51 protein-coding genes and 2 pseudogenes (1 of these 53 only partly in view) are annotated in these 57,334 nt (G+C 63.9%); 34 read left to right on the top strand and 19 right to left on the bottom strand.

Going from position 1 to position 57,334, the window contains the following annotated elements; translation table 11 throughout:
- Positions 1-24 precede the first annotated feature (24 nt).
- Entirely contained in the window at positions 25-663 is a 639-nt protein-coding gene (locus tag QKE52_RS05625; RefSeq protein WP_046647640.1) for a response regulator transcription factor, read from the top strand.
- On the opposite strand, the gene QKE52_RS05620 is transcribed toward QKE52_RS05625, so the two are convergent.
- Both QKE52_RS05620 and QKE52_RS05615 read right to left on the bottom strand, forming a co-directional pair.
- On the bottom strand, positions 660-977 hold the full coding sequence (locus QKE52_RS05620) for an Lsr2 family protein (protein ID WP_049154631.1): 318 nt from the start codon (positions 975-977) through the stop codon (positions 660-662). The two genes, QKE52_RS05625 and QKE52_RS05620, sit on opposite strands and share 4 nt — an antisense overlap.
- A gap of 315 nt (positions 978-1,292) precedes the next feature.
- On the bottom strand, positions 1,293-1,925 hold the full coding sequence (locus tag QKE52_RS05615) for a DUF6474 family protein (RefSeq protein WP_102233416.1): 633 nt from the start codon (positions 1,923-1,925) through the stop codon (positions 1,293-1,295).
- A gap of 75 nt (positions 1,926-2,000) precedes the next feature.
- Here QKE52_RS05615 and QKE52_RS05610 point away from each other — a divergent pair, with 75 nt between their 5' ends.
- Positions 2,001-3,437: a TM0106 family RecB-like putative nuclease gene (locus QKE52_RS05610; RefSeq protein WP_347948368.1), complete on the top strand. Its 1,437-nt coding sequence runs from the start codon at positions 2,001-2,003 to the stop codon at positions 3,435-3,437.
- Positions 3,438-3,563: 126 nt separating this feature from the next.
- On the opposite strand, the gene QKE52_RS05605 is transcribed toward QKE52_RS05610, so the two are convergent.
- Positions 3,564-4,856: a copper oxidase gene (locus QKE52_RS05605; protein ID WP_347948367.1), complete on the bottom strand. Its 1,293-nt coding sequence runs from the start codon at positions 4,854-4,856 to the stop codon at positions 3,564-3,566.
- An 11-nt stretch (positions 4,857-4,867) separates the two neighbouring features.
- On the bottom strand, positions 4,868-6,019 hold the full coding sequence (locus QKE52_RS05600; RefSeq protein ID WP_347948366.1) for an MFS transporter: 1,152 nt from the start codon (positions 6,017-6,019) through the stop codon (positions 4,868-4,870).
- A 70-nt stretch (positions 6,020-6,089) separates the two neighbouring features.
- Between QKE52_RS05600 and QKE52_RS05595 the strand changes: the two genes are divergently transcribed.
- A complete protein-coding gene (locus QKE52_RS05595) occupies positions 6,090-6,962 on the top strand; it encodes a LysR family transcriptional regulator (protein ID WP_347948365.1) in 873 nt (290 codons plus the stop codon).
- Here the strand turns inward: QKE52_RS05595 and QKE52_RS05590 are convergent.
- The 4 genes from QKE52_RS05590 to QKE52_RS05575 all read right to left on the bottom strand — a co-directional run bounded on the left by QKE52_RS05590 (position 6,959) and on the right by QKE52_RS05575 (position 10,925).
- Entirely contained in the window at positions 6,959-7,933 is a 975-nt protein-coding gene (locus QKE52_RS05590) for an ArsA family ATPase (protein ID WP_347948364.1), read from the bottom strand. The genes QKE52_RS05595 and QKE52_RS05590 overlap by 4 nt on opposite strands.
- A complete protein-coding gene (locus tag QKE52_RS05585) occupies positions 7,924-8,181 on the bottom strand; it encodes a cory-CC-star protein (RefSeq protein ID WP_046647629.1) in 258 nt (85 codons plus the stop codon). Before QKE52_RS05585 ends, QKE52_RS05590 begins: the two co-directional genes overlap by 10 nt.
- Positions 8,171-9,877 (bottom strand): carbon starvation protein A, encoded by a 1,707-nt coding sequence (locus tag QKE52_RS05580; protein ID WP_347948363.1) that lies wholly within the window; start codon positions 9,875-9,877, stop codon positions 8,171-8,173. Before QKE52_RS05580 ends, QKE52_RS05585 begins: the two co-directional genes overlap by 11 nt.
- A gap of 445 nt (positions 9,878-10,322) precedes the next feature.
- Positions 10,323-10,925: a superoxide dismutase gene (locus QKE52_RS05575; RefSeq protein WP_046647628.1), complete on the bottom strand. Its 603-nt coding sequence runs from the start codon at positions 10,923-10,925 to the stop codon at positions 10,323-10,325.
- A 163-nt stretch (positions 10,926-11,088) separates the two neighbouring features.
- Between QKE52_RS05575 and msrA the strand changes: the two genes are divergently transcribed.
- Entirely contained in the window at positions 11,089-11,739 is a 651-nt protein-coding gene (msrA, locus tag QKE52_RS05570; RefSeq protein WP_347948362.1) for a peptide-methionine (S)-S-oxide reductase MsrA, read from the top strand.
- A 16-nt stretch (positions 11,740-11,755) separates the two neighbouring features.
- Here msrA and QKE52_RS05565 read toward each other — a convergent pair whose 3' ends face one another.
- Positions 11,756-13,597, bottom strand: coding sequence for an alpha/beta-hydrolase family protein (locus QKE52_RS05565; protein ID WP_347948361.1), 1,842 nt, complete (start codon positions 13,595-13,597; stop codon positions 11,756-11,758).
- 140 nt (positions 13,598-13,737) lie between these two features.
- On the opposite strand from QKE52_RS05565, the gene QKE52_RS05560 reads away from it, so the two are divergent.
- Genes QKE52_RS05560 through QKE52_RS05550 form a run of 3 tightly spaced genes read left to right on the top strand, consistent with a single transcriptional unit; the run spans position 13,738 to position 16,340 of the window.
- The gene (locus tag QKE52_RS05560; RefSeq protein ID WP_193634815.1) at positions 13,738-14,685 is read left to right on the top strand and encodes an L-lactate dehydrogenase; all 948 of its coding nucleotides are present in this window, start codon (positions 13,738-13,740) and stop codon (positions 14,683-14,685) included.
- Positions 14,685-15,389 (top strand): glycerophosphodiester phosphodiesterase family protein, encoded by a 705-nt coding sequence (locus QKE52_RS05555; RefSeq protein WP_239249463.1) that lies wholly within the window; start codon positions 14,685-14,687, stop codon positions 15,387-15,389. Before QKE52_RS05560 ends, QKE52_RS05555 begins: the two co-directional genes overlap by 1 nt.
- 21 nt (positions 15,390-15,410) lie before the next feature.
- Positions 15,411-16,340: a DUF5926 family protein gene (locus QKE52_RS05550; protein ID WP_070523878.1), complete on the top strand. Its 930-nt coding sequence runs from the start codon at positions 15,411-15,413 to the stop codon at positions 16,338-16,340.
- 107 nt (positions 16,341-16,447) lie between these two features.
- Here the strand turns inward: QKE52_RS05550 and QKE52_RS05545 are convergent, their stop codons facing one another.
- The 3 genes from QKE52_RS05545 to QKE52_RS05535 form a co-directional block, all read right to left on the bottom strand.
- Entirely contained in the window at positions 16,448-17,737 is a 1,290-nt protein-coding gene (locus QKE52_RS05545) for an LCP family protein (RefSeq protein WP_070532122.1), read from the bottom strand.
- A 206-nt stretch (positions 17,738-17,943) separates the two neighbouring features.
- Positions 17,944-18,642, bottom strand: coding sequence for a CPBP family intramembrane glutamic endopeptidase (locus QKE52_RS05540; protein WP_347948360.1), 699 nt, complete (start codon positions 18,640-18,642; stop codon positions 17,944-17,946).
- Complete coding sequence (locus QKE52_RS05535; protein WP_070597028.1) at positions 18,639-19,784, bottom strand: amidase; 1,146 nt, start codon at positions 19,782-19,784, stop codon at positions 18,639-18,641. Before QKE52_RS05535 ends, QKE52_RS05540 begins: the two co-directional genes overlap by 4 nt.
- A gap of 41 nt (positions 19,785-19,825) precedes the next feature.
- Between QKE52_RS05535 and pheA the strand changes: the two genes are divergently transcribed.
- Positions 19,826-20,731, top strand: a complete 906-nt coding sequence (gene pheA, locus QKE52_RS05530; protein ID WP_347948359.1) for a prephenate dehydratase — start codon at positions 19,826-19,828, stop codon at positions 20,729-20,731.
- A gap of 11 nt (positions 20,732-20,742) precedes the next feature.
- Complete coding sequence (locus QKE52_RS05525) at positions 20,743-21,390, top strand: histidine phosphatase family protein (protein ID WP_070562211.1); 648 nt, start codon at positions 20,743-20,745, stop codon at positions 21,388-21,390.
- A gap of 23 nt (positions 21,391-21,413) precedes the next feature.
- Here the strand turns inward: QKE52_RS05525 and QKE52_RS05520 are convergent, their stop codons facing one another.
- The 3 genes from QKE52_RS05520 to QKE52_RS05510 form a co-directional block, all read right to left on the bottom strand.
- On the bottom strand, positions 21,414-21,761 hold the full coding sequence (locus QKE52_RS05520; RefSeq protein WP_070684494.1) for a metallopeptidase family protein: 348 nt from the start codon (positions 21,759-21,761) through the stop codon (positions 21,414-21,416).
- 30 nt (positions 21,762-21,791) lie between these two features.
- Positions 21,792-22,922, bottom strand: a complete 1,131-nt coding sequence (locus QKE52_RS05515; protein WP_070523861.1) for a septum formation family protein — start codon at positions 22,920-22,922, stop codon at positions 21,792-21,794.
- Between the two features lie 72 nt (positions 22,923-22,994).
- A complete protein-coding gene (locus tag QKE52_RS05510) occupies positions 22,995-23,726 on the bottom strand; it encodes a GntR family transcriptional regulator (protein WP_185963230.1) in 732 nt (243 codons plus the stop codon).
- 66 nt (positions 23,727-23,792) lie between these two features.
- On the opposite strand from QKE52_RS05510, the gene serS reads away from it, so the two are divergent.
- The 7 genes from serS to QKE52_RS05475 all read left to right on the top strand — a co-directional run bounded on the left by serS (position 23,793) and on the right by QKE52_RS05475 (position 33,545).
- Complete coding sequence (serS, locus tag QKE52_RS05505; RefSeq protein ID WP_070523855.1) at positions 23,793-25,055, top strand: serine--tRNA ligase; 1,263 nt, start codon at positions 23,793-23,795, stop codon at positions 25,053-25,055.
- 94 nt (positions 25,056-25,149) lie between these two features.
- On the top strand, positions 25,150-26,844 hold the full coding sequence (locus QKE52_RS05500; RefSeq protein ID WP_347948358.1) for a lysophospholipid acyltransferase family protein: 1,695 nt from the start codon (positions 25,150-25,152) through the stop codon (positions 26,842-26,844).
- Positions 26,845-27,176: 332 nt separating this feature from the next.
- The gene (locus tag QKE52_RS05495) at positions 27,177-28,901 is read left to right on the top strand and encodes a glycerol-3-phosphate dehydrogenase/oxidase (RefSeq protein ID WP_070818627.1); all 1,725 of its coding nucleotides are present in this window, start codon (positions 27,177-27,179) and stop codon (positions 28,899-28,901) included.
- A 74-nt stretch (positions 28,902-28,975) separates the two neighbouring features.
- Positions 28,976-29,713 (top strand): MIP/aquaporin family protein, encoded by a 738-nt coding sequence (locus tag QKE52_RS05490; protein WP_101736142.1) that lies wholly within the window; start codon positions 28,976-28,978, stop codon positions 29,711-29,713.
- Positions 29,714-29,737: 24 nt separating this feature from the next.
- Entirely contained in the window at positions 29,738-31,285 is a 1,548-nt protein-coding gene (glpK, locus tag QKE52_RS05485; protein ID WP_347948357.1) for a glycerol kinase GlpK, read from the top strand.
- A 190-nt stretch (positions 31,286-31,475) separates the two neighbouring features.
- Positions 31,476-32,321: an HAD family hydrolase gene (locus QKE52_RS05480; RefSeq protein WP_347948356.1), complete on the top strand. Its 846-nt coding sequence runs from the start codon at positions 31,476-31,478 to the stop codon at positions 32,319-32,321.
- 123 nt (positions 32,322-32,444) lie between these two features.
- Entirely contained in the window at positions 32,445-33,545 is a 1,101-nt protein-coding gene (locus QKE52_RS05475) for an HNH endonuclease signature motif containing protein (protein WP_347948355.1), read from the top strand.
- Between the two features lie 109 nt (positions 33,546-33,654).
- Here QKE52_RS05475 and QKE52_RS05470 read toward each other — a convergent pair whose 3' ends face one another.
- Positions 33,655-35,601 (bottom strand): N-acetylmuramoyl-L-alanine amidase, encoded by a 1,947-nt coding sequence (locus tag QKE52_RS05470; RefSeq protein ID WP_347948354.1) that lies wholly within the window; start codon positions 35,599-35,601, stop codon positions 33,655-33,657.
- Between the two features lie 169 nt (positions 35,602-35,770).
- Between QKE52_RS05470 and glf the strand changes: the two genes are divergently transcribed.
- The 3 genes from glf (at position 35,771) to QKE52_RS05455 (ending at position 37,944) form a co-directional block, all read left to right on the top strand.
- A complete protein-coding gene (gene glf / locus QKE52_RS05465) occupies positions 35,771-36,967 on the top strand; it encodes a UDP-galactopyranose mutase (protein WP_347948353.1) in 1,197 nt (398 codons plus the stop codon).
- An 81-nt stretch (positions 36,968-37,048) separates the two neighbouring features.
- Positions 37,049-37,246, top strand: coding sequence for a hypothetical protein (locus tag QKE52_RS05460; RefSeq protein ID WP_070545133.1), 198 nt, complete (start codon positions 37,049-37,051; stop codon positions 37,244-37,246).
- 89 nt (positions 37,247-37,335) lie between these two features.
- The gene (locus QKE52_RS05455) at positions 37,336-37,944 is read left to right on the top strand and encodes a protein tyrosine phosphatase (protein WP_347948352.1); all 609 of its coding nucleotides are present in this window, start codon (positions 37,336-37,338) and stop codon (positions 37,942-37,944) included.
- 2 nt (positions 37,945-37,946) lie between these two features.
- Here the strand turns inward: QKE52_RS05455 and QKE52_RS05450 are convergent.
- A pseudogene (locus QKE52_RS05450) lies at positions 37,947-38,342 on the bottom strand (IS110 family transposase); the annotation flags it as partial.
- A gap of 627 nt (positions 38,343-38,969) precedes the next feature.
- Here QKE52_RS05450 and QKE52_RS05445 point away from each other — a divergent pair.
- The 9 genes from QKE52_RS05445 (at position 38,970) to QKE52_RS05405 (ending at position 49,891) form a co-directional block, all read left to right on the top strand.
- Positions 38,970-39,473, top strand: a complete 504-nt coding sequence (locus tag QKE52_RS05445; RefSeq protein ID WP_230307979.1) for an ECF transporter S component — start codon at positions 38,970-38,972, stop codon at positions 39,471-39,473.
- A 107-nt stretch (positions 39,474-39,580) separates the two neighbouring features.
- Complete coding sequence (locus QKE52_RS05440) at positions 39,581-41,827, top strand: ATP-binding cassette domain-containing protein (RefSeq protein ID WP_347948351.1); 2,247 nt, start codon at positions 39,581-39,583, stop codon at positions 41,825-41,827.
- 166 nt (positions 41,828-41,993) lie between these two features.
- Positions 41,994-43,073 carry a saccharopine dehydrogenase gene (locus tag QKE52_RS05435; RefSeq protein WP_347948350.1) on the top strand — a complete coding sequence of 360 codons (1,080 nt, stop codon included), beginning with the start codon at positions 41,994-41,996 and terminating at the stop codon, positions 43,071-43,073.
- Positions 43,070-44,113 (top strand): ATP-binding cassette domain-containing protein, encoded by a 1,044-nt coding sequence (locus tag QKE52_RS05430; RefSeq protein WP_175973809.1) that lies wholly within the window; start codon positions 43,070-43,072, stop codon positions 44,111-44,113. Before QKE52_RS05435 ends, QKE52_RS05430 begins: the two co-directional genes overlap by 4 nt.
- Complete coding sequence (locus QKE52_RS05425) at positions 44,110-44,862, top strand: ABC transporter permease (RefSeq protein ID WP_175973806.1); 753 nt, start codon at positions 44,110-44,112, stop codon at positions 44,860-44,862. Before QKE52_RS05430 ends, QKE52_RS05425 begins: the two co-directional genes overlap by 4 nt.
- Complete coding sequence (locus QKE52_RS05420) at positions 44,859-45,596, top strand: ABC transporter permease (protein WP_175973804.1); 738 nt, start codon at positions 44,859-44,861, stop codon at positions 45,594-45,596. The genes QKE52_RS05425 and QKE52_RS05420 overlap by 4 nt, the downstream gene beginning before the upstream one ends.
- 106 nt (positions 45,597-45,702) lie before the next feature.
- Positions 45,703-46,386: a class I SAM-dependent methyltransferase gene (locus QKE52_RS05415; protein ID WP_175973802.1), complete on the top strand. Its 684-nt coding sequence runs from the start codon at positions 45,703-45,705 to the stop codon at positions 46,384-46,386.
- Positions 46,383-48,161, top strand: coding sequence for an ABC transporter ATP-binding protein (locus tag QKE52_RS05410; RefSeq protein WP_347948349.1), 1,779 nt, complete (start codon positions 46,383-46,385; stop codon positions 48,159-48,161). The genes QKE52_RS05415 and QKE52_RS05410 overlap by 4 nt, the downstream gene beginning before the upstream one ends.
- Positions 48,158-49,891, top strand: coding sequence for an ABC transporter ATP-binding protein (locus QKE52_RS05405; RefSeq protein ID WP_347948348.1), 1,734 nt, complete (start codon positions 48,158-48,160; stop codon positions 49,889-49,891). The genes QKE52_RS05410 and QKE52_RS05405 overlap by 4 nt, the downstream gene beginning before the upstream one ends.
- Before the next feature lie 17 nt (positions 49,892-49,908).
- Here the strand turns inward: QKE52_RS05405 and QKE52_RS05400 are convergent, their stop codons facing one another.
- Together QKE52_RS05400 and QKE52_RS05395 are read right to left on the bottom strand one after the other, a co-directional pair.
- The gene (locus tag QKE52_RS05400) at positions 49,909-50,076 is read right to left on the bottom strand and encodes a hypothetical protein (protein ID WP_154762579.1); all 168 of its coding nucleotides are present in this window, start codon (positions 50,074-50,076) and stop codon (positions 49,909-49,911) included.
- 9 nt (positions 50,077-50,085) lie between these two features.
- Positions 50,086-50,256 carry a hypothetical protein gene (locus QKE52_RS05395; protein ID WP_154762578.1) on the bottom strand — a complete coding sequence of 57 codons (171 nt, stop codon included), beginning with the start codon at positions 50,254-50,256 and terminating at the stop codon, positions 50,086-50,088.
- Between the two features lie 747 nt (positions 50,257-51,003).
- On the opposite strand from QKE52_RS05395, the pseudogene QKE52_RS05390 reads away from it, so the two are divergent.
- From QKE52_RS05390 to QKE52_RS05365, 6 genes and pseudogenes are all read left to right on the top strand, one after another.
- A pseudogene (locus QKE52_RS05390) lies at positions 51,004-51,162 on the top strand (protein tyrosine phosphatase); the annotation flags it as partial.
- 94 nt (positions 51,163-51,256) lie between these two features.
- A complete protein-coding gene (locus QKE52_RS05385; RefSeq protein WP_347948347.1) occupies positions 51,257-53,209 on the top strand; it encodes a glycosyltransferase in 1,953 nt (650 codons plus the stop codon).
- Positions 53,199-53,726, top strand: coding sequence for a phosphatase PAP2 family protein (locus QKE52_RS05380; RefSeq protein ID WP_070545139.1), 528 nt, complete (start codon positions 53,199-53,201; stop codon positions 53,724-53,726). Before QKE52_RS05385 ends, QKE52_RS05380 begins: the two co-directional genes overlap by 11 nt.
- Entirely contained in the window at positions 53,723-54,730 is a 1,008-nt protein-coding gene (locus tag QKE52_RS05375) for a decaprenyl-phosphate phosphoribosyltransferase (protein ID WP_049156922.1), read from the top strand. The genes QKE52_RS05380 and QKE52_RS05375 overlap by 4 nt, the downstream gene beginning before the upstream one ends.
- Before the next feature lie 11 nt (positions 54,731-54,741).
- Entirely contained in the window at positions 54,742-56,487 is a 1,746-nt protein-coding gene (locus QKE52_RS05370) for a hypothetical protein (RefSeq protein ID WP_347948346.1), read from the top strand.
- A gap of 144 nt (positions 56,488-56,631) precedes the next feature.
- Positions 56,632-57,334, top strand: partial view of an alpha/beta hydrolase family protein gene (locus tag QKE52_RS05365; RefSeq protein ID WP_193394656.1) — the 5' portion only. Its footprint extends 329 nt past the window's final position; the window shows 703 of its 1,032 coding nt (coding positions 1-703); the start codon lies at positions 56,632-56,634; its stop codon lies off the right edge, out of view.

The raw sequence follows: 57,334 nt of genomic DNA, 5'->3' as shown, positions 1-57,334 counted from the left end.
ACCGTACCAATGAGGAGGAAGCCCGTGATTAGGGTCTTGCTTGCCGACGACCACGAGATCGTACGCCTAGGTCTACGCTCGGTGCTCGAGGGGGCTGAGGATATCGAGGTGGTGGGTGAGGTAGCGACCGCCGAAGCCGCCGTCTCCGCAGCGCAGGCAGGTGGCATTGACGTCCTCCTCATGGATCTGCGTTTCGGAGCGGGGATTGAAGGTACCCGCGTCATGGGCGGCGCGGAGGCGACCGCCGCCATCCGCTACTCCATGGAGAACCCGCCCAAGGTGCTCGTGGTGACCAATTACGACACTGACGCGGACATTCTCGGGGCGATTGAGGCCGGAGCGGTGGGCTACTTGCTGAAGGATGCGCCGCCGGTGGAGCTGCTCGCGGCGGTGCGCTCGGCGGCCGACGGTGATTCGGCGCTTTCGCCGGTGGTGGCCGATAAGCTGATGACCCGCGTGCGCACGCCGCGGACCTCCCTTACCCCGCGCGAGCTGGAAGTACTGAAGCTGGTCGCGGCGGGATCCTCCAACCGGGAGATCGGTGTGGAGCTGATGCTTTCGGAGGCGACGGTGAAGTCCCACCTCGTCCACATCTACGACAAATTAGGGGTGCGCTCGCGCACGTCGGCCGTGGCGGCCGCCCGCGAGCAGGGCGTTCTTTAGAGGTTGTTGGCGTCGCGGTAGGCCAGGATGACGTCGTTGGGGATCTTGCCGCGCTCGGCCACCTGGTAGCCGTGCTGGGCGGCCCAGGCGCGGACATCGGCCGGCTTGTAGCGGCGGGTGTCCTTCTTCACCGGGTGACGGGCGGCCTTTACGAAAGGCTCCAGTGCGGCGTGGAATTTATCGGCATTCTCCTGGGAAACGTCGAGGAGATAGTCCTTACCGTCAACGCTGAAGCGGATGACAATCAGTTCTTCCTCGCTGAGGGGCTTGTTATCAATGTCGTCAAAAAACTGGGTGATTTCGCGGCGTGCCATGATTCTCCATTCGATCTGTAATCTGATCGCGCTGTGCTTGGGCTTCCTTCATCGTTCACCACAAGAGCGGAAGCCTAAACTTTAAGTAACTTAACGGATTAAAGAGAAAGTCATTAAAAGAACCTTCTCTTGTTATTGACTATAGAGCAAAACCACGTCTGCGACACAGTTAAGGGGCGCTAGGAGAAGCAATATTCTGGCCGGTAACAAAGACTGATTTTAAACCCGAAAGAAAAAGCCTCCGATCCGCTTTCTCGCCCTTGTTAGGATGCGGGAAATGTAGGGATCGAAGGCTGGAAGCTGTGGTGCGAAGGGTTATGCGCCCAGCTTGGACTGGATCTCGTCGTTGAGGGAATCAATCTCGCCGGAGATGGAGCGGTGTGCGCGCTGGCGCTGCTGCTCAGTCATGTATTCCGCATTGTCGATTGCGGAATCAAGTTCGTTGAGCCGCTCCTTGACGTCGCGCTTAAAGCCGGCGGGCAGCTGGGCGTCCTTCAGGGAGTTGCGGATGCCGGCGGTGCGCGCCTTTAGCGGTGCGCCGTGGCCGGAGAAGGAGGCCAGCTGTTCGGCGCTGACGCCAGCCTTGTGCGCGCGCTTCTTCTCAACCTCGCGCTGGGCAACGGTGATGCCGCGATAAATCAGGGGAAGCAGAAGCGGTGCGGCGGTGCGCAGAGCACCGGCATAACGCTTGACGTTGCTCTTATTAAAACGGCCTTCTTTAATGCGTTCGAGTTCCTTCTTGGCCATTTTGTATTCGTGCTTGCGGCGATTCTTCAGGCCCTTTTCCTCGGACTTGATAAGCGCCTTCTCCTGCTTAGCCAACAGCTTTTGCTGGCGGTGCTTGGCCTTATCGGCAGCCTTTACCTCTGCCTTTGCGCGGGTCTTGGCGGCCTTAACCTCAGCGCGGGCCTCGCGGCGGGCCTTGCGGATCTTCTTCAAAATGCCCATTGAAACGTCCTTAAATTATCTATCCTTAGGGTCTCGCTACAACTCTAGCAAGGTGGTCTACTAAGCTCACCTGCTGTGAAGGATGTGCTCGTCGCCACGGATCTTGTGGGCTGCCGTTATCGCTTGGTGCAGCGCCGCGCGCATCCCGAGATCCCACGTACCGCGGTAAGTCAGGCCCGCGCGGAACGCCATGCGGCGGCTATCGATGCTGCCTTGAGCCGCCTTCCCGCAAAGGGGTCGGGCCGTTTTCGCCGCATTGACCTGGAGGGTAGCGACTTCGATCGGGCCCTGGCCACGTTGGAGGCTCTAGCTCGCGGGTATACGCACATCACCAACGCCGTCTTTTCCACCGAAGAGTGGATGGTGCGCGTGGAGCTCCTTGTTCGGGACGGCGAAATGTACAGCCCTGTCATCGTCTCCGATCACCGCGTGGCGCGCCGGCATGAGGCCTCGCGCGCGCTCGTCGTGCCGACCCACCGCTTGGGGTTGAGCGAGCCCTTGCCGGCAAAGTACAAGATTCGGCATCACGCCATCGACGGCTACCGTTTGGCGCTGGCAGCCCGGGGCTTGGAAGAAGTGGGGCTGAATTCTGGCAGGGGCGCGGCGATTGGGCAGGACCGCAGCCAGGCTTTTGTCACGGATACCTCGCGTTTTGCCATCGATGAGGCACTGGCGCAACCGCTGCCCGCGGGCCCGCGCCGTGTCAAGGAGTGCGCCTCCTGCCGCTTTTGGCCCTTGTGCCGGGAAGAGCTGGAAGCCCGCGATGACATTTCCCTCTTCCTGCCGGGCGACCGCGCCAACCCCTACCGCGAGCGCGGCATTACGACAGTACAGGGGCTTATCGACGCCTCCCTCGGCGCCCCCTCCGCCCTCGCCGCCGCCTGGCGCGAAGGTATTCCCCTGCTGCGCCGCGGGCAGGTCAGCGTTCCCCGGGCGGATGTCGAAGTCGACGTCGATATGGAGGCCTACCTGGATCAAGGCGCCTACTTGTGGGGTGCACTCCTGGACGGTGAGTATCACTCTTTTGCAACGTGGGAGCCGCTCGGCGGCCGGGCGGAAGCAGAGAATTTCGTCGAGTTCTGGGAGTGGCTCATGGGAGTGCGTGCTGACGCGCATGCGGCGGGCAAGACCTTCGCGGCCTATTGCTACTCCGCCCACGGGGAGAACCATTGGATGCGCAGGTCCGCGCAGCGTTTTTCTACCCCCAACCTCCAGGAAGTGGAAGAGTTCATCTCCTCGGAGGAGTGGGTGGATATGTTTGTCCACGTCAAGCGTAGTTTCGCCGGCACCGCGGGGTTGGGTCTGAAGACCGTGGCCCCGGTCGCGGGCTTTGAATGGCCGGAAGAGTTTGACGGCGAAGAATCCGTTAACGCCCGCCGCGCCGCCCTCGCCGGTGACACGGACGCGCGTGCGCAGATTCTGCGCTATAACGCCGGCGATGTGCGCGCTACCCACGTGGTCCGCGAGTGGATGTCCGCCGGCGCGCCGGGCGTGCCTCCCCTCGAGCCCTAGCTTCTTCTGCCTTCCCGTTTGCAAGTCCCCAGACCTGAAACCCGCAACCTGCAGGGTGGGCGTCGCCAAGCGCTTGCCGACGCCCCACTGCCCACGCAGGAGGTTGCGGGTTTCAGGTCTGGGGCTCTACAGGATGAGGTTGAGTCCGCCGAGGATGATGAGCACCGCAAGGGCCACCCACACCTGGTCCCAGTCCGTGGTGGTCGTGGGCGCTGGTCCTTCGGCCTTCTTGAGAAGTACGGCTTTCTGGGCCTTGACCGCGCGGACGGTGAGGATGGGGAGGACGGCCATGGAACCGAGGCAGAGCAGGGAGGCGGCAACCATGGTGAGGGAACTGGAGGTGGCAAGCCACAGGGCAAGCCCGCCGTTGATAAAGACCGAGCGCCCCAGCCCCCAGCGGTTATATTCGCGCAGGCCAGCCCGCACCGCTGAAGGGCCGCCGCCCATCGTGGTGGGCAGCATATAGCCCATGACGCCGATGAGCAGTTGGGCGCCAAACCCTACGACGAGCGCGAGCATGGGAATCTGTGGCTCGCTGGAGAAGAAATGCTGGGTGGTGTAGTACACCAGACCGCCGAGCAGCCAGAAGCAGGAAAAGAGCACAGAAAGCGCCGGGAAGGTGATGCGTCCGCGTGGTTCCCGGAGCACGCTAAGGGCATTGAGCAGCCAGCTTTGCAGGCTAAATGCCCAGCCGACACAGTAGAGGATGAGGCCTACCTGCGGGACATTCCAGATGCTGCCGACCAGAGTGGCGATGACGCCCAGACCCAGCAGGGTGAAGCTTAAGCCCATGTGCGGATTGATTCCCTTGGTGCGCCAGATGGACGGGAACAAGATGGTGAGTGAGCCGGCCGCCGCCAGCCCCACGAAGCCACCAATATTGGCGGCCACGTGCGCGATGAGCAGGCGCGGATAGGAGGGGTGCGTCGCGAGGAAGGCGCCAAGAGTGGCACCAACGGCAAGAAAGAAGGCAGAGGCTACGTACGCAGCAACGACAGGGCGGAATCTTTTGGATTCCGCTTGGCGCCATAAGGCAAAGAGGGCCACGCCGTGCCAGACCACGGCGAGCGCGACAAGTGTGGCGCCCACCTGCGTAAGCAGCCAGTGCCATTCCCAGGCTTCGACGAGCATCTGCCCCACGAGGGTGAGGATAACGCCGGCATTCTGCAGATAAATCCGCGCGAGCTGGCGAGGGCGGGCCGACATCGGAACCTTGAGCTGCACGAACTTCTCGGTGAGGTGCTGGGACCACACCACGATGCTGTTGCTGAGGATGCCAAGCGTGAAAAGGTGGATGAGGACCCACCGGTAATTCGGGATAAAGGTATGGATTGCGCCCGCGAGAAGAAAGATCATCATCCACAGGCTGACCGGGCGGGATGCTTTCCTGTGCCATGTGCGCGGCGACCACTTATCCATAAAACACGATTTTATCCGGTTTTTCTCACAACCCAACTCAACACCGCGATGCCCGCGGCGAGTGCGGCGTAGACGGCGATGAAGCCGGTCCACGATAGGGAATCAAAGAGCACGCCCGCTAGCGCGCCCAGGATGGAACTGCCCAGGTAGTAGAAGAAGACATAGAGGCTGGAGGCCTCAGCGCGGTCGTGAGTGGCGATATGCCCCACCCACCCCGAGGCCGTGGAGTGCGCGGCAAAGAAGCCGATGGTGAAGAGCACGATGCCGAGCAGGGTGGGGATCAGTGACCCCATGCAGAGCGCGATGCCCACGGCAAAAAGCAGGCAGGACAGCAGCAAGGTGTTGGCGTGGCCGACCTGCGTGACCAACCGGCCGGCCCGCGCCGAAGACCACGTGCCAGTGAGGTAGAAGAGGAAGACCAAGCCAGCCAAGCCCGGCGAGAGGTGGAAGTGGTCGATGAGCCGAAAAGCCAAGAAGTTATAGAGGGACACGAAGGTTCCCATCGCCACGAAGGCCACGATGAACAAGGGAATCAGGCGGGTATCCCGGGCATGGCGGAAGATGGCTCGCAGCTCCGAGCGGAAGTGGATTTCCTTCGGGGTGAAATTCTGCTGGTAGGGCAACAGGATTGCCGCGATGATGGCGAGGATGAGCGTGACCAAGCTGGAGCCGGCCAGGGCCCAGCGCCAGGACGTGAGCTCGAGCAGCCCGGTGGGAATGAGGCGGCCGGTGAGCCCACCGATGGTGGTGCCGGCGATGTACAACCCCATGGCACGGGCAACGTAGGAGCTTTCCAGCTCCTCCGAGATCCAGGCCATGGCGGTAGCGGGTGCGCCGGCGATGACGGCGCCCTGGAGCGCGCGGGTGGCGATAAGTATCTCCGGATTGGGCGCCAGCGGCACGAGCATGCCGATGAGCGTGGCCGCGATGGTAGAGACGAGCAGCAGTTTTCCGCGGCCGATGCGCTCGGAAATGATGGACACGGGGATCACGCAGATAGCCAGCGCGCCTGTGGCCGCGGAGATGGTCATGGCGGCTTCCGTGGGGGACATGCCCATGTCCTCCACCAGGGTGGGCAGCATGGCTTGGGTGGGGTAGAGGCAAGAAAAAATTGCCAAGCCCACGAAGAGCATGGCAATGGTGGCGCGCCGCGTTCTGGTCATGCATCAAGCATGGCCTAGCGCGGGTTATGTGTAAAATGTCTAAAAGTTACATAAAACATGCGAGGTGTGCATGAATCTGGAGGATGTGCGCGGCGTCGTCGCCGTGGCCGACCATGGCCTCGTCGGCGCGGCTGCCGACGCCCTCGGGCTCTCCCAATCCGCGCTGACCCGCCGCGTTCAGCGTATCGAGACGGCCGTGGGGGCCAGCCTTTTTGAGCGCAGCGGCCGACGCTTAAGACTGAATGCTCGCGGTCGGGCATTCGTCGAGCAAGCGCGCCGGATGCTCATGGCGGAGACCGCCGCGCGCGATGCCGTGGCCCGGCTGATGGATCCGGAGCGCGGCACCGTGCGCCTCGACTTCATGCATTCCCTCGGCACGTGGATGGTCCCGGAACTGCTCAAGGCCTATCGTGCTGAACACCCTCACGTGGACATCCGCCTGCACCAGGGCGCGGCACGTGAGCTCGTGGAGAGAGTAGCGGCCGGGGAGTCAGATCTCGCGCTCGTTGGCCCCCGCCCCACTACCCCGGGGGCCGTGGGCTGGCACCAGCTCAAATTGCAGCGCCTCGGGCTCGCGGTTCCGGAAGGGCATTGGGCGGCAGGACAAGACAGTGTGCGCATGGAAGATTTTCGGGAGGAGCCCTTCATCGGCATGCTACCCGGCTATGGAACGCGCATGCTGCTCGATTCCCTAGCGAGCGAGGCCGGCTTCACCCCGCGCCTCGTCTTCGAATCCATGGAGCTGACCACCGTGGCCGGCCTCGTGGCTGCTGGCCTGGGATCGGCGCTGTTGCCGCTCGATGACCCGTACCTCAAAGCCCGCAACCCCATCCCGCTGCAGCCCGCGGCCTACCGTGAGCTGGGGCTGGTGTGGCGGGAGGGTGATGATGCCCCGCCGGTCGAGCACTTCAAGGATTTCGTCGTGACACTCACCGCCGACTAGCTATCGAAGGGAAGCTCGGCGGCCAGAGCTGCGAGCGCCTCCGGGGTGGAAACCTCGTGGGGCAGCCAGGGGATGGTGTGCACCGGTTGGCCCGGCAGCTTCTCCGCGAGCAGCGCGAGGGCCGCGTTCTCTGAGGCATGGCGCTGCTGAAGAAATTGCTCTGCGCTGTTCGGAGTGCGGCGGTTGACCAGCAGCCCACCGCAGTGCACGCCAAGGGAACTCAGGTCCGCGAAGAATTCGGCGGTTTCCAGCACCGGAGTGCGATCCGCGGTGAGGACGAGGAAGAAGGACGTGGTGGCTTCGTCGGAAAGCACGGCGCGCAAACGCTCGAAGCGGCGGCGGCGCTTGAGCAGTGTGGAGCGGATCTCCTGGTTGCGGCGGTCCACCGGGTCCTGCGAGCTGGCGGAAACGGCCTTCTCCGCCGAGGTCATGCCGCGCACCACCGCGCCGAATTTATCGGATTTCTCGCGCCGCGCGAGCAGGCCATCGGTATACGCGGCCATGATCTCCGGCAGCGCCATGAGCCGCGCGGTGTGTCCGGAAGGGGCGGTATCGAAGATGATGTGCTCAAACCCACCGCCATCCTGCTGCTCTTCGATGAGCTGCGCGATGCGCTCCAGCATTGCCGCTTCATGCGTGCCGGGCGAGTGCCGCGCCAGGTCCAGATGACGGTCGACCTCACGGTGGAGGCGTTCTGGCATGAAACGACGCATCTGCTTGCCGACGCCCCTCAGGTGCTCCTCCGTCGCCCGCGCCGGGTCGATCTCGATGACGTTTAAGTGGGGGCGGATGGTGGTGGGGGCGTCGGCAAGCGCGGTGCCAAAGATGTGCCCCAGGTTGTGCGCTGGGTCCGTGGATACCAGTAGCACGCGCCTGCCTTCCTGAGACAGGCGGAGCGCGGTGGCGGTGGCCAGCGTGGTCTTACCCACTCCGCCCTTGCCGCCGAAGAACATGACGGGGGCTAGCAGCATGAGATTCCGTTCAAGGGTGAGCGCTCCATGCCCATGCGCGTGTGCCAGGCGTGGAAATCTTCGTACATCAGCGGCAGCAACTCCAGGGTGTAGTAGCTGGCCGGATTCGGCAGGCCGAGGGCTTCCGACAGGATGAGCAGCATGAAGAGATCGTCTTCCTCCTGCTGCGCCTTAGCAAAGGAACGCCGATAGGGCGCGGAGTAGAACTCGTCTAGACCGCGCCCAAAGGCCTTCAGTTTATCGAGCATTGACCGGCAGGGGCGGCTCGATGTCTTCGTCCTTCCACACCACCTGTGGGGCCTTGCGCGCGCGGGAGATGGCGGCGATGGCTTCGGCGATGACCCAGATGGCGGCGACGATAATGACGCCATCGATAACCAGCAGCAGCCAGTTTCCGGCCTGGAACAGCGTCTTGAGCTGCAGCACCGCAGCCCACAGAGACATGACGGTAACGAAAATCAACGGGAGCAGCACTGGCCACGTCGGGCGGCGCAGCTGGGTCAGGATGACCACGATGATGGACAGCGTCAGGCCGGCCATGAGCTGGTTGGTCGTGCCGAAAAGCGGCCAGATGAGCATGCCGCCGGAGCCGTCGACACCGGTGGAGAAGGTCAGGCCCAAAGCGCAGCCGACGGCGATGATGGTGGCCACCAAGCCGCTGAGCTTGATGCCCATGAGCTCGGCAGCCTCGGAGACCACCATGCGCTGCAGGCGCACGCCGGAGTCCATCGTCGTCGCGGCAAAAAGCACGGCCATGGTGGCCAGGATGGTGGCGGAGAGTGAAGTAGGGATGCCCAAACCTTCGTTCATGAGGGCACCGCCACCCTGGACGAAGGCGCCGACGCCGCCGGCGTTCCATTCGTTGTAGACGGCCTCCCAATCGGCGGCGGTCTTGAAACCGGATGTGGTGGCGACGATGGTGCCCAGTGCGAGGAGGCCCTCGCCCACGGCGCCGAAGTAGCCGACGAAGCGGGCGTCGGTTTCCTTATCCAGCTGCTTGGAAGAGGTACCGGAGCTCACCACGCCGTGGAAGCCGGAGACGGCGCCGCAGGCGATGGTGACGAAGAGCAGCGGGAAGATGCCTGGTGTGTTGTCAGGGACGTGATCCGACACGGTCGGTGCAACAACCTCGGGGCGGGTGATAAGGAAGGAGCCGTAGAGGATGATGAGGCCGACGAAGAGCTGCAGGCCATTGATGTAGTCGCGCGGCTGCAACAGGACCCACACCGGCAGCAGGGAGGCGATGAAGGCGTAGACGAAGAGCAGGATGATCCACACGCCGCGGTCCGGGATGCCCAGGACGGTTTCCGGCAGGGCCAGCGGGACGCGGTCACCGATGATCATCAGCGCGTACAAGGCAGCGACGCCCACGATGGAGACGATGGTCAGGTTCCAGCGGAAGCGGTAGATGGCCTGGCCGATGAGCAGGGCGACGAGGATGGCGCCCCAGGTGGGGATGACGGCGGTGGGCGTGGAAATCAGCAGGTTGGAGATGACCACGGCGAAGGCCGCGTTGACCATGAGCAGCAGCAGGAAAATCACGACGAGGAAGAGCGCGCGCCCGCGGGCGCCGATATAGCGCCCAGACAACGTGCCGATGGATTGCCCGCGGTGGCGCTGGGAAGCCCACAGCGCGCCCAGGTCATGCATTCCGGCAAAGAAGACCGTGCCGAGCGTGACCCAGAGGAAGGCTGGTAGCCAGCCCCAAATCACGGCGACGGCGGGGCCGATGATGGGTGCAGCACCCGCGACCGAGGTGAAGTGATGGCCCCACAGCACGTATTTGTTAGTAGGGACGTAGTCGACACCGTCCTCCATGGTGTGGGAGGGCGTGGAAAAATTATCAGAGAGCTGATACACCTTCGACGCAAGGAAGCGGGAGTACAGCAGGTAGCCCGCCACCATCATGGCGAGTCCGATAAAGACGAGAAGAAGTGAGTTCACAAAACCACCTGAAGAGAGTCAATTGAGATGTCGCATCAGCGTTGGCTCCTCAGCAAGAAAGGCAAGCCTGTAATACGCATCCCTGTGTGCAGGTGGTGTGAATTATGCCATAGCTGTTTTGTGAAGGTGGGTTTAATTTCTAAATCTCGATAGGGAAAGTTGGGGCGGGTGGGGCAGAAGGGGGTGTGGTTCATCACCGCTCACGGTCTGCGAATTGCCTTGACCGATAGGCCAACTGCCCTACATGACGAAGATCCCCCTCGGATCGGCGGCGAGTTCAGGTGGCGCATAACTTTGGCAACTAGGTCAGTTTCGGCTCGCGCACCGGGAGCAGGAGTCCTGTGCAAAGGCCTGCAGCTTGTTGAAAACGCGAAACCGCGCCGAGCCCCATTGAAGAGGACCCAGCGCGGTCGAAGCAATATGGCCTTAAAGGAGGCCGGAGTGCTTACTTGGTAGCAGCAGCGTAACGCTCAGCAACGTCATCCCAGTTGAAGACGTTCCAAACTGCCTTAACGTAGTCAGCCTTCACGTTCTTGTACTGGAGGTAGAAGGCGTGCTCCCACATATCCAGCATCAGCAGCGGGGTGAAGTTCACCGAGATGTTGCCCTGCTGATCAGTGAGCTGCTCAATAATCAGGCGGCCAGCGACGTGGTCGTAGCCCAGAACTGCCCAACCGGAGCCCTGCAGGCCGGTCGCAACAGCGGAGAAGTGAGCCTTGAACTTCTCGAAGGAACCGAAGTCGCGGTTAATAGCCTCAGCCAGCTCGCCGGTCGGCTCGCCGCCACCGTTCGGGGAGAGGTTCTTCCAGAAGATGGAGTGGTTGGTGTGGCCACCCAGGTTGAAGGCAAGGTTCTTGGACAGAGCGCGGATAGCGTCAGCGTTAGCCTCGCCGTTGCGCTGCTCCTCCAGAGCCTCGAGCGCAGCGTTAGCGCCAGCAACGTAGCCAGCGTGGTGCTTGGAGTGGTGCAGCTCCATGATCTCAGCGGAGATGTGCGGCTCCAGAGCGTCGTATGCGTAGTCGAGTTCAGGAAGTTCGTAAACAGCCATTTGTGTCATCCTTTCTTTGGGGTACGAGGCCCCATCGTAGGGTGCGGATGAGGATTTGGCCACAATAATTTTTTAATGGGAACCGCCGTGAACGAAAACCTGGATTGCAAGCGGCCTAGCGGAGTATAAGGGGAGGACAACACTACGCGAAGGAGAATCCTGCATGTTTCTTTTCAAGCCAGAACCCAAGCTGGTGGCAGCGGAGGACGCCCTTCCCGGGCGATCCGAGCCCGTCTTGGACAACCCGCAGCCCCATGCGGTCCTGGGGACTCCTATCACCGGTCCGTGGAAGGAAGGGCAGAAGTCCCTCATCATTGCCATCGGCTGTTTCTGGGGCGCGGAGAAGATGTTCTGGGAAACCGAGGGTGTGGAGTCGACGTCCGTGGGCTATGCGGGCGGCACCACGCCAAACCCGACCTATTACGAGGTCTGCCGCGGGCTGACCAACCACGCGGAGGCTGTGCAGATTACCTATGACCCGCAGCGCGTGAGCCTGCGCGACCTTGTGGTCAAGGCCTTGGAGGCTCACGACCCCACCCAGGGCTTCCGTCAGGGCAACGACGTGGGCACGCAATACCGCTCGGCCTTCTACCCAGAGATCGAGGAGGAACGCGCGGAGATTCAGAAGCTCGTGGATTCCTATGCGGGCAAGCTTGCCGACGCCGGCTTTGGCACCACCACCACCGAAGTCACCCTCCTCAGCGAGACAGACTCAGGCCAGTATTACTTGGCCGAGGACGAACACCAGCAGTACTTGCACAAGGTGCCCAATGGCTACTGCCCGTACCACAGCACCGGTGTGAAGTGCGGCTAGCGCGGTGTGCGCGCGGCTAGAGCTGCTTGCGCACGTGCGTCCGAAAGTCGGAAGGTTTGTTGAGCTGGTCGCGCTCCACGAAGGCCCGCATGCGCTCGGCGAGCTCCGGGGTGAGCTGGGTTCGTGTTTGGGATCCGAGGACAGAATCCCAGTACCAGAAGGTTTCCTCAAAGTAGTTGTGGCCGTGGCCGCCCGGCACGTTGAGGGAGTTGATCTGATCCAGGGCCACCTGCCAGAAAGTGATGAACGGGTGCCAGTGCAGATTTTTAAAGGTATCCGCGTACAAGGTCTGCGGGGTGGGTTCGTGAATCCAGTTGGGACGGGCGTAGATGAGTTTGCTGTCCCACCACACGATGGCGTCGGAGGCGTGCTGGCCCACCGCCACGCGCGGGCGTTCCCAGGGGCCGTAAGGTTCGCCGAAGGCATCGTGCTCCATGTGGGCGGGAACGGCGGCGAAGCGGAGGTGCCGGCCGCCGTCGATAAGCGGCAGGCGTTCCAGGGAACCGCGTTCGCGGTGTAGGCGCCTCATGAAGCTGGTCATCCGCGGAGGTCCGGTGAAGACCGCACCATCGCAGGCAGCGAGGAGTTCTTCGACCGTCTCGTAGTTCTCCACGATGGCATAGCAGCCCAGGGACTCGCCGCTGAAATACAACTTGGGGCGGTTGTCCTCGGGAAGGAGCTCGAGGCGGGCATGGACGGCCGTGATGAGCTCGCGCGCAAAGATGCGGGAGAGGTTCTTGTCCACCAAGTAGGAAAACATGGAAGGCAAGTAGTCGAATTGCAGGGCCACGGTGGCGCAATTGCCCCGCGTGAGGAATTCGTAGCCGCTGACCGCATAGTTATTGATCCACCCTGAGCCGGAGGGCATTTGCAACACGATCGTGTCGCGGTGGAACGCACCCGTGCGGTCCATCTCCGCCACCGCGTGGCGTGCGGCGGCGTGCGGGCCGCGACCGCGAATGAGTCCGATATAGATGCGAATTGGCTCGTGGGCGCGCTCGAAGTGCATGACCTCCTTGATGTCCTGGGCGCGCGGGCCGCGGTCAAGAAACGCTCTGCCCTGTGCGCCGACGGCCGTCCAAGGCTCATGGGACCAGGGGCTGCCAGAGCGCTCCGGCTCCCACGGCATGGCGGAGCCCGGATATACCAGCTTGTTGAGCGCCAGGCCTTGGACGGAGGCCTTGCGGAGCAAGCGACGCCACACCATCCGGTCGCTGACCAGGGCTGTGGCGAAGCCGACCGCGCCGCCGGCTAGCGGCCAGGCAATCCACCTGGGCAGCCAGCGCTGGACCTGGAGGGACAGCTGAGTGACGGTGAGCTGGGCTGCCTCCCCCACAACGAGCAAGGCGCCGTAGCCTGCCGTGCCCACGGCCATGCCCAGTGCTGCGGACTGCGGGCCGCGGTCATTGAGCTTTCCCACGAGCCGGGCTTGCTCCGTCTGATTGCGCAGGGAGCGTATGCCTGCGACGAGTGTGCCAACCCCAAGTGCGTAGTAGGAATAGCGCCGAGTGGTGGGGCCGACGCGGTCCTGGGGGCGTCGGCCAGCGTGGTGCAGCGCGCGCTTGGCAGCGAAGGCCGCGGTGGTCGCGGCGAGGTGCCCGGCGCCTTGGCCGATGGCCACGTTGGCGGCGGTGACCCACCACGGGCGGGGCAAAAGGGAAGGGGAGACGGCTGCCCACGTTGCGACTTCGGCGCCGAAGAGCCCGGGCCACATGTTTTGCGGAAGGCGCCGCCGGCCAGTCATGCGCATGCCGGGCGTGAGATCGCTGATGATCTCCAGGGAAAAGATTGCAGCCTGAAGGCCCGTGCGGGCGGTTCTGAGTGCGATGCGGCGCGCAAGTTGACGCATGCTGGCCATTGAACCAGCTTTAGGTGCGACGTGCAGTGGAGCATCCATAGATGTCCGATCAGACATGAAAATGTGAGATCGGACTACTGGGTCTGTGAATTCGGGCGCATAACGAGCAAAATTCGGACATTGGGGGCACAATAGGAGGCATGGGAAATCATGTTGGAAACAAAGTAGTACTCATCGGCGCGGGCGACGTTGGAGTTGCTTACGCCTACGCTCTGGTCAACCAGGGAACTGTTGACCACCTGGCCATCATCGACATCGACGAAAAGAAGCTCGAGGGCAACGTCATGGACCTCAACCATGGTGTTGTCTGGGCCCCGTCCCGCACCCGCGTGACCAAGGGCACCTACGAAGACTGCAAGGACGCCTCCATGGTCGTCATCTGCGCCGGCGCCGCTCAGAAGCCCGGCGAGACCCGCCTGCAGCTCGTGGATAAGAACGTCAAGATTATGAACTCCATCGTGGCGGACGTCATGAAGAATGACTTCGACGGCATCTTCCTGGTTGCCTCCAACCCGGTTGACCTGCTGACCTACGCGGTATGGAAGGCCTCCGGCTTCCCGCACGAGCGCGTCATCGGCTCCGGTACCGTCCTGGATTCGGCCCGCTACCGCTACATGCTCTCCGAGATGGACGACGTGGCTCCAACCTCCGTCCACGCCTACATCATCGGTGAGCACGGTGACTCCGAGCTGCCGGTCGTCTCCTCCGCCAACATCGCTGGTGTCTCCCTGTCCCACCGTTCTGAGAAGGACCCGGGTTACAACGAGCGCATCGAGAAGATCTTCGAGGACACCCGCGACGCCGCCTACCACATCATCGACGCCAAGGGCTCCACCTCCTACGGCATCGGCATGGCCCTGGCCCGCATCACCCGCGCGGTCATTCAGAACCAGGCTGTCGCACTTCCTGTCTCCGCTTACCTGCAGGGTGAGTACGGCCACGAGGATGTCTTCATCGGCACCCCGGCCATCGTTGACCGCTCCGGCGTCAACCGTGTTATCGAGCTGGCCCTCGATGACCACGAGAAGGAGCGCTTCGAGAACTCCTTCAACACTCTCAACACCATCAAGGAAGAAATCTTCGGCTAGTGAAGATTGTCGCCCACAGGGGATACTCCGGGAAATATCCGGAGCTATCCCCTCTTGCCTTTGAAAAAGCGCTCGAGCTTCCCATTCACGGCATCGAGTGCGATATCCGTCTGAGCAGCGACGGCAAGGTGGTGGTTCACCATGATCCCACCCTGGACCGCACCACGAATGGCTCAGGCCGAGTGTCTCGCATGACATGGGAGGAGCTGCGCCGCCTCAAGATCGGTGGTGGCCAGCGCATGCTGCTTCTCGACGAGCTCCTCGAGATACTCGGCGATAAGAAGCATCACCTCTACATCGAGACCAAGCATCCCTCGGGGCAGGGCGACATCCTCGAAGAACAGATGGTGCTGCGGTTGCGCTACGCAGGGCTTGTCGACGACCCCCGGATCCACATGATTTCCTTTTCCCACCGGGCCATCCGTCGAATGGCAGCGCTCGCCCCGCATATCGACCGCATATATTTGCGCCGCGATTGGGAGCGCCATTTCAACCGCCCGGACATCCTGTTATCGCAGCCCACGGGCCTAGGCATGTCGCTGCTGCGCGGCAAGCTCCAACCAGGCGCCATTGGTGCGCATGGTCTGCCCACGTACATGTGGACCATCGATAAACCTGAGGATATGAAGTGGGCGTGGGCCAATGGGGTGGATATTCTCGCCACGAACCAGCCGGAAGTGGCCCTGCATGCCATTGAGCTGTAATGAACAGGTAAGTTGTTCAGTATGGCCAAGAAGAAAAAGAAGAACGAACAGCTGCCGGAGGGCATGTCCCGCCGCCAAGCTAAGCTCGCTGCCCGCGCCGCCGAGCGCGCTGCCCTGGAAAAGGACCCCCGCCCCTTCGGTGGGCTCGCCGCTGAGGCTAGCCTCGTCGCCCTGCAGGAATTCGTTCCTTCCGCAACGGCGAAGCTGTCTGTGAAAGGCTTTGACAAGGACGTTTACGTCTCCACCGTGCTGCCCGGTGCTACCGCGGCACTCATCCGTGATGAGGAGTCCGGCGGCGAGGCCTTCGTGGGCCTGCAGGTGCAGTCCCATACGCACAACCCGGGCCGCGACCTAGCTTTCGCCCTGAACTGGGTGAAGAACAACGCGCCGGGTTCCACCCTCGAGTCCACCGCTGCTGATGGCTCCCAGCCGGAGCTCAAGGAGCTGCTTGAGGAAGACGCCGAGCTGGAGATCAACGTCTACCAGGACTTCGCGTGGTGGATGCCGGAGGGCGCGCAGGTCCCGCCGCAGATGGCGCAGGCTCTGCAGCGCGCTAACGATTCCGTCATCGAGTCCTACCAGGTGGGCCAGGAGGCTGAAGGCTTTGTGGGCACCGCCTTCTGGGCTAACGCCGGTGGCGGCAAGGCGCACATCCGCTGGGTCCGCCCCTGCGATGACGAGAATGCTTTCCTTAACGCCCTTGCGCGCATCGCCGCTCGCGGTGAGCTCAACCTGGGAGAGAACACCAAGTTTGCCGGTGTCTTCCGTACCCACGGCCTCATCGCTCCGGTCTTCGACCTCGACCCGGAGGTTGCGCACGATTCCTACGAGGCAGAGTTGTCTCGCGTGAATAAGGCGCTGGAGGAGGAGATCTCCAACGACGCCAACCTCGATGCCGATGAGCGCAAGCAGCTGCAGAACATTAAGTCCCGCCAGGTAACGCTGCGCTAGTTGCCCCGGCGCCTCCGCCCCCGAGGCGCGGGTACGAAACGATCAAATAAGGCTCCGAAACCATGTGGTTTTGGAGCCTTATTTGATCGAAACGACCGGCCGAAGCCTTAGCGCATGGAGTCCCAGAGCGCTTGGGCCTCGGCGTCATCCCAGAGGACGACGTTGCCCACGACCGTGTCCTCGAAGCCGCCGATGGGAACCGTCTTTGTTTCCACGCCGGAGGCCATGGATAGCGCCACGCGGGCAAGGTGCCAGACGTGGTCCTTCTCGTTGACGATGAAGGAGTCGGCGGTGTGGTTAACCAGTGAAATTGCCTTGAAGGGGTTGCCAATCGTGGAGAAAGACGTTGCCTTATCCAGCAGTGCGGCGAAGAATTCGCGCTGGCGCTCCACGCGGTCCAAGTCACCCATCGCGGTGGCGCGGGTGCGCACGTAGCCGAGGGCATCCGGCCCGCGGAGCTTTTGGCAGCCCGCTTGGAGGTCGATGCCGGCAAGCGGATCGTTGATGGGCTCCTTAACACAGATATCCACGCCGCCGACGGAATCCACGACGTTGGCCAAGCCGCCCATGCCGATCTCCGCATAGTGGTCGATGTGGAGGCCGGTGGCTTGCTCCACGGTTTGGGTCAGCAGCTGCGGGCCGCCGTACGTAAAGGCCGCGTTGACCTTGTCCATGCCAAAGCCGGGGACGTCGACGTAGCTATCGCGCGGAATGGAGACCAACTGGGCCTTTCCGGATGCGGGAATGTGCAGCAGCATGATGGTATCGGTGCGGCCGACGCCCACATCGCCACCGGTGCCTAGCTCCGCCTGTTGTTCTTCAGTGAGCCCCTGGCGCGAGTCCGAACCTACGAGCAGCCAGTTTGTACCAGAGGTTTGTGCCACCTGCTCGGTGGGCAGGGCATCGATGCGCGTTAAACGCGAATCCGTCCACAGGGTGAAGGCCACCATGAAGACGAGGGCGATGACGACGATCCAGCCCAGGCAACCGAAAGCCTGCTTGGCTGGGTTTACTTTCTTGCGGCGGCTGTGCGGGCGACCTTCGGCACGCCTGCGGGTGGGGGCTTGCGGAGCATAGCTACGCGGTGGGGCATCCGGGGTGTACCGATTGGCGCGGACAGCAGGCTGTTGCGAAGGTACGCTCCGGCGGGGCGCTGGGCGTGCGGGGGAGCGCTGGGCCATGTAGGCGTCGACGTCGAAGCGGGTCTCCTCCGGCCGGGAACGCCGCGCGCTGGGGCGCTGAGCGCGGGAGGATGAATGCGCAGGATTAGCTTGCTGCGCGGATGGACGGCGGCGCACCGGTCGGCCGTAGCGATCACGCAAGGGCTGCCCGTCGGCACCAAGGACGAACTCGCCAGCGTCATCACCGGCTGCGTGTGAGCCGCGTGGGCTGGCCATGTTCCGGGGGCGGGAAGGGCCTGCAGAGCTAGCGGAGCCCGCGCGGCGAGGCGTGCCGTGGGGCTCGCCGGCACGGCGGGCTTCGCGCTCTGGATCGCGTCCTTGGTAGGTCATGGGGAACACTGTACCGCGAAACAACTTCTGCCCCACCTATCACACAGGGGGCGGTAGCTGTCTTTTCGCTGTGGCTTGCTGATAGCTCTTATTTAAGCGCCGAAGAGGAGGGCGTAGCCGACGAAAGCGATGGCGTCGATAAGAAAGTGCGCGATGACCAACGGCCACACCTTGCCCGTGCGGTGGAAGTACCAGCCATAGACCACACCCATGATGATATTGCCAAAGCCCGCGGATACTCCCTGGTAGAGGTGATAAGAACCCCGCAGAATGGAGGAAGCCGCCAGCGTTGCGGGCAGGGCCCACCCAGACTGCTTGAGCCTGGTCATGAACCAGTACACCACCACCAGTTCCTCCGCCCAGGCATTAGCAAAGGACTTGACGAGCAGCACGGGAATCTCAATCCACGTATCGAAGGCCCCTGGGACGACCTCCTTGGTCCAGCCGAAGTGCAACGCTATGTAATACAGCGCCAGACCCGGCAGGCCGATTACCGCCGCCAACGCCGCGCCGTGCAGGCCATCGCGCCACCGCGGGCGGGGCGGCAAGGCCAGCAGATACAGGGCAAGCGCTCCCCACGCGAAAAGAACCGCGGCGCTGCACAGCTGGAAGGCGAGGTCGAGCAACGTAGTCGCTGACTGCGAAGCGTTGATGGTGACCGATTGCTCATTGAGCGGCGCCGGGTTGAGCAGAGAATCGGTCAGACGCAACGCGGCGCGCACACCCGAAATACCAAAGGTGATGGTGAGGACGATGAGTATTTCCGCCCGCAGGCGTGAGCGCGCGCTCATGGGTGAAGCACCTGGGCGAGGCCGAGGAGGGAGGACTCGTCAAGCGTGATTGACCCTAAGTGCACGCCCACCGGCGGGTGATCGCGCACCGGCCACGGCACGCAGATGGCAGGCAGCTGCGCCACGTTGAACAGCGAGCCCCACGGTGACCACCGCGTTTGCTCATCGAAGTTGGCCTGGTGATCCAGCGCCAGGAAATGCCCGCGCCGCGGCGGATCGAAAGCCAGCATGGGACTCAAAATGGCATCCACGTCCCATTCCTGGGCCAGCATCTCCGGCAGCTGAGCGGCATGGGCGCGGGCCGCGGCGAATTCGGAATCCGTGACGCGGCGGCCCTTCGCGCGAATCCACTCCGCGTAGCCCTCCGCAAAGTCGAGGCCCGCCAATCTCCGGGTGAAGATGTGCTGGAAGGCCTCAAAGGTGCGGGCAGCTTGAGGGTAGGCAGAGATGGCGACGGTTTCGAAGCCGGCGCCTTCAAAGGAGGCGGTGGCCTCCGCGACCGCACGCAGCATGTGCGGGGCCACCTCGGCTTGAGCGAAAAGGGGATCCGTCAGCACGCCAATGCGGGCGCGCCGGGCACGCGGACGAAGGCCATGCAGCGCGGCGGTATCGGCGATGCTGCGCGTGATGAACCCCTGCACCGAGAGGTCCTCGCCGCCGGGCTTAAACCCGACGACGCCGCAGGCAGCGGCCGGAACGCGGATGGAACCGCCGCCATCGGAAGCATGCGCGGCGCGCAGTAATCCTCGCGCCACCTGGACCGCTGCCCCGCCGGAGGAACCGCCCGGCGTATGGCCGGGATAGAGAGGATTATCCGGGTGGGGCAGGCCGACAGGTTCGGTGTCCACACGCAGGCCCAGCTCGGGTGCGGCGGACTTGCCGACGACTCGCGCGCCGGCGTCGATAAGCTCCTGCACAAAAGGATCAGTCTCCTCCGCCACGTAGGCACGCTCGGCATGGCCGAGCGTGGTGGGCATGCCGGCGACGTCGTTGAGATCCTTGACCGAGAGAATCCACCCGCTCAAGCGCCCGTGTGCCTGGGGCCGGCGCTCGAGATCGAGATACGTGAAGCCGTGCTCGGCAGGGCTCAGGCCCGCTAGATCCTCGCGCAGCTTGTCCAGTGTGAACTCGGTTCTCTCCATGGCGGCTCAGTCTAGTAGTTGAGTGGGATAAAGTTGCTGCCATGAGCACCACCATCGCATTCCTCGGGCCCGCCGGAACCTTCACGGAAGCGGCGATGCAGCATTTTGCCGCTGACTTTGATTCCCCCGAGGGCCTTCCGGTGAGCTCGCCGGCAGAGGCGCTGGCGGCGGTGCGCTCGGGCGCGGCGGACTATGCCTGCGTGGCCATTGAGAACTCCGTGGACGGACCCGTCACGGCTACTTTTGACGCGCTTGCCGACGGCTCCCGGGTCCAGATCTACCGCGAGGTGGACCTGCCGGTGTCCTTCTCCATTCTGGTGCGCCCCGGCAGTTCCAGCCGCACAACTTTCTCCACGCATCCTGTGGCCTACCAGCAGGTACGCGGTTGGTTGGAGCAGAACCTGCCGGACGTGGAGTATGTCCCGGCGGCGTCGAATGGCGCGGCGGCGCAGGCCGTGGCGCGCGGGGAGGTGGATGTCGCGGCCGCCCCTGCCCGGGCAGCGGAGGTCTTCGGGCTGGACTTGATTGCGGAGAATGTCGCGGACGTTGCCGGGGCCACGACCCGCTTCGTCCTGGTGGGGCCGGCCGGAAAACCGACCGAGCGGACCGGCAACGACAGGACGTCGGTCATCTTCACCCTGCCCAACGAGCCTGGCTCCCTCGTCGGCGCCCTCCAAGAATTCGCGCACCGCGGGGTGGATCTTTCCCGCATCGAATCCCGCCCGCTGCGCACCGTCTTCGGTAACTACCGCTTCCACGCCGACCTCATCGGGCACATCGAGGATCAACCGGTGGCGGAAGCTTTGCGGGCACTGTGGTTGCGCGCGGAGAACGTCGTTTTTGTCGGCTCCTGGCCTTCCGCGGCGAAACTCGGGGAGGGCCCACGGGATTTGGCGCGGTTGAAAGAGGCCGATGACTGGGTAGCGCAGGCGCGCACCGGCCAATAGTGTGGTGAAGCATGACCGGAAGAATCATCCTCCTGCGCCACGGCCAGACGTATTCCAACATTGACCGCATCATGGATACCCGCCCGCCGGGTGCCGAGCTCACCGAGCGCGGCCGCGGCCAGGCGGAAGATGTCGGCCGCGAGTTGGCGGAGCTGTGCGCGGGCCGCCGCGTGCGCTTTGTGTGTTCTATTGCCCTGCGCGCCCAGCAGACGGCGATGCTGGCCGCCCGCACATACGGCGAGGCAGCCGATGAGCGCGGCGTTCCGGTGGAAGTGCGCGTGGGCCTGCACGAGGTCTTCGCCGGCGAACATGAAATGAGCGGCAGCGAGGATACCCACCGCGAGTACATGGTGGCGCTGCGCGGCTGGGTCGACGGCGACCCGGAGGCCCGAATGCCGGGCGGTGAAAGCTACGTGGACGTGTTGGGGCGCTACCAGCCGGTGCTTGAGGATCTCGCTGCTGAGCTGGAGGATGATGAAGACATCGTCGTCGTTAGCCACGGCGCCGCCATTCGTGTGGTGACGACGCACGCCTGCGGCGTAGACCCCGATTTTGCCTACACCGGGTACATGCCCAACTGCCGCTTTACCCTCATGGAGCCGCAGGGCCAGCCCTTTGGCCAGTGGGTGCTGAGGCGCTGGGCGGATACCGAGGTTTAGTTCTCTGCGGCAACGGTAGGCGCCTACCCCCAGCCGAGCTCGTGGAGGCGGTCCTCCTCGAAACCAAAGTAGTGCCCGACCTCGTGGAAGACGGTCACCATGACTTCGTGAGCGAGCTCTTCTTCCGAGTTGCTTATCGCCTGCAAAGGCTGCCGGTAGATCGAGATGGTGTCTGGCAGGTGGCCGGTGTGTGAGGCCGTGCGGTGGGTGAGCATCACGCCCTCGTAAAGCCCAAGAAGGTTGGGGTTATCTGGGTGCTCTTCTTCGACGAGGATCACCACGTTGCGCATCTGATCGACGAAGCGATCCGGGATCTTGTCCAGGGCCTCGCCGACTAATTCCTCGAAGCGTTCCTCGCTGACCTCGTACATGTGCTTACTCCCTGTTGAGTGGACGGGGGTTTATTGGGCCGGTGCCACGGCTTCAGGCGCGGCGGGATCGGCGTTCTGCCCGGCCGGCTGGGCATTCTCGCTGCCCTGCTGGGAGTTCTGCTCGGCTGGCTGGGCATTCGGGTCGCGCAATGGGTTGCGCTTCGGCTGCTCCGTGGGCGGGGCGCCATTGATGCTCAGGGCATCACGGCCGCCCGTGGCAGAGCCGGTGATCTCGGAGAAGTGGCCGTCCTTGATGTGGATCAGCGAGCAATTCACCGAACGGGAGCCTCCCTCCCACGATTCGCGGCTCATCGCGCCCCAGAAAGGCTGCAGCGTGGATTGGTAGAGATTCTCCTCGCCGCCCAGGTAATCCATGGCGTTCTGGGTACACGTTTCGGAGAGGAATTTATCCATCTCTTCATCGCTGGGGTAAGCATCGGGGAACTTCTCTGCCAGGCTGATGACGGACACGGTCTCCATCTGGTGCGGTTCCTGGCACGGCACGGTGCTGACTACCTGTTTGTCATCCACCTTGCGGCATTCGCCGGGCTTGGCGACGATCGCCTGGTCCACCTCGCTGACCTTGCCCGTGGACTCCTGCGGTACGCCGTTGGCGTCGGTAGTCTGCAGGCCGCACAGGAGGGTGCGGTCACCCTGATCCCAGGAACCGGCCGGCGGAAGGATGGAAGCAATGTCGTAGCGTCCGTTGGGATCCCATTTGCCGTTGAGGTAGCTCACCGTGGGGGCCTCGCATAGCTCGTCGCGCAGGGCGTTTTGCCGCGTGACGTCTGGGCGCTTGGCGTTGGGGCCGAACTCGCTGGTGGGGTAGGCGCTGAGATCCTCTCGGGCGGAGACCTCGAAGCGGTGCGGTTTATCGCAGCTGGTCTGCTCAAAACCTGTGGCAGTGCCGTCCGGGGCGATATCCCACGTCACACACGAGCCCGCGGAGGCGGTGGTGAAGGATGCGGCTTCGCCTTCGGAGGAATCAGCGGCCTGGCTACCGTCGGCGCTGGGGGAAGCGGAGTCATGTGCGGCCGAATCGGTGCCAGTTGGCCCGCCGCTGAAGAGACCGTAGAACGCCAAGAAGACGGCCGCGGCTACGGCAGCAACGAGGACGACGCGGATGGCGGAGGCGGAGCGCCACGCAGATGAAGTGCTCATAGAACTCTTCATACTACCCCCTCAACGGCCCAGGCTTCTAGCCCGCCCAAGGCTAAGGCGGCGGGAGAATCACTAGATGCGCGAGCGGGAGACGTGTGTTGTGAGCCGGTAGCGGTCAGTGCGGTAGACCGAGGAACACCATTCAACCGGGCGGTCCCCGGAGCGGGCGAGGCGGGTGATGTGCAGGAGCGGGGTGCCCGGTGAGACGTCGAGAAGCTCGGCGATGTCCTCCTCAGCTGCCACGGCGGTGACGGTTTGTTCGGCCTCGGTGATGGGGACCTTGAAGGTGTTATCCAAAATCGAGTAGACGGAGTTGTAGATGTCATTTTCCAGCAGCGTGGGCGCGAAGGCAGAGTTATACCAGCCATCATCGATGGAATAAGGCTCGCCATCGCCCAAGCGCAGGCGCCGCAGGTGGGTATGGGAAACCGAGGCTTCCGTACCGAAAAAGGCGCAGACTTCACCGGGGGCGGCGCTGCGTTCACCCAGCAGGATGCGCGAGGAGGCCTGTACTTTCTGATAGCCCATCTCATCAGAAAAGGAGGCCAAATGAAGCCGGGAGACCAGCGGGTTGGGGGCCACGAAGGTGCCTTTTCCTCGCACGCGGCGCAGGCGGCCTTCAGCTACTAGGTCACCGATGGCGCGGCGCACGGTGATGCGGGAAACGCCGTATGTTTCCTCGAGGATGCGCTCGCCCGGAAGGATGTCACCGGGTTTGAGGGTGGTTCGGCAGAGCTCGGAAAGAATATCCCGCAGCTGAGCGTGCTTGGGCACGGGGCCGTCGGTAATGATGTGAGGTGCCATGTTATCCATGATAATCCGCTGGTTATTACCAGTGCAAAGGTATGGCCGTGCGCTAAACTATCCGGCGTGATTGATCTCAAGTTTCTTCGCGAAAATCCCGATGTCGTCCGCGCCTCCCAGGTAACCCGTGGGGAGGACCCCGCCTTGGTGGACCAGCTGCTCGCCGCCGATGAACAGCGCCGCGCGGCAATTGTGAAGGCAGACCAGCTGCGCTCGGAGCAGAAGGCCTTTGGTAAGAAGATTGGCCAGGCCTCCCCGGAGGAGCGCCCCGCGCTGCTGGAGGGCTCCAACGAGCTGAAGGAGAAGGTCAAGGCGGCCGGCGAGGAAGCGGCCGCGGCCGAGGCCAAGGTGACGGAGCTGCAGTACCAGCTCTCCAACGTGGTGGAGGGCGCCCCCGCGGGCGGTGAGGATGACTTCATCGTGCTCGAGGAGGTCGGCGAGAAGCCGCAGTTCGACTTCGAGCCGAAGGATCACCTGGAATTGGGTGAAACGCTGGGGCTTATCGACGTCAAGCGGGGCGCCAAAGTCGGCGGCGCACGTTTTTACTACCTCACCGGCGATGGAGCCTTCCTGCAGCTGGGCATGCTGATGTTGGCTGCGCAGAAGGCTCGTGAGGCCGGTTTCCAGCTCATGATCCCGCCGGTGCTCGTGCGCCCGGACGTCATGCAAGGCACCGGCTTCCTGGGCCAGCACTCGGATGAGATCTACTACCTGCCGGCGGATGATCTCTACCTGGTGGGTACCTCGGAGGTGGCTCTGGCCGGCTACCACAAGGAAGAAATCATCGACCTGTCGAAGGGGCCGCTGCAGTATGCGGGCTGGTCCTCCTGCTTCCGCCGCGAGGCGGGTTCTCACGGCAAGGACACCCGCGGAATCCTGCGCGTGCACCAGTTCGACAAGCTGGAGATGTTTGTCTACTGCAAGCCGGAAGACGCCGAGGAGATGCACCAAAAACTCCTGAAGATGGAAAAGGACATGCTTGCGGCGATGGAGCTTCCCTACCGCACCATCGATATTGCGGGTGGGGACCTGGGCTCCTCCGCGGCGCGCAAGTTTGATAACGAGGCGTGGGTGCCGACTCAGGAGACCTACCGCGAGCTCACCTCGACCTCGAACTGCACCACCTTCCAGGCCCGCCGCCTGTCCACGCGCTACCGCGATGAGAACGGCAAGACCCAGTACGCCGCTACGCTCAACGGCACCCTGGCTACCACCCGCTGGCTCGTGGCCATTCTGGAGAACCACCAGCAGGCGGACGGCTCCGTCGTGGTTCCGGAGGCACTGCGCCCATTCGTGGGCAAGGACGTTCTGTACCCCGTAAACTCCTAGAAGAACGCGGCGCGCGGCGGCTCGCGCGCCGCTTACTTTTGTCCCCTCCTTGCTGCCTTCCGCCGGCGGCGAGGTCTTAAGCATTTGGAGCACTATGAGCGCTGTGGCTAACTTCCTCTACCGGCAGATCACGCACATCGGGCGCGGGGTGACTATTGCTCAGGGGCTCAAGATGCGCTTGTCCGGGGAGGAGAATATCCCGGATAAGGGCGGGGCCGTCATCGTGTGCAATCACACCGGCTACATGGATTTTCTCTTTGGGGCTTTCCTGGCGTATCGCAAGCGCCGCTTGGTGCGCTACCTGGCTAAGGCTTCTATCTTTAAGACACCGGTGGCAGGACAACTTTTTCGGCTGATGGGCCATGTGCCGGTGGACCGCATCGATGGTGGGGCGTCGATTGTGAAGGGCATTGAGCTGGCCAAGAGCGGGGAGCTCGTTGGGGTGTTCGCGGAAGGAACGATCTCCCGCAGCTTTGAGATTCGCAGCATGCGCAATGGCGCGGCGCGGATTGCTCATGGCGCGGGGGTGCCGATTATTCCGCAGGTTATCTTTGGCTCCCAGCGCCTGTGGACGAAGGGGCAGAAGAAGCACCTGGGCCGCACGAAGGCGCCTGTGCTGATCAAGGCCTTGGAGCCTTATTACACGACGGGTGACTTTGACGCGGACATCGCTGAGGTGCGCCGCCGGATGCAGGAGGCCCTGGAGGGCCTGTGGGCCGACTACGAAGCGGAGTTTGGCCCGATGCCGGCCGGCGAGTTCTGGGTGCCGGCACGCAAGGGCGGCGGCGCCCCGACGTTGGAGGAGGCAGAGGCCCAGGACTCCGAGGTGGAGAGTGAGCGCTACCGCGTGCGTCGGCTGCGCGATGATCTGACAAGCCTTAAGGACCGCGTCTCCGAGGCCACGGTGGAGCTCATGCGCGACCGGATGGCGCTGATGAAGCCGGGCAGTAACGAGGAAACCGGTACTGCAGAAGCTGGAGCCGATGCCGCAGAGAAGAATCGCCCGCGTACTGCGCCGGAAACCCTCGAGTGGATCAAGGAGAACCTCAACTCGGTGGTTGAGGAAGCCATGCGCGGCGTCGGGGAAGGCCGCGACAAGGTCACGGAGGTCATGGCGCAACTGAAATCCGACGTGATGGAAGCCCAGGCCTCGATGACGGCGAGCAGCAAGGAGATTTTCGCGGGATCCGTGGTGGAGCAGGGCTTGCTGTCTGCGGCGACGCAATCGCGCATCATCGTTTCCCGCCTGCCTCACCGGGTGAAGGCTGAATACTCTGAAGCGCCGCGGGTGATTGCGGCAGATCAGAGTGCGTTGAGTATGGAGAACGGCGAGATTTCGAAGCGGCTCCAGGAGGCGCTTGTACAACTGCACCCGCAGGTTGAGGAAGTGATCGTGATTTCGCCGCAGGGCGAGGTGCTGGATGCTGCGGCTTTTGGGGATCTCCCCCAAACCTGCTGGCGCATTGCCTGCGCGGACGGGGCCGAAGGGGTGCAGTTCAACGATGCTCCCGGTGGCGCGGTGGTGACCGCGGCTTCGCCGGCGGAGGGATTGGCAGCCGTGGTGAAGAAGATCGGCGCCGAGCCCAAGGATCTCTTGTTCTTTGCCAACGAGCCAGGGGATGAGACCTTTGCGGAGGGTGGGGAAGGCGTCGCTGTGCATATGGTGGCGCTGGAGACCGCCCCCATTGAGGTGATTAAGGCTGCCCGTGCGGTGACGTATTCCTCGGAGCGTTATGGCATGGCTGAGGTGTTGGAGGCGATGGCGCGCCTGCAACGAGAGAAGGAATAGGTCCTTATATCCCTGGACTTGTGGAGAGTTCGTGACGCCCGTTAACACCCCCGGAAGGGGGTGTTATTTTATTTTGTTAACCTATGAAGCTTCTTGAAAATGCCAGCTTACGGCAACGAAACCTACGTGTGAGTAGCGTCTCCGGAGAGAAATCCAGGTGATATATAGCATTGGCTTTGGGAGAAAACTTCTTCTTCATCCGCCTTTCGGGCAGGTAGCCGAGGTATCGGTGAGCAGGGCGCTCGTGGTGGATGAGCACGATATGCTGCGCATTCCGTCAACTGGACAGGACTTTCTGACGCCGTGCAGCGAGAGAGGAGACTCAGTCAACAATGAGCACGACGAGTATTACAAGCTTCAACCCTGAGTATTTTGAAAAGACCTGGAACGACTACTCCACCGAGGATTATGACGTCGTCATCATCGGCGGAGGTTCCGTAGGCGCCGGCGCCGCCGTGGATGCGGCCACTCGTGGCCTGAAGACGGCTGTGCTCGAGGCCCGCGACTTCGCCGCTGGCACCTCGTCGCGCTCCTCCAAGATGTTCCACGGTGGCCTGCGCTACCTGGCCATGTTTGATTTCCGCCTGGTGGCGGAGTCCCTCAAGGAGCGCGAGCTCAACATGTCCACCCTCGCACCGCACCTGGTGAAGCCGCTGAAGTTCATCTTCCCGCTGACCCACCGCGGCTGGGAGCGCGTCATGATGTTTGGCGGCTTTACCCTCTATGACCTTATGGGTGGCGCCAAGAGCGTTCCGATGCAGAAGCACCTCACCCGCAAGGGCGTGCTGAAGGTGACCCCGGGCCTCAAGGAGGACGCCGTCGTCGGTGGCGTGCGCTACTACGACACGCTTGTCGACGACGCCCGCCACACCATGACCGTCCTGCGCACCGCCGCCGAATACGGGGCCAACGTGCGTACCGGCACTGAGGTGATTGGCTTTGAGAAGGACGCCCGCGGACGCGTCACCGCTGCGAAGGTCCGCGACCTGGAAACCGGCCGCGAGGCCACCGTCAAAGGCAAGGTTTTCATCAACGCGACCGGCGTGTGGAACGACAAGATTCAGCAGATGGCCGGCGTCGAAGGAAAGTTCACGGTTCATGCCTCCAAGGGCGTGCACATCGTGGTTCCGAAGGATGCTCTCGACGCGGAAGCCGCGCTGTGCTTCGTCACCGAAAAGTCCGTGCTCTTCGTCATCCCGTGGGGTGAGTACTGGATCATCGGTACCACCGACACCGATTGGGAAAAGGGCCTGTCCCTGCCGGACCCGGCCCCGACCAAGGCGGATATTGACTACATCCTGGATCAGGTCAACCAGCGCGTGCGCAACAAGATCACCCGCGATGACATCGTTGGCGTGTACTCCGGCCTGCGCCCGCTGCTGTCCGGCAAGTCCGACTCCACCACCAACCTCTCCCGCAACCACGCCGTGGCCCGCGTGGCACCGGGCATGGTTTCCGTCGCCGGCGGCAAGTACACCACCTACCGCGTCATTGGTAAGGATGCCGTGGACCTGGCCGTGAAGGAGCTGGGTACTAAGGTGTCCGAGTCCGTTACCGAGCGCACCCCGATTCTGGGCGCGGATGGCTATCACGCGCTGGCCAACCAGGTACCGGCGCTGGCTCGCCGCTATAACCTCAGCGAAGAGCGCATCGAGCACCTGCTCGGCCGCTATGGCTCGCTGATCGGTGAGGTGCTGGCCCCGGCTGCTGAGGACGCCACGCTGCTGGAGCCGGTTCCAGGCGCGGAGAGCTACATCTGGGCTGAGGTTCGCTACGCCGTAACCCACGAGGGTGCCCTGCACATCGACGATATCGTGGCCCGTCGTCTGCGCGTGGCCATCGAGTTCGCCGACCGCGGCGTCGCCGCTGCGCAGCCGATCGCTGAATTCGTTGCCCCGCTGCTGGGCTGGGATCAGGCCGATATTGAGCGCGAAGTCTCCCACTTCACCAAGCACACCGAGGCAGAGCTCGCCGCCGAGGCAGCGCTGACCGACCGTGAGGCAAATGACATCCTCGAGCGCGCAGGAAGCGCACGAGCCACCAAGGAAGAAGCCTAAAAGTCACGGGGCCCAGCGAGCGGTGGATATCCCTCGCTGGGCCCTTGGCCTAGGCAGATAAGAAAGGACATCTAATGACCGGAATGGATGCATTCCTGTGGGAGTTCATCGGCACTGCGCTGCTGCTCTTGCTCGGTAACGGCGTGTGCGCCGTTGTTAACCTTCGAACCTCGGGCGCACGCGGTTCGGATTGGATCGTCATCGCTATGGGCTGGGGCCTCGCGGTGTTCATCGGCGCTAGTGTTGCCGACCCCACCGGTGGCCACCTCAACCCGGCGGTCACCATCATGCTGGCCGTGAACGGTTCCCTCGAGTGGGGCCTCGTTCCCTACTACCTGCTGGGGCAGATTCTCGGCGCCATGCTTGGTGCATTCCTTGCCTGGGCTACCTTTAAGCAGCTTTTCGACGCCAACAACCTCGACGAAGCCGGCAACGTCACCGGCGCCAACAAGAACACCGGGGGCATCTTCTTTACCAAGCCCGCGCACCCGAATAACGGGTGGAACGCGGTTACCGAGTTCATCGCTACCTGCGTGCTGCTCATGTTCATCGCCTTCGGCCCAACCGGAGGAGAGCTGGGCCCGCTGAGCTACTTCGGTGTTGCCTTCGTCATCGTCTCTATTGGTCTGTCCCTCGGCACCGCCACTGGCTACGCGATTAACCCGGTCCGTGACCTTGGCCCCCGCATCATGTACGCCTTCGTCCTTCCCATCAAGGACAAGGGAGACGCCAACTGGGGCTATGCATGGGTCCCGGTAGTTGCACCGATGCTGGCGGCCGTCGCCGTTGGCCTGTTGTCCATGGTTCTTTAAACCAACCCCGACAAGGAGAAAACAATGTCTACCAAGAGCTACGTTGCAGCAATTGATCAGGGAACCACGTCTACCCGCTGCATTATTTTCAACCACGACGGCGAACAGGTGTCCGTCGGCCAGCTCGAGCACGAGCAGATCTTCCCGGAGAAGGGCTGGGTCGAGCATGACCCGGAGGAGATCTGGAGCAATACCCGCCGTGCGGTGGGTGAGGCTTTGGCCAACGGCGATATCAACGTCGAAGACATCGCCGCCCTCGGTATTACTAACCAGCGTGAGACCACCGTTGTGTGGGACAAGAACACGGGCAAGCCGGTGTACAACGCCATTGTCTGGCAGGACACCCGCACCACAGAGATTTGTAAGGAGCTCGCCGGCGACGAGGGTGCGGACAAGTGGCGCCGCCGCACCGGCCTCATCATCAACTCGTACCCGGCCGGTCCGAAGGTCAAGTGGATCCTCGATAACGTCGAGGGTGCGCGCGAGCGCGCTGAAAAGGGCGAGCTGCTCTTCGGCACCATCGATACCTGGCTGCTGTGGAACCTCACCGGTGGTGCCGACGGTGACAACGGCCAGGAGGCCCTGCACGCCACCGACGTCACCAATGCCTCGCGCACCTTGCTCATGGACATCGAGAAGCTCGAGTGGGATGAGGAACTGTGCAAGGAGATGGGTATCCCGACGTCCATGCTCCCGGAGATCCGCCCGTCCCTGGGTGACTTCCGAACCGTGCGCGAGCGCGGCTCGCTGGCCGGCGTGCCGATTCGCGCCATTTTAGGTGACCAGCAGGCCGCCATGTTCGGCCAGGGCTGCTTCCGCCCGGGTTCCGCCAAGAATACCTACGGTACCGGCCTGTTCCTCCTGCTCAACACCGGTACCACCCCGAAGTTCTCTGAGAACGGCCTGTTGACCACCGTGTGCTTCCAGCGCGAGGGCGAGCGCCCGGTCTACGCGCTCGAGGGTTCCGTTTCCATGGGTGGTTCCCTGGTGCAGTGGCTGCGCGATAACCTCCAGCTCATCCCGAACTCCGCGTCCATTGAGAACCTGGCTCGCGAGGTCAAGGACAACGGCGGCGTCTACATCGTGCCGGCTTTCTCCGGACTCTTCGCTCCGTACTGGCGCCCGGATGCCCGCGGTGTCATCGTGGGCCTGACCCGCTATGCCAACCGCAAGCACCTGGCTCGCGCGGTCCTCGAGTCCACCGCGTACCAGACTCGCGACGTCGCCGATGCCATGGTGGCGGACTCCGGCGTGGAGATCACAGAGCTGCGCGTCGACGGCGGCATGACCATGAACGAGCTGCTCATGCAGTTCCAGGCGGACATGCTTGGCGTGGAGGTGCACCGCCCGAAGAACGTGGAGACCACCGCTACCGGTGCGGCCTTCGCTGCCGGCTTGGACTCCGGATTCTGGGATGATCTCAGCGTGCTGAGCTCCCAGCAGGGTGACTTCAAGGTGTGGAAGCCGCAGCGCGAGAAGGACGAGGTCGAGGCTCTCTACCGCGACTGGAAGCGCGCCATCAAGCGTTCCCTGAACTGGGAAGACGTGGACGATGACGACGTTATCGCTTAAGGGCTAAGTAGCAGTCTTTGCAGGCAAGCGCGGCTGTCACGAGCATTCTCGTGGCGGCCGTCTTCGTCGTTGTGCGAGTGGCGGGCTGCGGCACGGTGGTGGGGATCTAACGCTGCAGTGGACGTTGTTGTGGCTACCAGCGGTTGCGGGTGCGCTCTTGTGTGCATCGCTCTGACGTAGACTCAGGGCTATGGCCAGTGACGTATTTTCGGACCGCGCTCCGCGCCTCATCATCAGTGATATCGATGGCACCTTGTTGGACCGGAACCACCGAGTTCCCAGGCGAAACCGCGAGGCAGTGGCCCGAGCAGTTGCCGCGGGCAGCGAGTTTGCGTTGGCGACCGGCCGGCCCTTCCGCTGGATCATGCCCGTACTGGAGCAGCTGACCGTGCGCCCGGTGTGCGTGACATCAAATGGTGCGGTGATTTATGACTCGGCAGAAGACCGCGTGCTCTCCGCCCACGAGCTCTCGCCTGAAGCCCTCGCGGAAATCGTGGAGGTGGCCACGAAGGTACTCGAGCCCCATGGCGGTGTTGGCTTCGGCGCGGAGCGCACGGGAGGCTCGGTCTTGGATCCGGTGGAGGAACTCTTCGTGGTGGAATCGCACTATTCGGAGAATGCGCTTTTTGAAGGCTTCGGCCTCGTGAGCGTCGGCGAATTGGTGTCCCGACCGGCGGTGAAGCTGCTGATCCGCAACACCGCGTTCTCCGCATCGGAACTCTACGAGCTTATTGCTCCGCACATCGATTCCGAGCTGGCCCACGTGACCTACTCAATGTCCGAGGGAATCCTCGAGGTGGCGGCCCCCAACGTGACGAAGCGGCGCGGAATTAAGTGGCTGGCCGAGCACCACGGTATCGCCCGCGAAGACATCATCGCCTTTGGCGATATGCCCAACGATATCGAGATGCTCGAGTGGGCAGGTTGCGGGGTTGCCATGGAGAACGCTCACCCAGAGGTCATGGAGGCGGCAGATGCGGTGACGGTAGCGCATCACCAGGCAGGTGTGGCAAAGGTGCTTGAGCGCTGGTTCTAGTGCTGCTGTACCCCGCCGCGCTGTAGCCGTGAAGCCCAGCGCTACCTGCCCTTTTTGTAGCAGATTCTGAGAGTTTTCTGCCTCCGGTTGCGGGGTGTGTGGTGGTGTTTTAGTCTCGTGGGCATGGGGGATTTGGAGACTTATTTCTCCTATCGCAGTTCGGGGTTGGATCTTGTGGGGCTTGCGGTAGGCAGTGTGGATGACTTACGCGCGCGTGGTGCTTCTGTGGCTGATGCTGCGGAGTTGACTGGGCTGCATGCGGTGTATTTCGGGCCGACGCGTTTTACGGGCAAGCAGCGCCAGGCGCGTGCGGCGGCGGTTTCTCAAAGGCATGATCTGGCGACGTTGAGCTTGATTGAGTCGTATACCGGCAGGGTGAAAAAGGAGTTGGATGCGTGGAATCTGCGCGTTCGGCTTGCGGCGACTCCGGCACACCGTATCCCGAAAGTGGCGAAGGAACGGTTGAAGCAGTTGCGGCCGCGGCGGGTGCCTGAACCTGGGGTGCGGTTGACGTATCGAAAGTCGGGTCCGCATTCGTTGACGATTACTGATTCAGCCTTGCGCATTAGTGAGATGCGCGGAACCTTGGAGTCGATTAATTCGGCTGATTTGTTGGATGCGGCAGGCCAGGTGTTCTTTGCTAAGGCTCATGGGGGAAGCAAGCCTGCGGTAGCGACCAATGTGGTGGTCACCTTGGATGAGTTGGATCAGATCGTGCGCGGTGAGGGCGATGATATTGAGCTTGTGCTTACCAACGGTGGGCGGATGACGGGTCGGGAGTTTGTAACCTATAAGTTTGCCGAGGTTGGGTATGTGACGTTGGTGCATCCAACGATTGGGCCGGTGTGGTTGCATCGGGTGCGGCGTTTAGCTGGGTTTGAGCAGCGGTTAATGGCCAGTGCGGAGCATCCGACGTGTGCGCGTGAAGGGTGCAATAAGCCGGCTGATTATTGTCAGGTGCATCATTTGGTGCCGTGGAAGGCGGGTGGGGCGACGGATCCGCCGAATTTGACGATGTTATGTGCGTATCACAATGGCATCAATGATGATGACCCGGATAAGCCGACTGGTGCTGGCTATGTCTTCCGGTTGCGGGGCGGGGTGGATTATGTGCCACCCTGGGCGGAGCCGATTACTTCCCAGGCGGCCTACAAGGCAGCACAAGCAGCGTTGAAGCAGCAGGCCAACGGGGGCGTAGTGGGCGGATCCCCGCCGGATACCTAAATCCAATAGATAACATGCCGAAGCGGAAGCCACCGAGGTGGCTCCCGCAATATCGGCGATCCCACAGGGCTGTGCGCGTGAGTTTTGCGCACACGCGGTGCGGCTGGGATTAGTTCGTGAAGACCTGAATCTGCTCAGTCTCCGGGTTGTAGACAATGGAACCGCCCTGGAACTGCACGCGGACTTCCTTGCCGAAGCCGGTGGGGAGTTCGTCGGAGGTCGGTAGGCCGAGCGTCGCCGCGTTGTTGCCCGAGGCCCATTCCTTCGCGATGCGTCCCACCAGCGCGTGCGTACCGGTCTCTTCGGAGCTCAGCACGACGCCGTTCTGGAAGAGCTGGTAGATGATGCCGGCCGACTCATCCGGACCGCCAACAGCCAGGCCCAGAGCCGGGCCGAAGGCGTTAAGGACTGCCGTCCACGTTTCCTTCAGGCCCTCGTTCTTGCTCAGGGAAAGCACCTTGGTCACGATCCCCGGGATCTGCTCCACCGGCAGGCCATTGACCGTCTGGTTCATGTCAACCTGGTGCTCGGAGCGGGCATACATAATGGCGAAGAGGGTGCCAGCCAGGCCGACTAGTGCGGTGATGGTGCTCATCGGGATTTCAGTATCGCCCAGCGAGGACGTTGCCTCCTGTGCGGGAGCTGCCGGTGCAGGAGCGGAAGGCGCGTCGTTGTCGTTCGGCGTGGAGCCGGAGGTATCCGGCGTAGGTGTATCCACGCTGCCCCAGTCTGTGGACGTCGAACCAGACGCGCCCGACTTGATGGCGAGGTACTTCTTGTGCGCCGCCTGGCGAATCTTCGGCCACTGTGCGATGGTGTAGCGCCCCGGGCAGGCAGTGAAGTGAACGTCGCTGTGCCCGAAGAGGCCATAGACCGAGGCAGAGGCACCAGCCGGGTAGCGCGAGCCGCGGAAGTTCTCCGCCGAGCGCAGGGAAACGCGGGAGGTCGGATCAACACCGGAAATCGCGCCCTTCCAGCCAGCCAGGTCGGTGACGGATTCCAGCAAGGCTTCCGTTGGCTGAGCCGTCTCGTAGTTACCAATCATGGAAATGCCCCACGTATTCCGGTTGAAGCCACCGATGTGGGCGCCCTGCACGGCTTCGTCGAGCCCGCCGTAGCGGCCCTCGTAGATGGTGCCGTACTTATCCACCAGCGCGTTGTATCCGATATCGCACCACCCCAGGTTCTGGGCGTGGTACTTGTACGCGGCGCGCACCTGCGCGGCCGCCTGCGCGCGGGTGTAGTTATTGGAACCCGCGGTGTGGTGTAGCGCAATGGCCTTCACGCCGTCGTCATAGTCAGCGCCCTTGCAACGGATATTCTCATCCGCGCCCCAACCTGCGCGCGAGACCACGCGCGGCATGCCATCGGTCTCAGCGGTCGGCTCAATAACCTCGCCCTCCTGGGCGTTGCCGTCCATGAAGACAGCCTCGAGGCCTTCCACGTCGCTATTGGCCGGAAGCTTTTCGGTCTCGGCGACGGGGGCGATGTCGCCGACGTTGAAGGAGGCGTCGTCAAGCGCGGCGTCCTCGACGGGGGTTTCGGTGAACTCTTCGTCCAGATTCGACCCGGTCACGAGATCCACGTTGTTGATGGAAACCTGCACGTCATTGGTATCGCCCACGAAGATGAGCTCTGTGCCGTTCGTGGCGGAGGGATCATCGTTGTTGTAGGACATCGAGTCCATGTCGTACCACTCGGACCAGGACCCGTCTGGCTGCTTGGCGCGGACGAAAGCTGCGACGTCGCGCGAGCCCTTCCACGTGACGGCGAAGGAGGAGAAGGTCTCATCGCGATGGAATTGTTTGACGGCGCGCGGGCCTTCGCCCTCGCCCTGGGCGGCGATGGCCGGGTCATCCACCACGACCGTTTCGCCGGACCCGAAGGATTCGGAGGCCGAGCTCACTTCGATGGGGCCGCTGCCCGCTTCCTGAGTCTGGATGAGGGTTTGGCCGCCCACGGCTGCGGCAGCGACCACAGCGATCGAGGTGACCGTAGCGATAACCGGCGTCGACCACGTCGATTTCGCGGGAACAAGACGACGTTTGAGGTGCACTGTTACTCCTAGGATGGTGTGCGCCACAAGGTTAAGAGGAGCGCAAAAAGTTAACTAACGGGACAGATGTTACGTCAGGTGTTGGAGTGAAAGGGGGTGTGACACGCGAGTTTTCTCGCTTGGGTGTCACCCGCCGTTCTATGCGCGTTACTGCTTTAAGCTGATGCTCATGACTGCATATGACCTCATCGTTGTTGGATCTGGATTCTTTGGCCTGACCGTGGCCGAGCGCGCAGCCTCCCAGCTGGGCAAGAAGGTGCTCATCGTCGAGCGCCGCGAGCACCTGGGCGGCAACGCCTACTCGGAGGCCGAGCCGGAGACCGGCATCGAGGTCCACAAGTACGGCGCGCACCTCTTCCACACCTCGAACAAGCGCGTGTGGGAGTACTGCAACCAGTTCACCGACTTCACCGACTACCAGCACCGCGTCTTCGCCATGCACGACGGCACGGCCTACCAGTTCCCCATGGGCCTGGGCCTGATTAACCAGTTCTTCGGCCGCTATTACTCCCCGGATGAGGCGCGTGAGCTCATCAAGGAGCAGGCCGGCGAGTTCGCCGTAGATGAGGCGCAGAACCTGGAGGAGAAGGCCATCGCGCTCATTGGCCGCCCGCTCTACGAGGCTTTCATCCGTGATTACACGGCCAAGCAGTGGCAGACCGACCCGAAGGAGCTGCCGGCCGGCAACATCACGCGCCTGCCGGTGCGCTATACCTTCAACAACCGCTACTTCAACGACACCTACGAAGGCCTGCCTGTCGATGGTTATGCGGCCTGGCTGGAGAAGATGGCGGAGCATGAGCTTATCGACGTCCGCCTCAATACCGACTGGTTCGACGTCCGCGAGGAGCTGCGAGAGGCGTCGCCAAACGCGCCGGTGGTTTACACCGGCCCACTGGATCGCTACTTCGATTTCGCCGAGGGTGAGTTGGGCTGGCGCACGCTCGATTTTGACATGGAGGTGCTGGAGACCGGTGACTTCCAGGGCACCCCGGTGATGAACTACAACGACGCGGACGTGGACTACACCCGCATCCATGAGTTCCGCCACTTCCACCCGGAGCGCGCCGATAAGTACCCCAAGGATAAGACGGTGATCATGAAGGAGTACTCGCGCTTCGCGGAGAAGGGCGATGAGCCGTACTACCCGATTAACACCCCGGAGGACCGCTCCAAGCTGGAGGCTTACCGCAAGCTCGCTGCCGCTGAGGCCCGCGAGAACCAGGTCCTCTTCGGCGGCCGCCTGGGCACTTACCAGTACCTGGACATGCACATGGCCATCGCCTCCGCGCTGAGCATGTTCGATAACAAGCTGGCTCCCTATTTCCGTGATGGCCAAGCCATCACGCAGGAGCGCGGTCACTAGGCCACGGCGCTGGCCCGGCCGCTCCCGGTAGCGCAGCGTGGCGCGCTATGCTGAGACACCTCGATGAAAGGAGGTGACGGCATGGCCCAGCGCAAAAAGAAGCGCGCAGACCGCAGTATGTGGAAGATGTCCCCGGAGCGGCTCGAGGAACACCTCAAGCTGCGCAGTCGCGCAACGCGCATTCCCGATAAGAAGAAGGAACAATCCAGGAAGGCCTGCCGGAACACCCGGCGGGCCTTTGGCCGTTTATGGGGAGGTTGTGCCAGCGTACGGAACTAGACCAAAGAAAATAAAACTTGTGGTCTGGCCAACAATCACTTAAGGTTAACAGTAGGTTAACAATAGGCGAACAGAAAGTGAGTTTAGAGATGACTTCCCCGAACGCCCGCCGTTTCGATACGTTGCGCCAGGATTTACACGCAGATTATGGCCACGAGTACACCGCCCAGGAGATTGACTCCTTCCTCGATGCCACCATTGAGCGTCACGAGGCTGGCGCGACTTTAGAAGAGTTCATTCCCGTGATGGTGGAGCGCGAGGTGCGCGAGCACTTCGGCACCCACCGCATCCACGTGCGTTTCTCGGCAGGTGCCGACCATGCGCTGGCGCAGGCAGCCGTGGCTTTGACGAAGAAGTATGCCGGTAACGCGCTGCTGGTGGACGCCGCCGTAGCCCACCCGGAAAACGACCCTGACTCCCACATGGCCCACGTGCTCCAAGAGCGCGGCATGGCGAAGCACCCGGACCGCTACGTCGAGGACCTACGCTTGGTCACTATCCCGGACATCATTGTGTACCTCGGCCGCGAAATCCCGCGCGATGAAGCCGGCAAGGACGTCAAGATCTGGGACATCGCCACCGCCGAAACCGTGGAAGAGACCCGTGAGCTGGCCGATGACCTCGGCGCCCGCGTGCTCTACATGCTCAACCGCCTGGGCATCGAGCCCATCTCGGAGGATGCCGCTGTCACGGCCTAAATCAGCTGGATAAAGACTTCCTCAACGCGGTCGACACTGTGCAGGGAATCTGGAAGGTTAAGACCGGCATGGGCGATGACGTAGGCGTCGCGTACATCGGTCTTGGAGTTGCCGACGTGGATGCGAGAGAGCTGCCGCATCGCAAGCCCTGGTAGATGGCGAACATCTGCCCCCATGTCTTGGGCGACTGCGACGGTTAATCGGCCGATGTTGTTTGGCTGATCGACAATGACAAGGGCCGAGGCGTTGTCGGCGAGGAATTGGCCGAAGAGCTTGCGTAGCGAGCCTTCATGCTGATTGATGCGTTTGGACAGGACTTGCCTGCCTTGGGGATCGAGGACGCAGGCGTGGTGGAAGTATTTGCCGACGTCTACGCCAATGACGAAGTCATAGGCCATCGGTGTATGCCTCCTAGCGATGAATTAGAAGTTGGACTATTTAAGCTTCATCGCTGGGGTTGTCGGACGTGCTTGCGCTGGCATCCACATTACTGTGAGACCTCATACCACCTGGGCTGGGTCGGGTTCCTATTAGCAGTTTGAGGATGTCACTGTCTTCGGCGGCATCACCCCCGGATCATTTTCAGACAGGGGCGGGAACAAGCCATACCGAAGCCAGCGACTAGTTCCACTGTCCTTTCAGACGGAGGGACCGGAAATAAACATAACCAGCCCAATCGGGTGGACAGGCTATGAATCTTCGGTGCCCTGAGGTGGAACTGCTAACAACGTAATGGGGGGAAGCGGGGGCAAAGTCAATAATTCGAGTCTGGCATAAGTTGATAAGGATTGCCTAACCTAATACTGTTTCAAGTTATGTTCCGATCGGGAATCGGCAACGGAAGCGAGGCGGCGACGATGAACAGAAAACGTGGATCGACCAGAGAACCCCTCTCCGGAGGGGGAGTCGGGGACGCGGGCCCGGACGGGACGGGCGACGGCGACGCGGTGGCGTCGCAGACGGACGACGGGCGGTTGGTACACGTCGCACCGGTCGCAGCGGGTGGCCGACCATCCACCCGCGATATGCTCGTCGCCGCCGCGATCGGCGTCGCGGGGTCTCTCGTCGTCGTGCCCCTGACCTACCTGCAGGTGTTCGCCGGCATCGCCCACGTTTATCTCGTCGCGGCGACGCTCGGGTTGTGGTTCCTGCAGTGCGTCGTTCCCCTCATCGTCGTCCGCAAGCCTGGCGCGAGCCTCATTGCGTGCCTTGCCATGGGCGTCGTGTCCGCGGCGACCACCCCGTTCGGCGTCGCCGCGATCGGGGCGCTGATCATGGAAGGATTGCTCATCGAGCTTCCATTCATGGTCACCCTGTACCGGCGGTGGACGCGTACCCAGTTCGTGGCGTCGGCGATGTTGTTCTCCGCGCTGATGGGAACGATGGCCCCGCGCGCAGTTGGCGTCGACTCGCCGACCACGCCCATGACCCTGATCAGCTTCGCCGTAGCCTTGGCCTCGAGCTTGGTGTTTTTGGTCCTGGGCTTTGCCGTCGCAAAGGGGCTTCGCAGCCGCGGGGTCACCCGGTGACCGGCGGAGCACCCGCGTGCGCCGGTGCGACACGCGGGACGGCCCCGGCCCGGTTACGGGTTAGGGGCGCGGGCGTGCGGCACGCCGATGGGCGATGGGCACCCGACATGGTGGATCTCTCCTTCGACTTCGGCACGATCAATGTCATCACGGGACCCGTGGGATGCGGAAAGACGAGCCTGGCCCACCTCATCGCTGGACTGATCCCCTCGCACATCCCCATCGACCATGCCGGATCCGTGCACATCGTTGATGTCGACGGCACCGAATGCCCCGTGGACGGGGACCGAGTCACCTTCGTCGGGCAAGACCCGGCGACGCAGGTGCTCACGCTCCGAGTCGTCGATGACGTGGCCATGGCCCTCGAGTTTTCCCTCGTGGAAGCCGACATCGTCGCCAAGCGATCAGCCGCGGCCCTATCAGAGCTCGGGCTGTCAGAGCTCGCGGAGAAGGATCCGTGGGCTTTGTCGGGCGGGCAACGCCAGCGGATGGCCATCGCCGGTGCGGTGGCCAGGGCGCCGGAGGTCATGATCTTCGACGAGCCCGCGGCCCACGTCGACGAGGACGGTCGCCGGTCGCTGTTCGCCGCCATCCGTGATTTGCGGGCCCCGGGGCGCGTCATCCTGCTCATCGAGCACGACCTCCGCCCGTTCGACGGGTGGGTCGACACGGTGACGATCCTCGATGCGGACGGGAGCGTCGCCGCCCACGGAGCGCCGGATGGCATCGCGGTGAAGGACATTGCGACGTCGGCCGCGACCGCCGGAGCGCCGGACGCCAGTACGCCGGGCACGGGGGCACCGGACCGTCTCAGTCCGGACCGGCGGCGAAGGCCCCGGGGAGCCGGGGATGGCGCCGATCCGGAATCGGAGGCGGACGCCGTTCCACTGCTGGCCTTGACCGGAGCCCATGTGGCCCGGGGCAGGGAGCGGATCCTGAACGGGGCCGATCTGACACTGGAACGGGGCGAGATTCATGCCCTAGTCGGTGCCAACGGAGTCGGTAAGTCCACCTTGCTGGCGGTGCTGTCGGGCCAGATGAAGGCGGGAGCGGACCTCCGGATTGACGGCGCGTCCGCCCGGCGCGTCCCCGACGCCTTCGCGTCGTTGGCGTTCCAGAACCCCGAGCACCAGTTCACCCGCGCGACCGTCGCCGCGGAAATCGACTCCGCGCTGGCCGGCACGGACCCGCACGGACCACTCGGCGCCGATGAGCTGTGGAAACTGCGGGAAGCCTTGTGCCCCCGGGCACTTGACCCCGTCTCGCCGTTCGTCCTGTCGGGCGGACAGAAAAGACGGTTGGGCATCTTCCTGGCGGTGGCGGCCAATCGCCGTTTGCTGCTTCTCGACGAGCCGTTGGCGCATCTGGATTCGCCGAGCTCGCGCATCGTACTGGATGCCCTAGCGGAATACGCAGGGGCCGGCGGAACCGTTGTGTTCACGTGCCACGACCGCCGTGCTGCGCGAACGTGGGCGGATCGGGCGAGCATCGTCGCCGAAGGGAAGGTCGCCTGGTCCGGTCCCGCAGCCGACGTGCCGGCTTCCCCGGAGTCGTCCCGGCGGGATCGCGCACTGCCCGCGGCCGGCGCACGGACGTCCTTGGACGAAAGCCCCTGGACCAGTGGATCCGCCGCTCGAAGGCGCGCGGGGTTGAACGCCATCACGATTGTCGCGGCGGTGATGCTCGTCCTCGTCGCCGGGCTGCTCTCCGGCGGAGACGCCGTTCTCGCTCTGACGGGGGTCGCGTTCCTCGCACTCGCTGCGATCGCGGAACGCGACGTTCGGGCGACGGCGGGGAAGGTCCTCCTCGTCCTGTTGATCGGGGTGTTCTTCGGCCTGCTCGGGTGGCGCTCCGAGTTCTACGGCAGTGGGGATCCGGCGGAGGCTGTCCGCCACGGCATCCATCACGGACTGCTACTGACGGCCGTGTTTGCGGGGACGGTCCTGGTCTCCGCGTGTATGCGCGTCGAGGAGCTTTTCGACGCCATGGTGCAACGCCTCCGGGTGCCCTACACATGGTGCACCATAGCGATTTCCGGGGTGAGCATCGCGGCGTTCCTGCGCAGCGAAATCCCCCAGCTGACATGGGCGATTAGATTGCGCTCGATGCGACCGGGGCAGTCTTTCCGCTCCGGCTTCATTCGCGCGACGACGCCCGCGCGCATCGCCTTTCCCCTGTTCGTCAGCGCCGTGCGCTGTGCCGAAAAGCTGTCCCTGACCCTGGTGATGCGCAACTTCGGCCGCCATCCGCGACGTACCTTCCGCACCGATCACCCCTGGCGAGTGCGTGACGGTTTCGCGGCCGCAGCGTCCGCCGCGGCCTTCGTTGCCGCCCTGGTGTCCGCAGTGACTTGACGGGCACCCGGAACCGGCGGGCCCCGAGCCCGCGAGCGTTTCCGAGCCTGTACGGAGACGCGCCCCACCCAGTTGCTTCAACCCTTCAGACACATCCTCCGGGTCGCGCCATGCGGGCCCGGTCCGCCCGGCACCGGCATGGCGCCGGCAACCGAAAGAGGTACCAGTGAACACGATCCGGACCATCAGCGACGTGCTTCGGGACAAGGCCGATGAGACGAAGAAGGGGATCACCTTCGTCGAGAATCGGCGGGACGTCCTCGTCCCGTACGGCCGGGTCCATGCGGAGGCGGTGGCGGCTGCGACTCGGCTGGCCGAAGCCGGCATCGGCCCGTTCGAGGTGCATGCAGACTCACTCGCCCGTGCTTGCATCGACTCAGGCACCGGGTACATCGACGTCAACGATTCGATCGACGCCCGCCGCGCAATCATGGCCCTCGACGGGGATGCTCGGCGGGAGGGGGTTCCCGTGCTCACCGGGTTCGGCCTGTGCCCGGGCTTGTCGACGGCCCTGTTGATGCTCGGGGCCTGCGCTGCGGGGGCCGAAGAGGTCCGCGATGTGCGGGTCGATCTGCGAATTGGCGCCGACCAGGAATCCGGGGCCGCGTCGGTCGAGTCGATGCTCCGGACCATTCGCGGCGGATACCGCGCGATGCTCGGCGGCGCCATCGTCGAAGTGTGGCGCAACCTGGTGTCGTCGCAAAGCGGAATCGGCTACGAATGCCCGGACATCGACGTCGTACGCGGGGTGTGCCCCTCGATCCTCGGATTTTCCTACCACGTCGCCTTCGATGCTCTCCCCGATGAGTCGGTGGAGAAGATCCGCACGTCGAGACTGTACGCGATGTCCGTTGTCTCCGGTCTGCTCGCCCGTCTCGGGGCGGCCGTGACGTCGCGGAAGGCGCGGGCGAACGGCACTCCGCAACCCGCCGAGCTGGTCATCGCACTGTCCTCCGCCGGCGCGGGCGATGCGGGGTCGGCGGCCGAGACGACCGTAGTCCGGGCGACCGGCCCAGGTTCCTACAAAATGACCGCGGCGATTGCTGCCGCCACCGTTGCGTCGGTCGCGGGGAAGCCGGTCGCGCCGGGGTGCCGGGATCTCGTCGGCCACCCCCGGCTCCTCGAACCGGTCCTCGCCTTCGCCCGCGATGCGGGCATCCATATCGAAACGCCGCATGACAACCCGACCACGGGGCCACTGCCGGCAGCGGCCCACTGCGACACCAAAGAAAAGGAGAAACGATGACAGATCAAGCTGAACGGGGTGCGGCGATCGTCGTCCGCGACCTCACGAAGAGCTACCCGATTGCGGGCAAAGCCGGCACCGCGCCCGAAGGCGGGGCAGGTGCTCCGCCGGACGGCGGGCGCAAGGGAAAGCGCGGCGCCCGGATGCGCAAGCATGTGCTCGACGGCGTGAGTTTCACCGTGCCCGCCGGGTCGATCGTGTCGTTCCTCGGCCACAACGGCGCAGGCAAGACCACCCTCATCCGAATCCTGTCGACGCTCATCACCGCAGACTCCGGCGAGGTGAGCATCTTCTCGCGCGATGTGAAAGAGGATCCGGCGGGCGCGCGTGCCGACATTGCCACCACCGGCCAATTCGCGGCGATTGACGAGAACCTCACCGGCCGGGAGAACCTGGAGTTCTTCGGGCGTCTGCGCGGACTCGACCGCGCCGACGCGGCCGCCCGCGCGACGGAACTGCTCGCGCAATTCTCGCTCGCGGACAGTGCCTCGACGCTGGCGTCGGCCTATTCGGGTGGCATGCGGCGCCGCCTCGACATCGCCGCGTCGCTGTGCGTCGTGCCCAGGTTGCTGTTCCTCGACGAACCCACGACGGGGCTGGACCCGGTCAGCCGCGAAGAGTTGTGGGGCTTCATCCGGCAACTGCGGGACGACGGAATGACCCTGGTGCTGACCACCCAGTACCTGGAAGAGGCGGAGGCGCTGGCAGACCACGTCCATCTGCTCAAGGACCGCCGCATCGTCGCCAGCGGAACGCCGGAGGAATTGCGCCGCGACTTCGGGTCGCACGTGCTCCGCGTGTCCTTTGCCACCACCGCCGAGGCGGAGGCGTTCGCCCGCTGCCTAAGGGGAGCGTGTCTGGACCGTGCCCGCGTCGCGGGGAAGTTGGTGTCCCTCGACGTCGACCCCGGACCGCAGGTCCTCGAGGCGGTGGCGCGGGCGATGGAGGCCTCGGAAACGTTGCCGGATTCGCTGAGCGTGTCGCCGCCCACCCTCAACGAAGTGTTCATATCGATGAACGCGGGGGGTGCGGCGCGATGAGTGCGACGTCGGTCGCGGCGTTTCTCCGTCGGGATCTGCTGCTGCTGCGACGCAACACCGCGTCGCTGATCTCCATGTTCGTCGTTCCTCCCCTCTTCCTGCTGTGCCTGTACGCGGTGTTTGGGTACTCGGCAGGGCAATCCGGCTTCGGGTACCTGCGTTTCGTGCTCGGCGGCTGCCTGTTCCAGGCGGCGATGTTCACCGCCGCGGCGTCGGCGATGGCGGTGGGACAGGACGTCGAATCCGGGCTCGTCGACCGTGTGCGCGTGTTGCCCGGGGCCACGGGCGGCTATGTCGCCGGCAGGCTCGCCACCGATGTGCTGCGGATGTCCGCGTCGATCGCGGCGCTGCTGATCGTCGCGTGGGCCTGTGGCCTCGACATGGCTCTCGGTGACGTCGCGTGGACAGTCCTGTGGTCACTGCTCGCCGCCGCGGTCCTGTCCCTGGTCACGGACGGGGTGATCCTGATGGTGCCCGCCCCGGTGTCGACAGCCTCATCGATCCAGGCGCTGGAAATGCTGCTGCTCATGTTCTCCACCGCGTTCATTCCGGCGACCGCTTTGGACGGCTCCCTGCGCGACGTCGTACGTCACATGCCGTTTTCGCCGATCATCGAGGTGATCAGGGCGGCGTCCCCGGATGCCTTCCCGGATAGTGCCGGGGAAGAGGCAGCCCTGTGGCTCGGTGTCGCGGCGGTCGCCGGAATCGTCCTGTTCATCCGCCGGTTCACCTCGAGGAGCGAATCATGATCGGCCCCATCTTCGTGCATCTGCGGCGCATTGCCCACATTTGGCTGCGGCGCCCCGACTTCTGGTTCATGACGTTCATTGCTCCGCTCGTGTACCTGTTCATCGTCAACCGCATGTTCGGTAGCCTGGTCAGGCAGCTCACCGGAGAGTTCGAACTCCCGAACGCGGTCATCCTGGTCGTGACGACGTGGGCGTTCATCTTGGCCATCACGGGATCGTCCACTGTGTTCGTTGAACGCAGCAATGGCCTCCACGAGCGGTTGATCACCATGCCGGCACCGTACGCGGCCGTGCCGACCGCACGGATCATCGCCGAGTTCATCCGGATCATGGCGATGACGGTCGTCGTCGCGGCGATGGCCGCCTTGCTTTCCGACAGCCCCCCTGAGGCGTCCTGGTGGTGGAGGATCGCGGTGACCGGCGCGATGGTTGCCGCGGCGGCCGCATGCACCGGCACGTACATCGCGTTCTCCATCACCAGCCCCCAGGGATCCGTGGCCCTCATCCCGTTAATCATCGTTGCGATGTTCGTCAACACGGTGCTCATGCCCGCCGACCACTTCCGTCCCCTCCTGCGCGGAATCGCCGGGCACACCCCCGTATCCGCGGCCGGCGAGGCCGTCAACGGCACCGGGGCTGCGGGTCTGGTGGTCTGCGCGGCCTGGTTCTTAGGCATCGCCGTGCTTGCGGCGTGGGGCATCGCCGTGAAAACGAGGCCGGGGGAGTCTGCATGACGGGCACGTCCACGGGGGCATCGCCGCCGACGACGGCCCGCGAATCCGAGCATCTAACCCGAAACCGCCGCGTGGACGCGGCCCACACACCCGGAGACAGAACCAGATGAAGTCGATCGCCCAGATCGTCCAGAACAACCGCAGGCTCCTCGCGGCCTACGAGGACAAGGTCCAGCCGAGGTTCCTAAGCCGCTATGCGCGCGAACCGATGGACGCCGCCGCCGTGTACCGGAAGCTCCGTGCGCTGGATCCCGGGCCGGATGCGCCGGCCCGGGTCCTCGACCTCGGTTGTGGAACCGGGTGGCTCGCCCGCACGCTCGCCGCTGAGTCTCGCTATCGCAGGGCGAACATCGTCGGCTACGACCTGTCGCCCAATGCGATCCGCATCGCCCGCGAACGCGCCGCCGCCGACGGGCTCGGGGCCCGGACGGATTTCCACGTTGCCGACATCCTCACGCCGCTCGCGGGAGAGCCCGGCGGGGCCTGTGAAATCTGGGTGTGTGGCGCGCTCCACCAAATGAAGGATGCGGGAGCCGCGCTCGGCAGGGGCTCCGGGCTGCTCGCCGACGGCGGCATCGCTTACGTGCAGACGTTCGTCGAGGATCCCGACGTGAACGAGCGGGCCGACATGGCCGGCATGGCGAAGATGGGCCACCGGGTGTTCCGGGGCAGCGAGCTCGAGGACCTCGCCGAAGCCAACGGGCTGAAGCTGGACGGAGCCTCACGCGCCGGCATGGTGTATTTCTGCACTCTCGCGAAGAAAAGCGCGATCGGGGAGGCGGGGAAGTGAGCGCCGTGGACGGGACCGTCGGCCCGTGGTCGCTGCTCGCCCCGATCCGGACCCGGATGCGTGCGGTGGTCGCGTTATCCGTCCTGTCGTCGGTGGCTACCGTCGCTTCGCTGGTCGGCATCATCGACATCGCGATGACGTACCCGGAGGCCCCGGAGCATCGGACGTGGTTGGCCGTGGCTGTCATCGTCGTCGCCGCAACGGTGCGCATGGCCGCGGACGGCGCCGCCGGCATGCTCTCGCACCGGGCGGATAACGACCTGCAGCTCCACCTCCGGCGCCGGTTGGTTGCCCATATCCGGAAGCTGCCGCTGGGCTGGCTGGACGCCCGGCGCTCGTCGGGGATCATCGGGTCGGTTGAGAAGGACGTCGCGGCCGTCCACCAGCTCATGGGCCACACCGTCGGCGAGACCGTGGTGGCGGTGCTGGTTCCCCTGCTTTCCCTCATCGCGCTCGTCGCGGTCGATTGGCGGATCGCGGCGGTGGCGGTCGTCCCAGTGCTGGTCACCTTCGCCCTGATGGGCATGATGATTTCGCGCGGAGCCGGTCTTCAGCGCGACTACGAGCGAGCCTCTGAAAAAGTGACGGCTGCGGTCATCGAGTTGGTGCGCGGCATCCCTGTGATGAAGTCCTTCGGACGCGCCAACCAGGGCGCGGGCCGCTACGATGCCGCGGCGTCGTCGTTCGTCCGCGCGTGGTCCGCCTGGTCCCGGCAGTCGAACATCTATCTCGGGCTCATCGACGTGGTGACGTCCCCGATCACGGTCCTCGCAGTGGTGTGCGGCGCCGGCCTCGCTTTGAGGGACACCGCGGGCGGCAAACCCGAGGGTCTCGTCGCCGGGCTGGTTCTCGGCCTTGGACTCTCCGCGGCGATCGTGCGGGTGGCCATGAACTCCGAACCCATCATCGCGGGGCTCGCCGCTCTGAAGTCCATTGCGAAGGTGCTGAGCACGCCGCCGATCGCCGAGCCCGCCGATCCGGTGCCCGCGCGCGGGGGCGCGCTCGAGGTTCGGAACCTGGTCTTCTCCTACGGGGATGGGCCGCGGGTCCTCGACGGGATGTCCGCGACGTTCGAACCGGGGACCCTCACGGCGCTGGTGGGGTCCTCCGGTTCCGGAAAGTCCACCGTCGCCCGGCTGTTGGCACGTTTCCACGACCCTGTCGAAGGCTCGGTGCTGCTGGGCGGCGACGATCTTCGCGACATCGCTGTGCGCGACGTGCACCGTTCGGTGTCGGTGGTGTTCCAGGATCCGCAGTTGCTCACGCTGCCCTTGCGGGAGAACATCCGGCTGGCCAGGAGAGACGCCACCGACGGCGAAATCATGGCGGCCGCGAAGCTCGCGAACCTCGATACGGTCATCGCGGCGCTGCCGAAGGGCCTGGATTCGGTGGTCAACGTCGACGTGACCTTTTCCGGTGGTGAGGCGCAGCGCGTGGCCATCGCGAGGTCGATTGTCACGGACGCGCCGGTGCTCATCTTCGACGAGGCAACCGCTTACGCGGATCCGGCTTCCGAGGCCCTCATTCAGTCCGCAATCGAGCGTTTGGCTCGTTCGCGGACGGTGATCGTGATTGCGCACAGATTGAGCACGATCCGCAACGCCGACCGCATCCTCGTTCTCGATGGGGGAGCGGTCGCGGAGGCGGGCACCCACGACGAGTTGCTTGCGCGCGGTGGCCGCTACCGGGATCTGTGGCGCGCGTTCGCGCTCGACGACGAACCATCCGCCCCGCGGGGCACTGAAGCAGACGATGAAAAGGCAGGGAACCGATGATCCGGGACTTGTGGTCGATGACGGATCGGCGCTCGAAGATGACGCTGGCGTGGCTCATTGCGTTGGCCGCGCTTGCCGCGCTGGCACAGGGTGCGGCGTTCGTCGCGCTGCTGCCGCTGCTGTCGGCTCTGGCCGTGGGAGATGATGCGACGGCGTGGCGTTTCACCGGCGTCATCGCCGGCCTCGCGGCCGCCCATGCGGTGCTGTCCCTCGCCGCGGGGACGGTCGGCAGGGCGAATTCCGCAGCGGTGCTGTCGTCCCTGCTGCGTTCCCTGGGCGAACGCGTGCTGACGTTGCCACTCGGGTACGTCACCAAGTCCACGGCCGGCCGCTTTTCGGAGATGGCGTCTTCGGGCATGGCGTTCGCGGCGTCCGTGCCGCACGTGATCCTGAGGCCCGTCATCGCTGCTGTGGTTGCGCCGACCGTCATCGCTCTCGGAATTCTGGCGGTGGATTGGCGCGTCGGGTTGGTTCTCGTCGCGTCGGCGCCGGTGCTCTTCTTCGCCTACCGGGCCATTGGCCGGGTTGGCGGGGAGTCGGACGAAGCGCATGCTGACGCCGTAGCTGCCGTCTCCGGCAGGCTGATCGAGTTCACCCGCGGCCAGCAGGTGATTCGCGCCGCGGGCGACGGTTCGGCGGCGGACGCGATGGTGGATGAGGCGATCCAGGCCCAACACGATGCGTTCGCGAAGGCGACGTCGACGCAAGGCGCGGCCATCGGACGGTTGGGCTCGGTCGTCCATGCGGTGTTCACGGCGGCGGTGGTCGTCGCCGTGGCGGTCGCCGCGACGGGCGGGATGTCACCGGCGCATTTGGCGCCGATGCTCATTGTGGTCGTCCAGTTCACCGGACCGATCACCACGGCGGGAGCGTTGTCCGGCGGTTTCGGCGCGGGCCGCAACACGTTGGCTGCGCTGCGTGACCTGCGGGCGATCCCCGCCCTTCCCGAGCCTGCCGCACCGGAGCTGCCCGACGGGCATGACGTGGAGTTCCGCGGCGTGAGCTTCGGGTACGGGGAGAAGAAGGTCCTCGACGGCGTCAGCTTCCGTGCGCCTCAGGGAGCGCTGGTCGCCATAGTGGGACCTTCGGGGGCGGGCAAGACGACGGTCATGCGGCTGCTGTCGCGGTTTCATGATCCGGACTCGGGGGAGATCCTCATTGGCGGGGTGCCCTTGCCTCGGATCGGCACCGACGGCGTGAACTCGCTGGTGACCCCGGTGTTCCAGGAGACGTTCCTCTTCGACGCGTCCGTGCAGGACAACGTGGTCTTCGCCGACCCCGGATTCGGTTCCGGGCCCGGCGACGGAGACCGCTTGCGCGAGGCCGCCCGGCGATCCGGGGTGGACCGCATCGTGGAGCTGCTGCCTTCCGGGTGGGATAACCCGGTGGGGGAGGAGGGGACGCTGCTGTCGGGAGGCGAGCGGCAGCGCGTCGCCATCGCCCGGGCGCTTCTGAAGGATTCCCCGGTGGTGCTTTTCGACGAGCCAACGTCCTCGCTGGATGCGGCCACTGAGCAGGCGATTGTCGGCACGATGGAAGCGTTGCGCGGCGATCACACCGTGATCGTCGTCGCCCATCGCCTGCACACCGTCCGCGATGCCGACCTCATCGTCGTGCTTTCGGAGGACGGGACGGTCGCAGAACGGGGCACGCACGATGAATTGCTGGCGAAGGGCGGCCGCTACGCCGAGTCGTGGACGTGCCGGACGGGAGGCTCCCCGGGTGCCTGATCCTCGTCCGTCGAGGACTATCGCTCCGGTCCGGTACCGGTGCAGTGGTCCCGCCACGCCGTCCCGGTCAGCGGGTCCTCGACGATGCCCTGGGCGACAGGGTCGTAATTGAAGCCGTAGTGCTCGGTGCGGTGGGCGGGGCACACGTCTTGGACGGTGATGTTGGTGACGCCGGGTTCCCGCACGAAGGAGTTTTAGTGGGGGAGCACGGCATTGTCGTGCCGCGTGCCCAGGAAGGTGTACCGCACGCCCGGTCGAGTGATGTCGCCGATGGTCAGCTCATTCAGCAGCATGGAACCGGAGATCTGCTGTTCCCAGGCAAGCGCGTTTGTTTTGCCGGCGTTTCGGGAGTATCCGTGGCGCATCTCGGGGTGGACGTCAAAGCGATCGGCTGCGCTGTGCGCCCGGGGCCCGTGGTTCGAGGCACCGGTACCGATGAGCTGTTCGACGACCCGGTCCCGGGAATGAGGATGACGGGCAATTCACCGTCCCGGGGCGGCACCGGAAGTCGTTGGCGCCGGGGGCACCAGACCGGGCTTGGCCATGGACAGGGCCCGGGCGGCCGCGGGTGAGGTTTGCCGGAGGCCGGGCCACCGGTCGAGAAACCGCCGTCCGACAGCGACGAGGGGATTCTCGTCACCTCGTCGGGGGTGTTCCTATATAGGTTGTGAACTCCACGGGTGGGCTTGGGGCCTGACCCCCGGAAAGTAGACACGTCGGGGGTCAGGCCCATCCTTGGTTCCTCATTGGGGCATGTGATGGCGGGGATTTCTCTGAAGGTTTCGTTTTCCCTTGCTGGCGTTCTTTTTGCAGCATTTCTTGTTTGTACCGGCGTTTATCTCACTTTGGGAGCAGTTGGGAAGAGGTTCGCTAAAGTCGACTCTTTGAGCTGACTGAAATAGGAAGAAAGACACACTGATCATGTGTTGCTATGAGGAGTATCCTTCTTATTGTACAGAGTTAATAGTTGTCAGTTAGCGAAAAATTAGTCAGTATTGTTCTCTACTTTCTCAATCTCCCTCCGATTCGACACTCTCTTGAGCCTCTGACAATTGCGGCCACGAGTTCGTGACCATCGAGGTCGATTTCCTTTTGGCGCCACAATCATAGGCGACGAAGTCGGCAAGGACATCAAGATTTGGGATATCGCTACGGCAGAAACCGTAGAGGAGACCCGCGAGCTGGCTGACGACCTCCGCGCCCGCGTGCTTTACATGCTCAACCGTCTGGGCATCGAACCCATCTCGGAGGATGCACCCCTCTCGGCTTAGCTTTCAGCCGCGTGGGAACTCAGCTGAAGAGTGCGAAACCACTAATCTTGGTTCCTGAATACTGTCGAAATCTGTGTGGAGAACCGAAGATATCGTGACTGCCAACAATACTGCTGCGTACGAACCCGTACAGCGCATCCTGCTGCCCAAGCGTGGCGAGCCGGTCGACGTCCGCATGCTCTACCTCATCGAGTCCGAGCAAAACCGCGAGCGCCTCAGCTGGAGTGGCCGCACTTCCGTGACCATCCCGGCCGGCGAAGAGGCCTCCTTCGAGACCTACTTCAATGCGTTCCCGGCCGCCTACTGGCGCCGTTGGTCCCAGCTGAAGTCCATCGTGCTGGTCATGGACGTGGAGGGAGAGGCCAACATCTCCCTGTACCGCTCCAAGCAGGACGGCCAGCGCATCGCCGTGGCCAACCACGTGGTGACCACCGGGCACCACGAGTTTGAGCTGCCCCTGAAGAACTTCGAGGACGGCGGCCTGCTGTGGTTCGATGCCTCCGCCGTTGAGGACACCGTGCTTGCCGACGCCTCCTGGTGCGCCCCGCACGCCCCGAACCCGCAGCTCCTGCCGGACGGCAGCGAGTACCCGGCGCAGGAGAAGCGCGTCGCCGTAGGCATTCCGACCTTCAACCGCCCTACCGACGCCGTCGCGGCGCTGCAGGCGCTGGCGGAGGATCCGGTGGTGGACGGCATCATCGACTACGTCCTCATGCCGGACCAGGGCAACCAGCACCCAGCGGACGAGCCGGGCTACGACGAGGCCGTGGCGCACTTCGGTGAGCGCTTCCGCGAGTTCCGCCAGGGCAACCTGGGCGGCTCGGGCGGCTACTCCCGCATCATGTTCGAGGCGCTGGAGAATACCGACTCGCCCTACATCCTCTACATGGATGATGACATCGCCATCGAGCCGGATTCCATCCTTCGTGCGGTCCAAGCAGCGCGTTACGCCGCCAAGCCCTTCATCGTGGGTGGCCAGATGCTCAACCTGCAGGAGCGCTCCCAGTTGCGCACGACTGGCGAGCGAGTGAACCGCGCTGACTTCATGTGGGGTGCGGCCGAGCACGCCGTCTATGACCACGACTTTGCCAAGTACCCGCTGCGCGCTATCGGTGACGCGCAGTCCCACCTCGATCCGAAGAAGTACGACTCCCGCGCGCTGCACCGCCGCGTCGACGTGGAATACAACGGCTGGTGGATGTGCCTCTTCCCGCGCGTCGTGGCGGAAAGCATTGGGCAGCCGCTGCCGCTGTTTATCAAGTGGGATGACACCGAATACTCCCTGCGCGCCGCCGCCCACGGCTTCCCCACGGTGACCTGGCCGGGTGCTGCCATCTGGCACATGGCCTGGGCGGATAAGGACGATGCCATCGACTGGCAGGCCTACTTCCACCTGCGCAACCGCCTCATCGTGGCGGCCCTCTACCACGAGGGCGATGCGCGCGGGATTACCAAGTCCATCTTCAAGTCCACCCTCAAGCACACCATGTGCATGGAGTACTCCACCATGGCCATCCAGCTGGAAGCCATGAAGGACTTCCTGGCCGGCCCAGACCAGCTCTTCGACATCCTGGAGTCCTCGCTGCCGCGCATCGCCGCAATCCGCAAGGAATTCCCGGACGCCGTCATCATCGATTCGGCGGATCAGCTGCCCGCGCCCACCGGCGCGCCGGGCGTGCCCACCCGCAATGTCGGTGGCCGCCTGGGCAAGATCAAGAAAATTCCGTGGCTCATCAAGTCCGCCAAGCACCTGGTTACCAAGGAAGACCCGGCCCATCACGAGGCACCGCAGCTCAACCTCACCCCGGAGGAGGCCCGCTGGTTCACGCTCTCTCGCGTCGATTCCGCCACCGTCTCCACCGCGGGCGGCACCGGCGTGGCCTTCCGCAAGCGCGACCGCGAGCTAGCACTCGAGCTGGTGAAGTCCACCCGCGAGCTGCTCAAGGAAATCGAGGATAACTTCGATGACCTGCGCGCCGAGTACCGCGCGGCTCTGCCGGAGCTGACCTCCCGCGAGTCCTGGCGAAAGGTCTTCGATGCCCAATAAGCTTTCTGTCGCCGAATCCCGTGTCCTCGAGAAGATCCAGGATGCGGCCTTCGATGCGCCCGGCGTTCTGCCCACCGCGCGGGGTTTAAGCCACTTCGGCGAGCACGCCCTGGGCTGGCTGGCGCTCTCCGGCTTAGGTGCCGCCGTGAATTACCAGAATCCGGCGCGCCGCCGCCAATGGGTAGCTGTCGGTGCGGGTGCTTTCACGGCGCACGCAGCCAGCGTTGTGATCAAGCGCATTGTGCGGCGCAAGCGCCCGGACTATGACTACGTCAAAGTCGGCGTGAAAACCCCTTCTAAGCTGTCCTTTCCTTCTTCGCACGCGACGTCGACAAGCGCGTTCCTCGTGGGTGCTGCGCACGTTCTGGGAACCCCGGCACCGCTCGTTGGTGTGCCGGTCATGATGGCCTCGCGTATGGTGCTCGGGGTACATTACCCATCCGATACGGCGATCGGTGCCCTGCTGGGAGCCGCCACCGCGGAAGCATGCCATCGCTATGAAAGGAAGACCGCATGAGCGAACGTCCTAACCGCGTCGACGACGGTGAGCAGAGAGTCTTCCACTCTGAGCCGCACACCTCCGGTATCGATACCGGCCGCAAGCGCAAGCCGCCGAAGAACCTCGCCGACGGCATGGTGAAGGCCCTGCGCCCCAAGCAGTGGGTCAAGAACGTCCTCGTTCTCGCCGCCCCTGCGGCCGCGGGCGCGGATTCGCTGTTCCACACGCGCGTGCTTCTCGACGTCCTCCTCGCCTTCATCGTCTTCTGCATGGGCGCATCCTCCATCTATCTCATCAACGATGCCCGCGACGTGGAGGCTGACCGCGCGCACCCGACGAAGCGCTTCCGCCCCATCGCGGCGGGCGTGCTTCCGGTGAGCTTGGCTTATGCCATGGCCGCGGTGCTCATCATCGGTTCGATTGGACTGTCCTTCTTGGCCACCGCGGGCCTGCAGCTCGCCATCGTCATGGCCATCTACATCGGCCTGCAGCTGGGCTATTGCTTCGGATGGAAGCACATGCCGGTGATTGATATTGCCCTGGTGTCCTCCGGATTCATGCTGCGCACCATGGCCGGTGGTGTGGCCGCGGGCATCGTGCTCTCCCAGTGGTTCCTGTTGGTGGCCGCTTTTGGTTCGCTGTTCATGGCCTCGGGCAAGCGCTACTCGGAGATCCTTCTGGCGGAGCGCACGGGCGCCAAGATCCGTAAGTCCTTGGAGGGCTATACGCCTACCTACCTGCGCTTCGTGTGGACTTTGGCCGCCACCGCCGTGGTCATGTCCTACTCGCTGTGGGGTTTCCAGCTTTCCAACGAGTCTGATGGCCCGGCCAGCGTGTGGTACCAGGTGTCCATGGTGCCGTTTACCATCGCCATCCTGCGCTATGCCGCCGACGTGGACCGCGGCAACGGCGGTGCCCCGGATGAGATTGCCCTGGAGGACCGCGTCCTGCAGATCCTGGCCCTGCTGTGGCTGGCCTGTATTGCCATGGCGGTGTACATCATGCCGGTCATGATGGGCTAGACTCTCTCCTCATGCGAAAATCCGAATCACGTACCGCGGCGGCGCTCAGCGCGCTGGCCTCGGTCATCGTGATCGGAGTTTTCTCGTTTTGGGGCGGCTTTGCGCGCCGCTGGATTTCCGACGACGGCCTCATCGTTTTGCGTACCGTGCGCAACCTAGAGGAGGGCAACGGCCCCGTTTTCAACGCGGGCGAGCGCGTGGAGGCCAATACCTCGACGCTGTGGCAGTACCTCATCCTGCTTGCCCGCTGGGTCACCAACGCCCCGCTGGAGTCCATCGCCGTCAACCTGGGATTGCTTCTGGCGGTCGCGGCCATGATGTTGGGGGCGTGGGCCACAGCCCGGGCCTTCTTCCGCTCGGGCCAACTCGCCACTCCGCTTCTGGCGCCCGCGGGCGCGCTGGTCTACCTCGCGCTGCCGCCTGCCCGTGATTTCTTTACCTCCGGACTCGAGTGGGGCCTGTCCATCTTCTACCTCGCCGCCCTGTGGGCGTTGCTCCAGCACTGGGCGCAGTCTCGCGATAACGCCAGCGCCTACTGGCTGGCGCTGTGGGCGGGATTGTCCTGGCTCGTGCGCCCGGAATTCGCGCTCTACGGCGGGCTGGCCGGCCTGCTCCTCTTGGCGGCGCACCGCAACTGGAAAGTCTGGCTCGGCATTCTTGGCGCGGCCCTGCCCATCCCGGCGGGTTACCAATTCTTCCGCATGGGATATTACGGCCTGTTGACGCCGCACACGGCGGTGGCCAAGTCGGCGTCGTCAAGCGCGTGGGGCAGCGGCCTGGACTATGCCGGTGACTTCGTTGGGCCGTATGCCCTGTACCTGCCCGTTCTCGTGTTGGCGGGTGCTGCGCTGTGGACCTTCCGTGCCCATCTGCGCCCGGCGGCCCTGCGAAGCTCCACGACCGTCACTTACCTGCTGGTCGGTGCGGCGGTGGTGCATGTGGTGTACGTGCTGCGCGTCGGCGGTGACTTCATGCACGGCCGCATGCTGCTGCTGCCGCTGTTTGCCGCCCTCCTGCCGGTCTTCGTGCTGCCGCTGAGAGGCCTGGTGTCTGTGCTCGCGGCGGCCTTCTGCGCGGTGTGGGCCGTGGTGGTTGTGCTGCGCGGGCACCCCACAGACTGGGAGGCCTACGAGCAGCCGCTGTCCATCGTGGATGAGCGCGACTTCTGGACCTACGCCACGAACCGCGAGGCGGGTTACCCGCCGCGTTCGGCACGGGACTACATGACGATGAAGTTCATGCGCGGCTACGGGGAGGTCACCGAGAGGCTCGCGGACGGCGATGCCCTGGGTGTTATCTATGTAGAGGACAAGGAGAAGGACCAGCTCAATTGGCTCACCGTCCCGCGCGAGCCGGGCGCGGAGGAGCCGCCGACGGTCTACCTGGTCAACCTGGGAATGACCTCAATGAACGCGCCGCTCAACGTGCGGGTGCTCGACACCATTGGTCTGGCCACGCCGCTGGCCGCACGGATGCCCCGCGAGGAAGGCGGACGCGTGGGCCACGACAAGCACCTCGAACTGGAGTGGCAGGCGGCGCTGACGGGCGCGGACATCGAGTACCTCCCGCCGTGGTATGACAAGGAGAAGACTCGGCAGGCGCGGGCGGCGCTGGCCACCCCAGAGGTGCAGGAGCTTGTTGCTTCCTACAGCGAGCCCCTGACATGGGAGCGCTTCCGCGCGAACCTGGCCTTCTCCGTGACCACGGGGCGCACCCTCATGTTTTCTGCCGATCCGGCCGATTACCCTGCCCACTAGCTTGGGGCGGGCTGGCAAATACCCCCACGGGGAGGCAAAAATTGCCAGGGTGCGTTACGCTACAAAAGATTCTCGTTATTGATCCGTAACTATCGCTGGCGTGTTGGCGATGTAGTAATGGCAGTAAAAATGTTAAGGAGAAACATGAGTTCACTAAGCTCTGGCCTGCGGACTCGGGTCCTCTCAGTGGTGGCCGCTATTGCCGTGGCCTTGGGCCTGGTCGTGACCGCCGGCACCCAGGAAGCATCCGCAGCTCACCGTGACTGGCTGCGCGCGGACGCCACCGGCACCTGCGAGTGGGATGGCATCGGCTTCTGGGTGCAGCGCTGCGATGTGTGGTCCCAGGCGATGGGCCGAAACATCCCGGTGCAGATCCAGCCAGCCAAGAACGGCGGCAACGCGGGCCTCTACCTGCTCGATGGTCTGCGCGCGACCGATTCCACCAACGCGTGGATCCATGACGTCAACGCCGCGCGCACCTACGTGGATCACAACATCACCCTGGTGATGCCGGTGGGCGGCGCTGGCTCCTTCTACGCGGACTGGAATGGTCCGGCTACGTACGATCTGGTCAAGCCGGTCAACTACCAGTGGGAGACCTTCCTGACGCAGGAGTTGCCGGCTTACCTTGAGGGCAACTTCGGCGTGGCCCGCAACAATAACTCCATTGCTGGTCTGTCCATGGGCGCTACCGCAGCGATTACCCTCGCTGGCAAGCACCCCGAGCAGTTCCGCCAGGCGCTGTCCTACTCTGGCTACCTCACCACGACGTTGCCGGGAGCTCAGACCTTTATGCGCCTGGCGCTTCTCGACGCCGGCGGCTTCAACATCAACGCCATGTACGGCT

Source organism: Corynebacterium sp. c25Ua_47 (assembly GCF_039907205.1).
In the GTDB taxonomy this organism is placed as follows: Bacteria; Actinomycetota; Actinomycetes; order Mycobacteriales; family Mycobacteriaceae; genus Corynebacterium; species Corynebacterium hiratae.
This window is presented reverse-complemented; position numbering and strand designations above follow the sequence as displayed.

Coding starts and splice junctions, on each gene's coding strand:
- QKE52_RS05620 (WP_049154631.1), bottom strand. CDS start 977: ATGGCACGCCGCGAAATCACCCAGTTTTTTGACGACATTGATAACAAG.
- QKE52_RS05615 (WP_102233416.1), bottom strand. CDS start 1,925: ATGGGCATTTTGAAGAAGATCCGCAAGGCCCGCCGCGAGGCCCGCGCT.
- QKE52_RS05605 (WP_347948367.1), bottom strand. CDS start 4,856: ATGGATAAGTGGTCGCCGCGCACATGGCACAGGAAAGCATCCCGCCCG.
- QKE52_RS05600 (WP_347948366.1), bottom strand. CDS start 6,019: ATGACCAGAACGCGGCGCGCCACCATTGCCATGCTCTTCGTGGGCTTG.
- QKE52_RS05595 (WP_347948365.1), top strand. CDS start 6,090: ATGAATCTGGAGGATGTGCGCGGCGTCGTCGCCGTGGCCGACCATGGC.
- QKE52_RS05590 (WP_347948364.1), bottom strand. CDS start 7,933: ATGCTGCTAGCCCCCGTCATGTTCTTCGGCGGCAAGGGCGGAGTGGGT.
- QKE52_RS05585 (WP_046647629.1), bottom strand. CDS start 8,181: ATGCTCGATAAACTGAAGGCCTTTGGGCGCGGTCTAGACGAGTTCTAC.
- QKE52_RS05575 (WP_046647628.1), bottom strand. CDS start 10,925: ATGGCTGTTTACGAACTTCCTGAACTCGACTACGCATACGACGCTCTG.
- msrA (WP_347948362.1), top strand. CDS start 11,089: ATGTTTCTTTTCAAGCCAGAACCCAAGCTGGTGGCAGCGGAGGACGCC.
- QKE52_RS05565 (WP_347948361.1), bottom strand. CDS start 13,597: ATGGCCAGCATGCGTCAACTTGCGCGCCGCATCGCACTCAGAACCGCC.
- QKE52_RS05560 (WP_193634815.1), top strand. CDS start 13,738: ATGGGAAATCATGTTGGAAACAAAGTAGTACTCATCGGCGCGGGCGAC.
- QKE52_RS05550 (WP_070523878.1), top strand. CDS start 15,411: ATGGCCAAGAAGAAAAAGAAGAACGAACAGCTGCCGGAGGGCATGTCC.
- QKE52_RS05545 (WP_070532122.1), bottom strand. CDS start 17,737: ATGGCCAGCCCACGCGGCTCACACGCAGCCGGTGATGACGCTGGCGAG.
- QKE52_RS05540 (WP_347948360.1), bottom strand. CDS start 18,642: ATGAGCGCGCGCTCACGCCTGCGGGCGGAAATACTCATCGTCCTCACC.
- QKE52_RS05535 (WP_070597028.1), bottom strand. CDS start 19,784: ATGGAGAGAACCGAGTTCACACTGGACAAGCTGCGCGAGGATCTAGCG.
- pheA (WP_347948359.1), top strand. CDS start 19,826: ATGAGCACCACCATCGCATTCCTCGGGCCCGCCGGAACCTTCACGGAA.
- QKE52_RS05525 (WP_070562211.1), top strand. CDS start 20,743: ATGACCGGAAGAATCATCCTCCTGCGCCACGGCCAGACGTATTCCAAC.
- QKE52_RS05520 (WP_070684494.1), bottom strand. CDS start 21,761: ATGTACGAGGTCAGCGAGGAACGCTTCGAGGAATTAGTCGGCGAGGCC.
- QKE52_RS05515 (WP_070523861.1), bottom strand. CDS start 22,922: ATGAGCACTTCATCTGCGTGGCGCTCCGCCTCCGCCATCCGCGTCGTC.
- QKE52_RS05510 (WP_185963230.1), bottom strand. CDS start 23,726: ATGGCACCTCACATCATTACCGACGGCCCCGTGCCCAAGCACGCTCAG.
- QKE52_RS05500 (WP_347948358.1), top strand. CDS start 25,150: ATGAGCGCTGTGGCTAACTTCCTCTACCGGCAGATCACGCACATCGGG.
- QKE52_RS05495 (WP_070818627.1), top strand. CDS start 27,177: ATGAGCACGACGAGTATTACAAGCTTCAACCCTGAGTATTTTGAAAAG.
- QKE52_RS05490 (WP_101736142.1), top strand. CDS start 28,976: ATGACCGGAATGGATGCATTCCTGTGGGAGTTCATCGGCACTGCGCTG.
- glpK (WP_347948357.1), top strand. CDS start 29,738: ATGTCTACCAAGAGCTACGTTGCAGCAATTGATCAGGGAACCACGTCT.
- QKE52_RS05480 (WP_347948356.1), top strand. CDS start 31,476: ATGGCCAGTGACGTATTTTCGGACCGCGCTCCGCGCCTCATCATCAGT.
- QKE52_RS05475 (WP_347948355.1), top strand. CDS start 32,445: ATGGGGGATTTGGAGACTTATTTCTCCTATCGCAGTTCGGGGTTGGAT.
- glf (WP_347948353.1), top strand. CDS start 35,771: ATGACTGCATATGACCTCATCGTTGTTGGATCTGGATTCTTTGGCCTG.
- QKE52_RS05460 (WP_070545133.1), top strand. CDS start 37,049: ATGGCCCAGCGCAAAAAGAAGCGCGCAGACCGCAGTATGTGGAAGATG.
- QKE52_RS05455 (WP_347948352.1), top strand. CDS start 37,336: ATGACTTCCCCGAACGCCCGCCGTTTCGATACGTTGCGCCAGGATTTA.
- QKE52_RS05445 (WP_230307979.1), top strand. CDS start 38,970: ATGCTCGTCGCCGCCGCGATCGGCGTCGCGGGGTCTCTCGTCGTCGTG.
- QKE52_RS05440 (WP_347948351.1), top strand. CDS start 39,581: ATGGTGGATCTCTCCTTCGACTTCGGCACGATCAATGTCATCACGGGA.
- QKE52_RS05430 (WP_175973809.1), top strand. CDS start 43,070: ATGACAGATCAAGCTGAACGGGGTGCGGCGATCGTCGTCCGCGACCTC.
- QKE52_RS05425 (WP_175973806.1), top strand. CDS start 44,110: ATGAGTGCGACGTCGGTCGCGGCGTTTCTCCGTCGGGATCTGCTGCTG.
- QKE52_RS05420 (WP_175973804.1), top strand. CDS start 44,859: ATGATCGGCCCCATCTTCGTGCATCTGCGGCGCATTGCCCACATTTGG.
- QKE52_RS05415 (WP_175973802.1), top strand. CDS start 45,703: ATGAAGTCGATCGCCCAGATCGTCCAGAACAACCGCAGGCTCCTCGCG.
- QKE52_RS05405 (WP_347948348.1), top strand. CDS start 48,158: ATGATCCGGGACTTGTGGTCGATGACGGATCGGCGCTCGAAGATGACG.
- QKE52_RS05395 (WP_154762578.1), bottom strand. CDS start 50,256: ATGCGCCACGGATACTCCCGAAACGCCGGCAAAACAAACGCGCTTGCC.
- QKE52_RS05380 (WP_070545139.1), top strand. CDS start 53,199: ATGCCCAATAAGCTTTCTGTCGCCGAATCCCGTGTCCTCGAGAAGATC.
- QKE52_RS05375 (WP_049156922.1), top strand. CDS start 53,723: ATGAGCGAACGTCCTAACCGCGTCGACGACGGTGAGCAGAGAGTCTTC.
- QKE52_RS05370 (WP_347948346.1), top strand. CDS start 54,742: ATGCGAAAATCCGAATCACGTACCGCGGCGGCGCTCAGCGCGCTGGCC.